Source organism: Clostridium sp. AF32-12BH, assembly GCF_003477935.1.
GTDB lineage: Bacteria > Bacillota > Clostridia > Lachnospirales > Lachnospiraceae > Brotaphodocola.
Map to the genome: position 1 here is coordinate 262395 of NZ_QUEH01000001.1, position 57671 is coordinate 320065.

53 protein-coding genes (1 of these 53 only partly in view) are annotated in these 57671 nt (G+C 46.7%); 14 read left to right on the forward strand and 39 right to left on the reverse strand.

Translation table 11 applies throughout. The annotated features are described in order from the left end of the window. Window positions 1–27: 27 nt before the first annotated feature. From DWZ40_RS01215 to DWZ40_RS01280, 15 genes are all read right to left on the reverse strand, one after another. Window positions 28–918, reverse strand: coding sequence for an ABC transporter permease (locus tag DWZ40_RS01215; RefSeq protein ID WP_118540320.1), 891 nt, complete (start codon window positions 916–918; stop codon window positions 28–30). Further along, complete coding sequence (locus DWZ40_RS01220; protein ID WP_347560017.1) at window positions 896–1861, reverse strand: ABC transporter ATP-binding protein; 966 nt, start codon at window positions 1859–1861, stop codon at window positions 896–898. Before DWZ40_RS01220 ends, DWZ40_RS01215 begins: the two co-directional genes overlap by 23 nt. Further along, on the reverse strand, window positions 1858–4317 hold the full coding sequence (locus tag DWZ40_RS01225; RefSeq protein WP_118540322.1) for a hypothetical protein: 2460 nt from the start codon (window positions 4315–4317) through the stop codon (window positions 1858–1860). The genes DWZ40_RS01220 and DWZ40_RS01225 overlap by 4 nt, the downstream gene beginning before the upstream one ends. Window positions 4318–4320: 3 nt before the next feature. Then, window positions 4321–5469 (reverse strand): HAMP domain-containing sensor histidine kinase, encoded by a 1149-nt coding sequence (locus tag DWZ40_RS01230; protein ID WP_347560018.1) that lies wholly within the window; start codon window positions 5467–5469, stop codon window positions 4321–4323. Beyond that, window positions 5459–6163, reverse strand: coding sequence for a response regulator transcription factor (locus tag DWZ40_RS01235; RefSeq protein ID WP_118540323.1), 705 nt, complete (start codon window positions 6161–6163; stop codon window positions 5459–5461). The genes DWZ40_RS01230 and DWZ40_RS01235 overlap by 11 nt, the downstream gene beginning before the upstream one ends. 262 nt (window positions 6164–6425) lie before the next feature. Further along, entirely contained in the window at window positions 6426–8567 is a 2142-nt protein-coding gene (locus tag DWZ40_RS01240; protein ID WP_118540324.1) for an RNA degradosome polyphosphate kinase, read from the reverse strand. 3 nt (window positions 8568–8570) lie between these two features. Next, the gene (locus DWZ40_RS01245) at window positions 8571–10130 is read right to left on the reverse strand and encodes an exopolyphosphatase (RefSeq protein ID WP_243035146.1); all 1560 of its coding nucleotides are present in this window, start codon (window positions 10128–10130) and stop codon (window positions 8571–8573) included. A 126-nt stretch (window positions 10131–10256) separates the two neighbouring features. Next, complete coding sequence (locus DWZ40_RS19325) at window positions 10257–11381, reverse strand: prephenate dehydratase domain-containing protein (RefSeq protein WP_347560019.1); 1125 nt, start codon at window positions 11379–11381, stop codon at window positions 10257–10259. Window positions 11382–11384: 3 nt separating this feature from the next. Continuing rightward, entirely contained in the window at window positions 11385–12143 is a 759-nt protein-coding gene (locus DWZ40_RS19330; RefSeq protein WP_182431580.1) for a lysophospholipid acyltransferase family protein, read from the reverse strand. Window positions 12144–12331: 188 nt separating this feature from the next. Next, window positions 12332–12799, reverse strand: a complete 468-nt coding sequence (locus DWZ40_RS01255; protein ID WP_118540326.1) for a hypothetical protein — start codon at window positions 12797–12799, stop codon at window positions 12332–12334. A gap of 62 nt (window positions 12800–12861) precedes the next feature. Continuing rightward, window positions 12862–13743 (reverse strand): MBL fold metallo-hydrolase, encoded by an 882-nt coding sequence (locus DWZ40_RS01260; RefSeq protein WP_118540327.1) that lies wholly within the window; start codon window positions 13741–13743, stop codon window positions 12862–12864. A gap of 117 nt (window positions 13744–13860) precedes the next feature. After that, the gene (locus DWZ40_RS01265; protein ID WP_118540328.1) at window positions 13861–14697 is read right to left on the reverse strand and encodes an MBL fold metallo-hydrolase; all 837 of its coding nucleotides are present in this window, start codon (window positions 14695–14697) and stop codon (window positions 13861–13863) included. Between the two features lie 21 nt (window positions 14698–14718). Next, window positions 14719–16209 (reverse strand): tripartite tricarboxylate transporter permease, encoded by a 1491-nt coding sequence (locus DWZ40_RS01270; protein ID WP_118540329.1) that lies wholly within the window; start codon window positions 16207–16209, stop codon window positions 14719–14721. Between the two features lie 13 nt (window positions 16210–16222). Then, window positions 16223–16711 (reverse strand): tripartite tricarboxylate transporter TctB family protein, encoded by a 489-nt coding sequence (locus DWZ40_RS01275; protein WP_118540330.1) that lies wholly within the window; start codon window positions 16709–16711, stop codon window positions 16223–16225. A 63-nt stretch (window positions 16712–16774) separates the two neighbouring features. After that, on the reverse strand, window positions 16775–17767 hold the full coding sequence (locus tag DWZ40_RS01280; protein WP_118540331.1) for a tripartite tricarboxylate transporter substrate binding protein: 993 nt from the start codon (window positions 17765–17767) through the stop codon (window positions 16775–16777). A gap of 166 nt (window positions 17768–17933) precedes the next feature. Here DWZ40_RS01280 and DWZ40_RS01285 point away from each other — a divergent pair, with 166 nt between their 5' ends. Beyond that, complete coding sequence (locus DWZ40_RS01285) at window positions 17934–18926, forward strand: LysR family transcriptional regulator (protein ID WP_118540332.1); 993 nt, start codon at window positions 17934–17936, stop codon at window positions 18924–18926. On the opposite strand, the gene DWZ40_RS01290 is transcribed toward DWZ40_RS01285, so the two are convergent. Continuing rightward, window positions 18865–19044: a DUF4250 domain-containing protein gene (locus DWZ40_RS01290; protein ID WP_118540333.1), complete on the reverse strand. Its 180-nt coding sequence runs from the start codon at window positions 19042–19044 to the stop codon at window positions 18865–18867. The genes DWZ40_RS01285 and DWZ40_RS01290 overlap by 62 nt on opposite strands. Window positions 19045–19219: 175 nt before the next feature. On the opposite strand from DWZ40_RS01290, the gene DWZ40_RS01295 reads away from it, so the two are divergent. Beyond that, window positions 19220–20236 (forward strand): asparaginase, encoded by a 1017-nt coding sequence (locus DWZ40_RS01295; RefSeq protein ID WP_118540394.1) that lies wholly within the window; start codon window positions 19220–19222, stop codon window positions 20234–20236. Between the two features lie 6 nt (window positions 20237–20242). On the opposite strand, the gene DWZ40_RS01300 is transcribed toward DWZ40_RS01295, so the two are convergent. Then, window positions 20243–21676, reverse strand: coding sequence for a spore germination protein (locus DWZ40_RS01300; protein WP_118540334.1), 1434 nt, complete (start codon window positions 21674–21676; stop codon window positions 20243–20245). 714 nt (window positions 21677–22390) lie between these two features. Between DWZ40_RS01300 and DWZ40_RS01305 the strand changes: the two genes are divergently transcribed. Together DWZ40_RS01305 and asnA are read left to right on the forward strand one after the other, a co-directional pair. Beyond that, on the forward strand, window positions 22391–23446 hold the full coding sequence (locus tag DWZ40_RS01305) for an ATP-binding protein (protein ID WP_118540335.1): 1056 nt from the start codon (window positions 22391–22393) through the stop codon (window positions 23444–23446). 144 nt (window positions 23447–23590) lie between these two features. Beyond that, window positions 23591–24598: an aspartate--ammonia ligase gene (gene asnA, locus DWZ40_RS01310; RefSeq protein ID WP_118540336.1), complete on the forward strand. Its 1008-nt coding sequence runs from the start codon at window positions 23591–23593 to the stop codon at window positions 24596–24598. 120 nt (window positions 24599–24718) lie between these two features. On the opposite strand, the gene DWZ40_RS01315 is transcribed toward asnA, so the two are convergent. After that, on the reverse strand, window positions 24719–25888 hold the full coding sequence (locus tag DWZ40_RS01315) for an amidohydrolase family protein (protein ID WP_118540337.1): 1170 nt from the start codon (window positions 25886–25888) through the stop codon (window positions 24719–24721). A 118-nt stretch (window positions 25889–26006) separates the two neighbouring features. Then, window positions 26007–27320: an SLC13 family permease gene (locus DWZ40_RS01320; RefSeq protein ID WP_118540338.1), complete on the reverse strand. Its 1314-nt coding sequence runs from the start codon at window positions 27318–27320 to the stop codon at window positions 26007–26009. A gap of 231 nt (window positions 27321–27551) precedes the next feature. On the opposite strand from DWZ40_RS01320, the gene DWZ40_RS01325 reads away from it, so the two are divergent. Then, a complete protein-coding gene (locus DWZ40_RS01325) occupies window positions 27552–28496 on the forward strand; it encodes a LysR family transcriptional regulator (RefSeq protein WP_118540339.1) in 945 nt (314 codons plus the stop codon). Between the two features lie 9 nt (window positions 28497–28505). Here the strand turns inward: DWZ40_RS01325 and rpiB are convergent, their stop codons facing one another. The 3 genes from rpiB to DWZ40_RS01340 all read right to left on the reverse strand — a co-directional run bounded on the left by rpiB (window position 28506) and on the right by DWZ40_RS01340 (window position 31205). Next, window positions 28506–28949 (reverse strand): ribose 5-phosphate isomerase B, encoded by a 444-nt coding sequence (gene rpiB / locus DWZ40_RS01330; RefSeq protein ID WP_118540340.1) that lies wholly within the window; start codon window positions 28947–28949, stop codon window positions 28506–28508. A 24-nt stretch (window positions 28950–28973) separates the two neighbouring features. Next, a complete protein-coding gene (gene aroC / locus DWZ40_RS01335; RefSeq protein WP_118540341.1) occupies window positions 28974–30053 on the reverse strand; it encodes a chorismate synthase in 1080 nt (359 codons plus the stop codon). Window positions 30054–30143: 90 nt separating this feature from the next. Next, complete coding sequence (locus tag DWZ40_RS01340; RefSeq protein ID WP_118540342.1) at window positions 30144–31205, reverse strand: beta-propeller fold lactonase family protein; 1062 nt, start codon at window positions 31203–31205, stop codon at window positions 30144–30146. Between the two features lie 253 nt (window positions 31206–31458). On the opposite strand from DWZ40_RS01340, the gene DWZ40_RS01345 reads away from it, so the two are divergent. From DWZ40_RS01345 to DWZ40_RS01370, 6 genes are all read left to right on the forward strand, one after another. Then, window positions 31459–31992, forward strand: a complete 534-nt coding sequence (locus DWZ40_RS01345; protein WP_118540343.1) for a cupin domain-containing protein — start codon at window positions 31459–31461, stop codon at window positions 31990–31992. 134 nt (window positions 31993–32126) lie between these two features. Then, window positions 32127–33203, forward strand: coding sequence for an ABC transporter ATP-binding protein (locus DWZ40_RS01350; RefSeq protein WP_118540344.1), 1077 nt, complete (start codon window positions 32127–32129; stop codon window positions 33201–33203). Continuing rightward, window positions 33196–34008: an ABC transporter permease gene (locus DWZ40_RS01355; RefSeq protein WP_118540345.1), complete on the forward strand. Its 813-nt coding sequence runs from the start codon at window positions 33196–33198 to the stop codon at window positions 34006–34008. Before DWZ40_RS01350 ends, DWZ40_RS01355 begins: the two co-directional genes overlap by 8 nt. Continuing rightward, window positions 34008–34802, forward strand: coding sequence for an ABC transporter permease (locus DWZ40_RS01360; RefSeq protein WP_118540346.1), 795 nt, complete (start codon window positions 34008–34010; stop codon window positions 34800–34802). The genes DWZ40_RS01355 and DWZ40_RS01360 overlap by 1 nt, the downstream gene beginning before the upstream one ends. Window positions 34803–34928: 126 nt before the next feature. Continuing rightward, window positions 34929–36056, forward strand: coding sequence for an ABC transporter substrate-binding protein (locus DWZ40_RS01365; RefSeq protein WP_118540347.1), 1128 nt, complete (start codon window positions 34929–34931; stop codon window positions 36054–36056). A 27-nt stretch (window positions 36057–36083) separates the two neighbouring features. After that, the gene (locus tag DWZ40_RS01370; protein ID WP_118540348.1) at window positions 36084–37190 is read left to right on the forward strand and encodes an ABC transporter substrate-binding protein; all 1107 of its coding nucleotides are present in this window, start codon (window positions 36084–36086) and stop codon (window positions 37188–37190) included. Between the two features lie 72 nt (window positions 37191–37262). Here the strand turns inward: DWZ40_RS01370 and DWZ40_RS01375 are convergent, their stop codons facing one another. From DWZ40_RS01375 to DWZ40_RS01405, 7 genes are all read right to left on the reverse strand, one after another. Then, the gene (locus DWZ40_RS01375) at window positions 37263–38162 is read right to left on the reverse strand and encodes a sugar phosphate isomerase/epimerase (protein ID WP_118540349.1); all 900 of its coding nucleotides are present in this window, start codon (window positions 38160–38162) and stop codon (window positions 37263–37265) included. A gap of 60 nt (window positions 38163–38222) precedes the next feature. After that, a complete protein-coding gene (locus DWZ40_RS01380; RefSeq protein ID WP_118540350.1) occupies window positions 38223–39338 on the reverse strand; it encodes a Gfo/Idh/MocA family oxidoreductase in 1116 nt (371 codons plus the stop codon). Window positions 39339–39357: 19 nt separating this feature from the next. Next, the gene (gene rbsD / locus DWZ40_RS01385) at window positions 39358–39852 is read right to left on the reverse strand and encodes a D-ribose pyranase (protein WP_118540351.1); all 495 of its coding nucleotides are present in this window, start codon (window positions 39850–39852) and stop codon (window positions 39358–39360) included. A gap of 23 nt (window positions 39853–39875) precedes the next feature. After that, on the reverse strand, window positions 39876–40796 hold the full coding sequence (locus DWZ40_RS01390) for a ribokinase (protein ID WP_118540352.1): 921 nt from the start codon (window positions 40794–40796) through the stop codon (window positions 39876–39878). 35 nt (window positions 40797–40831) lie between these two features. Beyond that, a complete protein-coding gene (gene deoC / locus DWZ40_RS01395; protein WP_118540353.1) occupies window positions 40832–41533 on the reverse strand; it encodes a deoxyribose-phosphate aldolase in 702 nt (233 codons plus the stop codon). A gap of 168 nt (window positions 41534–41701) precedes the next feature. Continuing rightward, window positions 41702–43909, reverse strand: a complete 2208-nt coding sequence (locus DWZ40_RS01400) for an extracellular solute-binding protein (protein WP_118540354.1) — start codon at window positions 43907–43909, stop codon at window positions 41702–41704. A gap of 187 nt (window positions 43910–44096) precedes the next feature. After that, complete coding sequence (locus DWZ40_RS01405) at window positions 44097–45041, reverse strand: AEC family transporter (protein WP_118540355.1); 945 nt, start codon at window positions 45039–45041, stop codon at window positions 44097–44099. A 168-nt stretch (window positions 45042–45209) separates the two neighbouring features. On the opposite strand from DWZ40_RS01405, the gene DWZ40_RS01410 reads away from it, so the two are divergent. Then, window positions 45210–46181: a LysR family transcriptional regulator gene (locus DWZ40_RS01410; RefSeq protein WP_182431581.1), complete on the forward strand. Its 972-nt coding sequence runs from the start codon at window positions 45210–45212 to the stop codon at window positions 46179–46181. An 82-nt stretch (window positions 46182–46263) separates the two neighbouring features. On the opposite strand, the gene DWZ40_RS01415 is transcribed toward DWZ40_RS01410, so the two are convergent. From DWZ40_RS01415 to DWZ40_RS01445, 7 genes are read right to left on the reverse strand one after another with little or no spacing between them, the layout of a single operon-like run. After that, window positions 46264–47439, reverse strand: coding sequence for a mandelate racemase/muconate lactonizing enzyme family protein (locus tag DWZ40_RS01415; RefSeq protein ID WP_118540357.1), 1176 nt, complete (start codon window positions 47437–47439; stop codon window positions 46264–46266). After that, window positions 47429–48205, reverse strand: coding sequence for a fumarylacetoacetate hydrolase family protein (locus DWZ40_RS01420; RefSeq protein ID WP_118540358.1), 777 nt, complete (start codon window positions 48203–48205; stop codon window positions 47429–47431). The genes DWZ40_RS01415 and DWZ40_RS01420 overlap by 11 nt, the downstream gene beginning before the upstream one ends. 13 nt (window positions 48206–48218) lie before the next feature. Beyond that, the gene (locus DWZ40_RS01425; RefSeq protein ID WP_243035147.1) at window positions 48219–49508 is read right to left on the reverse strand and encodes a TRAP transporter large permease; all 1290 of its coding nucleotides are present in this window, start codon (window positions 49506–49508) and stop codon (window positions 48219–48221) included. Then, window positions 49505–50032, reverse strand: a complete 528-nt coding sequence (locus DWZ40_RS01430; protein WP_118540359.1) for a TRAP transporter small permease — start codon at window positions 50030–50032, stop codon at window positions 49505–49507. Before DWZ40_RS01430 ends, DWZ40_RS01425 begins: the two co-directional genes overlap by 4 nt. 14 nt (window positions 50033–50046) lie before the next feature. Continuing rightward, a complete protein-coding gene (locus tag DWZ40_RS01435) occupies window positions 50047–51120 on the reverse strand; it encodes a DctP family TRAP transporter solute-binding subunit (RefSeq protein ID WP_118540360.1) in 1074 nt (357 codons plus the stop codon). Window positions 51121–51135: 15 nt separating this feature from the next. After that, window positions 51136–52092 carry a hydroxyacid dehydrogenase gene (locus tag DWZ40_RS01440; protein ID WP_118540361.1) on the reverse strand — a complete coding sequence of 319 codons (957 nt, stop codon included), beginning with the start codon at window positions 52090–52092 and terminating at the stop codon, window positions 51136–51138. A 23-nt stretch (window positions 52093–52115) separates the two neighbouring features. Beyond that, a complete protein-coding gene (locus tag DWZ40_RS01445) occupies window positions 52116–52859 on the reverse strand; it encodes a PIG-L deacetylase family protein (protein WP_182431583.1) in 744 nt (247 codons plus the stop codon). 154 nt (window positions 52860–53013) lie between these two features. Between DWZ40_RS01445 and DWZ40_RS01450 the strand changes: the two genes are divergently transcribed. Further along, window positions 53014–53904 (forward strand): LysR family transcriptional regulator, encoded by an 891-nt coding sequence (locus tag DWZ40_RS01450; RefSeq protein ID WP_182431584.1) that lies wholly within the window; start codon window positions 53014–53016, stop codon window positions 53902–53904. A 139-nt stretch (window positions 53905–54043) separates the two neighbouring features. Here DWZ40_RS01450 and ttdB read toward each other — a convergent pair whose 3' ends face one another. The 3 genes from ttdB to DWZ40_RS01465 form a co-directional block, all read right to left on the reverse strand. Then, window positions 54044–54670 carry a L(+)-tartrate dehydratase subunit beta gene (gene ttdB, locus DWZ40_RS01455; RefSeq protein WP_118540364.1) on the reverse strand — a complete coding sequence of 209 codons (627 nt, stop codon included), beginning with the start codon at window positions 54668–54670 and terminating at the stop codon, window positions 54044–54046. Continuing rightward, window positions 54670–55572, reverse strand: coding sequence for a L(+)-tartrate dehydratase subunit alpha (ttdA, locus tag DWZ40_RS01460; protein ID WP_118540365.1), 903 nt, complete (start codon window positions 55570–55572; stop codon window positions 54670–54672). Before ttdA ends, ttdB begins: the two co-directional genes overlap by 1 nt. A 146-nt stretch (window positions 55573–55718) precedes the next feature. After that, window positions 55719–56717 (reverse strand): SLC13 family permease, encoded by a 999-nt coding sequence (locus tag DWZ40_RS01465; RefSeq protein WP_118540366.1) that lies wholly within the window; start codon window positions 56715–56717, stop codon window positions 55719–55721. Between the two features lie 300 nt (window positions 56718–57017). Between DWZ40_RS01465 and DWZ40_RS01470 the strand changes: the two genes are divergently transcribed. Continuing rightward, window positions 57018–57671, forward strand: the 5' portion of a protein-coding gene (locus DWZ40_RS01470) for a LysR family transcriptional regulator (RefSeq protein ID WP_118540367.1). Its footprint extends 228 nt past the window's final position; the window shows 654 of its 882 coding nt (coding positions 1–654); its start codon is at window positions 57018–57020; its stop codon lies beyond the right edge, outside the window.

The following is a 57671-nucleotide window of genomic DNA, read 5'->3' on the forward strand; positions in this document are numbered from 1 at the left end:
CGCATGGCGGGGCGGGGGCTTTCGGACTTAAGATCTGCTCCTCTCCACGGCCCGCACGGCGCAGTATACAAGCAGCACCGCAAGACACATCTGGATCCCCATGCTGATTCCCATCCAGTGCGTTATGAGCGTTCCCTTTGCCTGATTGCCGAACCAGGTTCCTACCTGGACCCAGTTCTGGTTCCCGGCGGTCAGACGGCCGATGACCTGTGCAAAGGTTGCAATGGGATTCACAAGCAGGATATACAAAAGAGGACCCGAACCACCCGATACGCTGCCGGAAGCAGCGGCTGTCAGATAAGCTCCCATATGCATCTGTTTCATATATACTGCCAGGAAATTGAAGCCGTAAGTCCCGGCTGTCAGCACAGCCGTCACAGCGTAGGCTGCCACAGTCGCTGCAGTCGTACGACCAAACAGCGCAGAACAGCACAGACCAATGCTTCCCATAAAAACAGCTGCTGCAAAGAAGCAGCATAAGAGCAGGATCAGATCCGAAAAAAGTACCCCGCCATACACAAAGACCATGGCAAGGACCGGAAGGCTGGACACCACCATCAGAAACATGGTTCCAAGCGCTGCCTCCAGCTTTCCAAGCACAATATCCGCCGGTGTCATGCAGGTCGTCAGAATCAGATCCAGTGTCTGGCGCTCCCGCTCCCCGCTGATGCTTCCCGCGGTCACCGCTGGCATGATCAGGATCAGCATCAGAAATTCCAGTGCCGCCACAAACATGTAGAGGTCCAGAAATCCGGTATACTGCACCTCTGCAGTCAGGCGGACCTGGGTCAGCGCCGAATACATATTTAAGAGTGCCACCAATGCCAGAATTCCATTAAAGACCAAAAGCACCAGCGCCAGCTTAAAGCTCCGGGCACTCACCATGCATTCCCGCTTATAGACCGGATTCGTCTTCATAGGACAACACCACCTTTTCCTTATTATGATCCGTGATCTGCATGAAGATGGATTCCAGACTGCCCGGCTCGCGCGCAAAGCCGCACACCGGAATGCCGGCTTCGATCATCTGCTTTAATAATTCACTTTCCATCTGTTCGTCCCCGGTAAAGCCCACCATAATGTCTTTCTCGCAGATGGTTATGGTACGGACCAGCGGGTTGTCTTTCAGGAAAGCAATTGCCTTTTCCATCTGTCCCTGCACGCGGATCATGATCTGTTTGGAGGTATAGATCCGCTCCATAATTTCATCCATACTGCCGGACAGCACCATTTTTCCGGAATCGATGATCCCGATATCGGTGCACAGTTCAGAAAGTTCTGCCAGGTTGTGGGAACTTAAGAGAATGGTCTTTCCCTGTTCGTGAAGTTCCCAGACCATCTGGCGAAACTCCAGATGCGTCCGCGGATCCAGTCCGGCCGTCGGCTCATCCATGATCAAAAGCTCCGGATCGTGGATCAGGGCACGGGCAAGGCAGAGTCTCTGCTGCATGCCGCGGGAAAGACCATCCACGAATGCATTCAGCTTATCGCCCAGTCCTACCTGTTCCAGCAGATTGCGGGAGCGTTTTCTCGCCTCAAATCCTTCCAGATGATAGCAGGAGGCAAAAAACTCCATATATTCGGAGACCTTTAAATTGTCATACATTCCAAAATGATCCGGTACATAGCCGATTCTGGTCCGCAAAGTCACGGCATCTGCAAGCACATCCCTGCCATCTAACGTGACCGTTCCCTGATCCGGTTTTAAAAGCCCTGTCATGATCTTGATCGTGGTAGTCTTTCCGGCGCCGTTTGGTCCTACGAATCCAAACAGGACGCCGTCCCGGAGTTCCATGCTAAGTCCGTCTAAGGCATGATAATTTCCATATTTTTTATGTAATCCCTGAATCTTCAGCATCATCGTTCCCTCCCTGCCACCATCGGCATCGGAAGCTGGATCGCATCGTAGCCTCCGCCATTGTAGGCATAACGTACCGTTAACGTATTGCCCGGAGAAAGGTACGGCTTTAACTGCTCCACATTCAGCGTCTTTCCTTCTAACTCCATCTTGTCGAAATTGCCGGTTCCATAGTTATAGAAATAAATGCTTCCGGTAAAGATCCGGCTCAGACTTCCATTTCCAGTATCCGAAAATTCTTCCGAAACAGTCTCAAATGTCAGGCTTTCCACTTCGATATCGGTTCCAAACTGGTATTCCAGGGTCAGCGGCTCTGCTCCGCTCATGGAATTCGTCTCCGCATCATAGCTTCCCCCCGTCACCTTCGGCGTTTTCATCAGCACAGAGCGGTAGATGGAACGGTCCCTGGACGCGTTGACCGGTACCGTCTGCGTCAGCATGGTAATCCCGTACGTCTCCTCCGACGGATTTTTCAGGAACTGGCTTTCCTCTTTCTGGGTGCTGAAAGCGATCACGCGCGCGTCGGCGGTATAACCGTTTAAATAGTTATCCAGGTAAAAGCGGGTCAGGTTCGAGCGCTCCACGGCCAGCATATAACTCTTGTTCCGGATATCAGCCGCCGCATAGGTATCCTCTTCGGAAATGCGTTCTGCTGCCAGATAAGAATCACCCAGCGGATAACGAAGCAGCTTGTAATCCTCCAGTTTTTTCGTTTCGCCCGGCTCCATGCGTCCGATCTGCACCATATTGCCATACAAAATCAGCGTTGCGTTCTCAATCGGATAAGGAAAGCGGTTGGTCAGTCTGCCCTGGATCTGCCCCTCAAAGTAATCAACTTCCCCCGTGATTCCTACCTGATCCGTATTTTCTGTGCGGCGTTCCATACGGAAATAGCGCGGCGTAAAGGCGGAAATATTCTGCCCCTTCACTGTCAGGGCATCTTCCCCGGTACGGATCGCGATCTGGTACGGTTCGTCGACATCCAGTGACTCTGCGCCCACGGTGTACTGGCTGCTCCTGGTGATCGGAAGCAGACGGTACCCCGGATCGAGTTCTACCGTGTAAGGACGGTTGTAAGGATTCCGGATATTGATGTAAGTCGTATCGGTGACATAATCATCGGTTACATCCTGAATCGTTGCATAGGTATAGAAGGTGGAGCGGAAACGGGTCGGCATTCCCAGCACATATACCAGACCGGAAAATGCCACTGCCACGATCACCACGCCCTTCCGGTACAGATTCTGAAGGCCGCGGCTGCGCAAAAACAGGTATAAACCCGGTCCGAGAATGATCAGGTACAGACCGGTTATCCCCACATACAGCCAGAGGTTCGGGAGCTTATCCACATCTCCGGTGTTGATCAGTCCCTGAACCGACCAGAAACGGCCGGAATTTCCGCTGTATACAACCTCCGCCAGCTGATTGATCCGCTCTTCGCCCAAAAGGTTCGTAAACAGATAGTCCACATAGGAGGTCTGTTTTTCGCAAAATTCTGCAATATCGCCCAGGTCAAAGGCCGCCACGGCAACCATACCCTGCTCTTTTGCTGCCGCAGTCAGAAGCGGGAAGCCATTGCTGGAGAGAATGACGTTGCCGCCGTGAAGCGGTACATCCACACAGGATATCGCCAGCATCCCGGCGCCCGGCTCATTCACCGCGGTAAAATCTTCTGCCAGATTGATATGTGTGATATTCGGTGTGCCATAGGAATCGTCCAGAAGCTCCGGTGCAAAGCGCCCCAGGGTATCATCTACCCGGTCCCCGGTTCCCAAAATCAGCACGCCGCCATTCTGAACCCAGTTCATGATCGCCGATGTCTGACCGGCAGAAAGATCCCTGAGTTTATAATCGTTCACAACCAGTACATCGAACTGGCTGAGTCCGACTTCATCTTCCGGGAACTCTGCGCCGTCAAGCTCAAAAGTCCTGGTCCGCAGCGTACTGTAATTGACGCCGACTCCGTTTAAGTAATGCAGTTCCCATGGATTATCGGATAAGATACCGACAAACAATTCCGGGACATCCCGGCTGACATTCAGCTTCACCTTACGGTTTAAGAGTACGGTCTCAGATGCATCGACCAGGGAGAGTACCAGCTCATCGGCTGCCGTCCCAAGTGGGATATAATAGCATTCCTCAGCACGCGCTCCTGCTTCCACGCTGACATGGTAATCGTAACGGTAGACCGTTTCATCCGACTCCCTGGTCTTGATCTCCAGGGTCCCATCCACCGGGATTTCCTGGTTATTTCCTATGCTAACGTACACCGGAAGGTAACGCCCTCCTTTGGCACTGTCCTCATAGCCATAGTTGATATCCATACTTACCGGATCTTCCTGTGCCCAGGCCGGAGCGCAAAAAGCCAGACCGCTAAGAAAGCCGGCCGTCAAAACTGCAACGGCGGCTTTTTTTAATGGTCTGACTGTCCGGAGTTTTAAAATTCGATCGTTTGTCATGTTTTACCGTTCTCCGAAATGTTCTTTCTCTACATCAAAATTTACCTGCAGCGTTACCGTAAACACGGTGCCGTTTAAATCGCTTTTTACCGTGATGGTTCCGCCGTGCATATCTACGATATTCTTTACAATGGCAAGGCCCAGACCAGTTCCCCCGGTATGGGTCGAGCGGGACTGTTCTACCCGGTAGAACTTGTCAAAGATCAGCGGAAGCTCCTCTGCCGGGATCACATAGCCATAGTTCGCAACGGAAACCTGTACGGTATCCGCCTCTGCCGTCACCTTCACCGTCACCCGTTTTCCTTCAGCGCCGTACTTGATGGCATTGTTAATGAGGTTGTCAAACAGGCGCGCCAAAAGATTTCCATCTGCCGTGATGATCTTCACCGGTACATTGCTCTGAAGCTCATAGGAAAGCCCTTTGTTGGCAAAATTCGGGTACGATTCCTCCAGAAGCTGCCCTAAAAGCTTGACGATATCCACCTTCGACACATGCATGGCCAGCTTTCCGTAATTCATCTTGGTAAAACCAAACAGGTCCTCGATCAGCTTTTCCAGGCGCTTTGCCTTGCTGTAAGCAATATCTATGTATTTTTTCTGCATATCCGGCGGCAAAACCACCTGTCCGGATAAAAGCTCCAGATATCCAATGATGGACGTAAGCGGTGTGCGCAGGTCATGGGCAACATTGGTGATCAGCTCGTTTTTTGTGCGCTCCGACTCCCGCTCCTTGTCCATCAGCCGGCGGATATCTTCCACCATCTTGTTCAGATTCGATGCCATGGAAGAAAATTCATCGTCCCCGACCACTTCCACCTGCGTATTTAAGTCTCCTTCGGAAATTCGTTCTACTGCATCGGAAATCCGCCCGATATATGCCGCTGACTTTTCCTGTAAAAGCAGAAACGTGATTGAAAAAGCCAGAATGCCGATCAGCACATAAACCAGGATAACTACCACGTCCGACTGTCTGACCATATTTAACAGGGCACTGGACTGTTCTGAACGCTGTGCATACTCCGCCAGCATCGTCAGGTTTGTAACCAGAAACAGATCGATCAGGCAGGCCACCAGGGTACTGTAGATGATATTGGTGATGACCCGCGTATGGTAACGGTGGCTCAGATCGGTTTTTCTGCCGTTATTTTTCAATTTTGTATCCTACCCCCCACACTGTGGTGATGATCTTGTCCTGACGCTCGTCTTCTTTCATTTTGCCGCGGAGACGGCGGATATGTACCATAACCGTGTTGTTTGCCTCGTAAACCTTCTCATTCCAGACCTTCTCGAAGATCTCGTCAGTACTGAAGACCTTGCCCGGATTGGATGCCAGAAGATACAGAATATCAAACTCAATCGGGGTCAGTTTTACTTCCTCATCGTAAACGGTTACCTTGTGATTGTCCTTGTTGATCGTGAGACCGCGGATGCTGATCTCGTTCTTTGCAGCCTCATGCACATTGCTGTTTGGGTTTAACTGGGTATAACGGCGCAGCTGGGATTTTACCCGGGCCGTCAGTTCCAGCGGGTTAAACGGTTTTACCACGTAGTCATCGGCGCCGGTTCCAAGTCCCAGGATTTTGTCGAGATCCGTGGATTTCGCACTCAGCATGATGATCGGGATATTGTTGGTCTCCCGGATCTTTTTGCACATTTCCAGGCCATTCATGCCCGGCATCATGATATCCAGAAGGCAGAGGTGAATGTCCTCCTTATCCAGAATGTCAAGTCCTTCCTGGGCATTGGATGCCTTAAATACCTTATATCCGTCGCTGACCAGGTAGATTTCCACCAGATCGGCGATTTCCTGTTCATCGTCCACTACCAGAATGTTGGTTTCTGTCATAACTGATTCCTCCTCGTGTATCTATCGTTATTCGGGAACCCCTGCAGTTATGCCGGTCCCTGCTGCTGCTCAGGCAAATGCCAGCAGCAACATACTTTCCTAAGCTTAAGTGTACCATAAATCAGGTCTTACTGCCTTACTTTTTTATTACATTTCCGGAAAGAAGAGGAAAAACAACACAAAAAGGAATGCACCTTCCTGTGGTCGCATTCCTTTCTATGCTTTCTAGCTTTCTATGACTCTCGTTTTTATCTGCAATTTCTTAGTGGCTTTCTGCCGGCACAAATACCCGGGTATTGTGCACATCGTCCTGTTTTACAGCTGCCTTTGCCATGGCGATTGCCTCCTCGCAGAACTGCTCCTGCGCGGTTACAAGAACTTTGCCCCGCTTGTCGATCTTTTCGTAAGTGCCGTCCGGCTGCAGGATGTGAGCCTTGACATTATCCTCCAGCTGCACCTTCAGGATGTGGATCACCTGCTCTTTTAATACCGGATCCTCCACCGGGAACATGATCTCGACACGCTTGTCTAAGTTACGCGGCATCCAGTCGGCGCTTCCCATGTAAACCTCCGGGCTTCCGCCGTTCTCAAAATAGAAGATCCGGGCGTGCTCCAGGAAATTGCCTACGATGGAATGTACCGTAATATTTTCGCTTAAGCCCGGCACGCCTGCTTTCAGACAGCAGATACCACGGACAACCAGCTCGATCTTCACACCGGCACAGGATGCCTCATACAGGCAGGCAATGATCTCGCGGTCGCAGAGGGAATTCATCTTCGCCATGATGTGCGCTGGTTTGCCTTCCCGTGCGCGGGCAGTTTCCCTGCGGATCATGCGGACGCAGCGGTTGCGCAGCCACAGCGGTGCCAGGATCAGGCGGTTCCAGGTCGGCGGCTCAGAATAGCCGGACAGCATGTTAAAGACTGCCGTTGCATCTTCCCCGATCAGCGGATGGCAGGTCATAAGACCACAGTCCGTGTAAAGCTTTGCAGTGGAATCGTTGTAGTTTCCGGTTCCCAGATGGACATAACGGCGGATGCCATCTTCCTCACGGCGTACCACCAGCGTGATCTTGCAGTGTGTTTTTAAGCCAACCAGACCATAGATCACATGGCAGCCGGCCTTCTCTAATTTCTTTGCCCAGTTGATGTTGTTTTCCTCATCGAACCGCGCCTTTAACTCTACCAGAACCGATACCTGCTTGCCATTTTCTGCTGCCTCTGCCAAAGCTGCCACGATCGGAGAATGACCGCTGACACGGTAAAGTGTCTGCTTGATTGCCAGCACATCCGGGTCCTTTGCAGCCTTCTGTACCAGTTCTACAACCGGATCAAAGGTCTGGTATGGATGATGCAGGAGAATATCGCCCTTGCGGATATTCGTAAAGATATCGTCGTCATTCATGAAGGCCGGTACCGGCTGCGGAGTATAGGACGGTGCCTTTAAGCTGTCAAATCCACTCATGCCGTACATTTTCATAAGGAATGTCAGATCCAGCGGACCGCTGATCTCGTAAATGTCCTCATTGCTGACTGCGAGCTCCCGCTTTAAGATCTTAAGCAGGCGCCTGTCCACCTTTTCTTCCACTTCCAGGCGGATGACTTCGCCCCACTGGCGTTTCTTTAACTGCTTCTGGATCTCTTCCAGCAGGTCCTCAGCCTCTTCTTCATCCAACGTAAAGTCCGCATTTCGCATGATCCGGAACGGATGGGCACTGACAATGTTGTAATTTAAGAACAGATCTTTCATGTTGCGCTCGATGATCTCTTCCAGGAGAATGACGCGGCGTTCTCCATCTGCGCCTTCCGGAAGTTCCACAATACGCGGCAGCACAGACGGTACCTGCACCATGGCAAATTCCAGTTCCTCTTCCTCACTGTCCTTCTTCTGGACCAGAGCCGCAATGTTTAAGGATTTGTTGCGGATGAGCGGGAACGGACGCGAAGAATCGACTGCCATCGGGGTCAGCACCGGGTATACATCTTCCCGGAAAAACTGATCCACAAAGGCCCCGTCCTTTTCAGACAACTCCTCATGCTCGCAGATGACCTGCAGTCCCTGCTGCTTTAACGCAGCCAGAAGAGAGCGGTTGTAGGTGGAATACTGAAGATTCACCAGTTCATGCGTTCTTGCCCCGATCAGTTCCAGCTGCTGCTCTGCCTTCAGCCCGGCAATGTCGGTTTTCTTATATTTTGCATGGACCATATCCTTTAAGGATGCCACACGCACCATGAAAAATTCATCCAGGTTGGAAGCGGTAATACTTAAGAACTTCAACCGCTCAAACAGTGGAATGGACTTGTCCCTCGCCTCGCCCAGAATCCGGAAATCGAATTCCAGCCAGCTCAGCTCACGGTTTACATAATTTTCAGGTTTCAGATATTTTTCATCAATCTCTGCCATGGCCTACACTCTCCTTTTTTGTCTTAAAACCGGACGGATTCCAAAAATCTCTTCAAAGAAATCTCCCTTATCCGCAATCGATATGGATTCCAGTGTTACATCTGCTGCACATTCTGTCTGAATCAGAAGCTGACCATCTTTTACGTTCAGACGGCAGTCCTTCAGTTTTCCCGCATGCCCACGGTCCATGGAATTGGCAAGCCGCAAAATGGCGGTCAGCTTTGCAATTACAATAGAAAGATCTTCCGTGGAAACCAGGCGGCTGTCACGGGATAGCTTCTCGGATACCTCCACCTCGTTATAGCGGAATTTCTGCTGGTGGTACTTTACTACATTCGCCACAATTTCCCGCTCCACATGCGACAGACCAATGATCTCAGTCGCCATAATGATATTGTAACCACAGTCTGTAGAGCCGCGCATGGTAACAAACTTGCCGCAGGAATGTAAATTTGCCGCGATCTGCAAAAGCAGGCGTTCCCGCTGTCCCAGACCATGGTATTTCTTTAAGCTGTCAAATACCTTCAGCGCAGCCTCTTCCACATTCTGGATATGCGGCATATGGCACTTATAACGCTTTGCCATATTGCGGGATGTCACGATAATATCATTTTCAAAGCTATGGTTAAAGCGGATCAGTTTTTTGTCCTCCGCATATTCGGCAGCCATGCCATCCGTCATGCGGATGCCCGGTACCCACATAAGCTCCGCCCCCGTGATCTCCAGCATCCGCTTGTAGATGGCTGCTGCCGGGAACAGAAGGCTTGCGTATTCCTCGTTTACATCAAAAAAATCTTCCGCCTGAGCCAGGGTCATGCCCTTTAACCGCTCATAAAACTGGTTGAAGTCCTGAATCGTAATCTGCTCGGAGCGCTTTCCGCCATCCATCTTATAGTAAAGAGGAAGGATCGGTTCCCCAATTGCGATCAGATTTTTCACCTCACGGTCTTTTAAATACATTTTCCGGTAAGTAACCAGTTCATTGTCGATCAGTTCTGCGATCAGGTTCTGTGCCCCCTGCTGAGTGAGCTTCTCATGCGCGATCAGCTCCCGCAGGCGCAGCACACCGAGCGGCAGGTTCTGGGTGGAAACCAGCGCGTCTTTATCAAACAGGGATGCCTGCATGCTTCCAAAACCAACATCCACGATGGCAGTTCCGCGCTGGATGTTTTTCTGGAATTCCGCATCCTTTGCAGCGATCGCCTTGTAGCTGATAAAACGCTGCTCCGAGTTGCTGATGATCTTTACGTCCACACCGGTCCGGACCCGGAGCTGTTCCAGCACGATCTGACTGTTTCTTGCCTCCCGCATGGCGCTGGTCGCATAAGCCCGGTATTCCTTCACCTGATACTCCTTCATGATCTGCACAAAATCCTTTAAAACCTGGCACATTTCCTCTACCAGGCGATAGCTGATCTTTCCAGTGTTGTAGGTGTCCTTGCCGAGTGCGATCATATGCTTTACCTGATCGACCGAACGGATCACCCCTTTTTCTGTAATTTCATAGATGCCCAGTTCCAGTTCAAAAGAACCGACATCGATTGCTGCAAATGTCCGTACCATAAGCTCTCCTTCCCTGCCCGAAAACGCACACACCATCCATTTCTGCTTCCAGGCAAACCTTCCAAATGCGCAGAACGGCCCGGCAAATCCGCACTGCCTCGTGCGGTTTTACCGAACCGTTATGCATTAGTAATTGCCAAGGATCTTAAAATTCAATGCCTCCGCGCCGATTCCGCGCAGTGCATTTGCCACACCTGCATCCTGCAGGCTTCCCTCAATGTCTACAAAGAAACGATACTCCCAGTTTTTCCCCGGGACTGGCCGGGACTCGATCATCATCATGTTGACATGGTTGAAGATAAAATGTCCCAGCATGTTGAACAGGGAACCGCTGGTGTGCGGAAGTTCAAAGCAGATGCTGACCTTTCCTGCATTCTTACAATAAACTTTCCGGTTTGTCAGAATGATAAACCGGGTCGTATTGCCATGATTGTTCTGAATGGCCATCTTTAACGGCTCTAATCCGTAAAGTTTTCCTGCGATCTCGCTGGCTATCGCCGCCTGGGTCTTGTCCCCCTCCGCAATGACGCGCTTTGCAGCTACCGCCGTGTTTTCCACGCTGATCTGCTTTAACCCATTATCATTCAAAAACTCCGAACACTGCATCAGTGCCTGTGGATGGGAATACACCGTCTTAATATCGGAAAGCTTCGCTCCAGGCACGCCAAGCAGCACATGATTGACCGGGACAAACGTCTCTGCCACAATGTAATTGTCATAGCGGGTCAGCAGATCATACATATTGACCACCGCTCCAGCCGATGAATTTTCAATCGGCATAACCGCATAATCCGCATTGCCCAGCTGGACTTCCCGCACCGCATCCTCAAACTGCGGTACATGGTACATATTGGCATGTTCCCCAAAATACTTGATCGCCGCAGCGTGGCTGTAGGCACCTTCCACGCCCTGGTAGACCACACGAACGCCTTCCATGGGAAGCTTATCCAGGCAGTCAAAGCCCAGCTTGGTCCCCACACCGTGCTGCGCCAGAATGGAATACTGGTATTTCCGGCTGATGGTCATCATCTGGGAAAACAGTTCATGCACCGCGATCTGGTTAAATTCGCTGTTTGCCATGGCACTCACCGCAGCCAGCTTCTGTTTTTCCCGCTCTGCATCGTATACCGCCATGCCGGAAGCGATCTTGGTTTCTGCCACTTTCCCACAGATTTCCATGCGTTTTTCAAACAACTCTACAATTTCTTTATCAACTTCATCTAATTGCATTCTGTACTTCGTTAAATCCACGATTTATCCCCTCCGCATCTGCCGGCGTTCTTCCTGCTCTCTTACCAGCATTTCTTTGATTTTTGCCTCGGTGTATGCACCGGCACGTTTCCGGTCCTCCGCTGGGAGTTCTTTGATGTAAAATGGCTCTCCAAATTCCATCGTCACATGAGACGGGCGGATAAACGGGAAATGCTGTTCCAGAATCTCAGCAGTACCGGTAATGGCTACCGGAACGACCGGACAGCCGGACTTCTCCGCAATCTTCAAGCTTCCTTCTTTAAAATCCAGAAGTTCCGTCGGATCCTCTGCCTTGCAGCGGGTTCCCTCCGGAAAGATCCACATGGAGGAACCGTCTTTTACCTTTTCAATTCCTTCCAGGATCGTCTTTAAACCTGCTTTGATGTCCTTACGATCCAGGAACAGACAGTTCACGTTGCGCATCCAGTCACGCAAAAGCGGAATCTTTTCCATTTCTTTTTTTGCCACAAAGCCAGTCTGCCCCGGCACAACAATATAGCCGCTCACAATATCAAAGTAGCTTCTGTGGTTTCCCACATAAAGCACCGGCTTATCCGGAATGTTTTCAAATCCTTTTACCGTTAACGTAGAACCGGTCAACCGGAAAATCATATGAAAAATCTGCTTCACTACCTTTAACGCATATTCTTTCTGGCGGTTTTCGTTGTTCTTCCAAACATATTTTTCTCCGATCAGAAGCGGCAGTGCGCTCACCAGGAGAAATACCACAACTACCAGGAGAATCAGTATTACTCGTATCATCCCACACCTCATTTGTCTCGCAGCTTATTTTTTCCACTGCTCCATTTTTTAGATTTATACCGTAGATTCCAGTATATAAAAAAAGAGAGGCAAAAACAAGTCATTCGCCTCTCTTTTTTTCATTGCTTTGTAAAGTATGACGCAATTTCCGCAAGCGTGTCCACACAGCCATCCGGCGGGCAGGTGCCTCAGCTTTCCCTTTGTTTCCGCCCGGGCAGACATCTGCTCCGGATCATGGAGATCCGTTCAAATAAAAGTCCTGCCAGAAACCACAGCGGCGCAAAATCCAGACGGATCAGACCATTCACACTCGTCTGATACCCCGTGTAGTCCCAGGGGCAGATTCCTTTCGACTGTAAAAAAGCACCGGACAGATACTCTGCCGTGAAAATAAGTACCATATACAACAGACCATGCCGGATGATCCAGTCCGCCGGACTAAGCGGTCCGTCACCGATCCAGCGGTCAACCAGTCTGCCGATCGGTGCCAGAACAGCCCCGCAGCCATAAATCGGAAACATCAGAAGCGAGGTCTGCCCCATCAGCCGCCAGTCATGGGCAAGAATGGACTCGGTGGAAGTAAAGATCACTTCCAGGCACCAGCCGGTAACCCCACACAGGAAAAAATGAAATAGAAATCGTTTTAATGTGTTCATACGATTAATATAACGTTTTTTCCTGCATTTTATTCCGTTCAGATTTCCTGTTTTTTTATTTCTTATTCTGCGGCCGGGTTTTCTTTCATGAATTTCAGCAGTGCATCACGCTTCTCATCCAGATAACGTCCCCACTCTTCCGGATCGATCCATACGGTGCGATCCGCTCCGTTTTTGATCGCTTCCAGTTTTTCCGGCATGTGATTGTTAATGCAGTGGTTTCCTAAGAAGAAATCCACATGCTCGTTCCGCACTTTTTTGAGGGATTCCAGATAAACCTCGCGCATATGGCACTTCGGATCCCCGATCTCAGTCAGATAATCGGTTGCCAGGGTATTGAAGCCGAAACCACCATAATATCCTGCACGCACGGTACGGTCTCCTTCCGTCACATCAAAGAAGATTGCGATGCATCCTTCGGTGTGTCCCGGTACCAGGTAAAACTTCATGGTGACATTGCCAAAGGTCATCTCATCGCCATCGCGGATCACACCATCCGGTTCACACGGAGCATCCACAAGGTCCGGGCTGTCCTGGATAAAGGATTTTTCCGGATGTTCGCGGTACATAATCGCATCCGGTTCGCCCATATAAATCTTTGTGCCGAACATATCGCGCATAAATTTTGCGCCGCCAACATGATCGACATGGCCGTGGGAAAGCAGGATCCACTTCACATCAGCCGGATCAAAACCAGCTTTCCAGATGGAATGGATCAGCATGGCGGTATTGCCGCAGTTTCCGGCATCGATCAAAAGAAGTCCGTCCCCGGTATCGATCAGATGCACACATACCCAGCTGTCTCCTACATAATAAACATTTCCGAACATACGAAACGGCTCCATATAACGCTCCGTCTGCTTCGTCCAGTATTTGGACATCGGGTTCTTTTCAAATTCTGCTCTTTTTGCAAGATAGTTTTCATAATCTTTTACAATGCTCATGATAATCTCCTCTCTCTATTGTAAGCTGCATCGGCAATGATTTACCGAAACCTTCTGCTTATCATCTTATAATCCAAAAACGCGGCACAAAAGAATCCTCCCTGTGCCGCGTCTTCCTTATTTCATCAGTTCGCGCACCTGACGTACACGTTCCGTGATAAAATCTGCCCATACCGTATCATCCAGATATGGCTGATTTTCATGGGTATACTGTCCTGCTCTGTCTACGATCTCAATCTGGTTCGGATGACTCGGCAGTGCAATATCTACATGAATCTTCTTTAACTTCTCTGCATCCTCAAAGAAGCGGTCACGAAGAGCCGGAGTTAAGTACTTGCTGGTCGCATAGTACTTATCGTTCATGGTATTCGCTCCGACACCACCGTGCATGGCAACCACATACTCATCACCGGTTACCGGGTTCTTCTCTTTCCAGAAAAAGCTGGTACAGCCAATGGTATGTCCCGGAGTCAGCATGGTCTGGACGCTGATGTTTCCGAGGGTTACCGGTTTCTCATCGGAATAGAACTCATCCGGTTCAAAGTTCTGTACATGGGAGCCGGAATCCGGAATCATGGTTTCCTCCGGACAGCTCTTCATGAATACATAGTCCTCTTTGGACATATAAACCTTTGCTCCGGTCAGCGCCTTCATTTCAGCTGCTGCTCCGCAGTGATCGAAATGCGCATGGCTGATCAGGATTTTCTTAATATCAGTCGGCTTGTATCCCAGTGCATAGATAGAATCTACAAGCAGATACGTGCTCTCCGGAATTGCGCTGTCGATCAGGATCAGTCCATCGCCTGTATCGATCAGATAGCAGCCAACCCAAGTCTGACCTGCTACATACCAGGTGTTCGGAGATACCTGAAACGGCTTGATTGCCAGTGTCCACGGCTCATGTACAAGAGTTTCTACCGGATGTGGGATTGCCGGGCTACAATGAAATGACATAATTTTTCTCCTAACTAACTATTATTTTGCCTTTTTTGTTTTTGCAAGAATGGTACGGATGATCGGTGAAAATACGCATCCGATACCGATCAGCATCATGATGCAGGAAATCGGTCTGGTGAAGAAGGTTGCTGCACTTCCGGTGTACTGGAATGCCTTTAACATATTGCTCTCCAGAGTCGGTCCCAGAATGAATGCCAGGATCAGCGGAGCAGTCGGCATACCGGCATAAGCCATGAAGATACCAACAACTGCGAATGCAAGCATCATGCCGCATTTGTACAGGCTTCCGGAATCAACATAGGCACTGACCATAGAGATGATCAGCAGTGCCGGATACATGTAATGATACGGAATCTTTAAGATCTGCGGGAACAGACGGATACCGAAAATCTGCATAACCAGTACCAGACATGCAACAACTGCAACCGTTGCAAACATCAGATATACGATATGACCACTGTTTTTGAATACCATCGGGCCCATCTCAAGGCCATGGATGGTCAGGGCACCAATTAACAGTGCAGTGGTGGAGTCTCCCGGGATACCAAGTGCTGCCATTGGGATCATTGCTCCGCCGATGGAAGCGTTGTTTGCAACCTCCGGAGCCCAGATACCAGCCGGATTACCTTTACCGAAAGAATCCGGATCCTTGGAAGCATTCTTTGCGGAAGAATAAGCAACCAGGTTGGAAAGGCCAGAGCCCATGCCAGGAAGGAAACCGATTCCAAGACCAATCAGGAAAGAACGGATGATATTCACGATCTGCTCTTTAAACTCTGCCAGGGTAATACCAAGACCACGCACACTCTTTGTGTCTACCTCCGGCAGTGCGCCGAAGCCTTTTGCGTAAGCAACTACGATGGTGCTGACACTGAATACACCGATTAATACGATGGTCATGCCAAGGCCACTCATCAGGTACATATTATCAAATACGAAACGCGGTGCTGCATCAATTGGAGAATATCCTACAGATGCAAACAGAAGACCGATACATGCAGAAGCAAGACCTTTAAACATATTGCCCTTGGAAATAGCAAGTACCATGGTAATTGCTACGAAACAAAGTGCGAAATACTCCCACGGTCCCATTAAGAATGCCACATCTGCTACAAACTCGCTGCAGAACGATGCGATGATGGCGCTGAAGAAAGTACCGGTGAAAGATGCAAACATACCAATTGCAAGTGCTTTACCCGATTTACCCTGCTGGCTCATTGGGTAACCATCCCAACAGGTAGATACTGCAGATGCAGAACCAGGAATGCCAAGAAGAACGGAACCGATAAATGCACCGGAACATCCTCCGATCCAGAGTGCAAGCAGGAAAATAACTGCTGTGCCGGAATTCATGCTGTATGTAAGCGGCATAAACAACATAACTGCCAGTGTGCCGGACAGACCCGGAATTGCACCGAAGATAATTCCGATTGCAGTTCCCACAATCATCAAAAGGATGTTAAAGGGCTGTGCCAGCTGTGAAATGATATAGGGAAAATTAGCTATCATAAATTCTTACCTCCTAAAACAGCGCGCCGCTCGGCAGGCTGAGTCCGAATACGTAGATGTAAACTACATAGATAATTGCAGTGAGTAGTACGGAATAAATCACTCTTCCTTTTACCGTGCTCTTGCTGCCTTTCGCAAACAATGTAGTCAGACCATAGGTAACAAACGGGGTAGTAATCAGATAACCGATCAGGCTGGCAGCAAATACATAAACTGCTAAAACAACCATGGCAACCAATGCCTTAATCCAACCCTGCTTTGATAAAAACGGTTTTTCATCTTCCAGCTTTTCCTTGCAGCCCTCTAAAAATACTCCGGCGCCGCAAACAACAAAACCAAATGCTGCGATCATCGGCAGCGCTTTCGGTCCCGGGTAAGACAGGGTAAATGGAACAGAAAGCTGATTCGTCATCACAAATACGATGATTCCGAGGATTACCAGCACTGCGCCGGCAACCTGATCTCTCTTTAACTTCATAGAAACCTCATTTCCTTTCTTCATATCTTGAAACGAATGGGGCTGCCCTGCGGCAGCCCCATTTTGCCTGCATCTACTGCTGCAATATTATTTCTGTTTCAGACCAAGCATCTCAACAACGCTGTTTAAAGAATCTCTCTGAGCGGTCAGTTTCTTCATGCCCTCTTCCTGGCTGAAGAAAGTCATATCAAATCCTGCAGGTTTTAATACATCCTGTACATCCTTATTTACTACAGCGCTCTCGAAGTAATCATGTAAAGCGGTAACAGTCTCTGCTTTCATATCCTTCGGTCCAAGTACCAGGAACAGAGTAGAGAATGTGCAGTCATAACCCTGATCTACCAGGCTGGTAACACCCGGAAGAATGGTGCTCTCGCCACCGGTCTCATCAACAGAGAAGCAAGCCAGTGCTTTTGCCTTACCGGACTCAACATACTGTTTTGCCTGGTTCTGGTTTACAAATGCTGCGGTAATGCTGCCGCCAACCAGTGCAGTCAGTTTCTCGGTATCGGAACCTGCTTCTACATATTTTACCTCGATTCCTGCTGCCTGTGCGAACAGACCAGACATGATGTGGGAGCTGCCGCCGGTCTCAACACCTAAAAGAACGCTTCCCGGAGCTGCCTTTGCTGCCTCTACCAGATCATCGGTGGTGTTGTAAGGAGAATCACCCGGTACTACTAATGCATATCCGGTCTTCTCGGTGCCCTCACCTACTGCGATTACGGTGAAATCATCTACTGCATTGTGGTCATATACACCCGTTGCAGATTTAATTAACATGGTTGTATGGAAGAATAACAGGGAGCTTGCATCCGGTTTTGCAGTACGGATCTTCTCCATTGCCACTACGCCGCTTCCGTCTGTATTGTTCTGAACGGTTAAGTTGCTTCCGGAATCTTTTGCTACCTGGGTAGCGATTGCTCTTGCAACTACGTCGGTACCGCCGCCTGCTTTTGCCGGAACCTGTAACTCAATGTTCTTCGGAAGACCACTTCCTGAAGAGCTGCCGCCGCAACCAGTCAGAGCTGTCATTGCCATAACCCCTGCCAGCATCACGCTTAATAACTGTTTTTTCATAACCCATTTCTCCTTCTCGCTTATTTTAAAAACTTACATATTTTTATCGATATGCTTGTTTTTTTTGGATATTTTGATTATACTTCTTTTGTAGTCTTAATTCAACTTATCATATTTTATATTTTTTCTTAGTTCAATTAAGAGATATATCAAAGGGGGATTTATTATGGATTTAAAACAGATTGAAAATATGATCGCCATCGAGCAGGAACAAAGTATTTCCAGAGCTGCGGAAAAGCTTTTTCTGACCCAGTCAGCACTGAACCAGCAGTTATTAAAATTGGAAAAAGAACTCGGCACGCCACTTTTCGAGCGGCGCAAGCACAGCATGATCCCGACCTTCGCCGGGCGCATTTACCTTACAACCGCCCACAAGATGGTCGATATGAAAAAAGAAACCTATAAAATCATTTCCGATATTTCCGGAGAAAACCTTGGAGAGATTGCTGTTGCATATACGCCCGAAACCGGTGCTGCCATGTTTTCTAAGCTCTATCCTGTTTTTCACCGGCAATATCCAAATATCACATTCCGAATCCGCGAAGAACGCGTGAAAAAAATGGAACAGCTGGTTCTGAAAAACGAAGTGAACTTTGCTTTTCTGACCTATGTAGAAGGAATGAAACATCCGGACCTGGATTATCTCGACATGGATACCGAGCACATGGTTCTCGGGCTGCCTATCAACCATCCGCTGGCACACCTTGCCGGAAAAAACAGCCATGAAACGCTTCCGCTGATTGACTTAACATTACTCAAAAATGATAGTTTCATCCTTTTAAGCAAAGAAACCCGCATGCGCGACATGATCGACCATGCCTTCGCCCATGCAGGTTTTCACCCGAATGTTTTATTTGAGTCTGTAAGCACCCACACCGTGATCAATATGGTAAAAGAACAGATCGCTCCCGCCTTTTTCCCGCAATCCTATGTAGACGGTTCTGCACCGATTGCTTACTTTACCGTGGCCCCAAATCAGCGTTGGTCCCGCAGTGTTGCCTTCTTAAAAGGATGCTATTTCACACGCCCGGAAAAATATTTTATTGCTCTTGGCACCGATTATATGCGCGGCAAACTGCCGGAACACTTAAGAGGACTCACACAAACTGATTCTTCTGTGGATCGTAATGATAATCAATCGCATCCAGTTTACTGCTGATTTCCTCTTGGCTCAAATCGTAAACCGCGCACAGTTCGTCCAGGCTGTCATAATTGTCCCGCAATTGGGTGTTTAAAAAGCTCATCAGCATAACCGGATCTTTTGGAATTGATGCCATAATTTTTTATTTCCTTTCTTTTTGCAAAATGCTATAATATTGTTATTGTTCAAATCCGTTGCAGCTTCTCCATGCATGGGCTGCAGCACAATATTATAATAGAACGAATTGACAAAGATCACAAGTTTTTTGCAACAGGAGGCCAGACCCAAATATGAAAACCCCAAAGAAGAACCTGAAACGTATCCTTATGATCGCCACCGGCGGCACCATCGCCTCCAAGCGCAGTGAGGATGGCTTAAAGCCACTGATTACATCAGAAGAACTCCTCGGCTATGTCCCGGACGTAAAAGAATTTTGTGAAGTGACCGCCATGCAGGTCATCAACATCGACAGCACCAATATCCAGCCAAAACACTGGCTGTTAATTTCTTCTACCATTGAAAAGTACTACGATCAGTTCGATGGCTTTGTGGTCTGCCACGGCACCGACACCATGGCTTACACCGCATCTGCGCTCTCCTACCTGATCCAGAATTCACCGAAACCGATCGTCATTACCGGCGCGCAAAAACCGATCGATCTGGAGATCACCGATGCAAAGACCAACTTAAGCGACAGTTTTCTCTTTGCCAGCTGCGATAAAGCACACGGTGTCAACATTGTCTTTGACGGTAAAGTCATTGCCGGTACCCGCGGCAAAAAGGAACGCACCAAAAGCTACAATGCCTTTTCCAGCATTAACTTTCCTTATATTGCTACGATCCAGGACAACCACATTATCTTCTATCTCGACGATAAAGACCGTCTGACCGAGGAAGTCACCTTCTATCACAAGCTGGACAGCAAGGTGACTCTGTTAAAACTGATCCCGTCCATGAACGGCAGCATCCTGGACTATCTGTTCAAGCACTACGATGCTGTTATCATTGAATCCTTTGGTGTGGGCGGTATTCCTTCCTATGAAGATGACAGTTTCCACCGGGCGATCGAGCGCTGGGTCAATGCCGGCAAGTTTGTCATCATGACAACGCAGGTCACCAACGAGGGAAGCAACATGTCCGTCTACGAAATCGGCAAAACCATCAAAAAAGAGTTTGGTCTCCTGGAAGCTTACGACATGACCCTGGAAGCTACCGTCACCAAACTCATGTGGATCCTTGGACAGACCCACGACCCGGATATGGTAAGGGAAATGCTTTACAGCACCATCAACCGGGATATTCTGTATACAACGAAGTGGAAAGCATAAGAACCATCAGCGGTTCTCATCCGCGTTCTGGCTTTCCGGTATTACCGGAAGCCGTCCGCGGAAGAACCGCTTTTTTAATTCCTTCCAGCTGAACGGAATGATTGGGTAGATATAACTCTTTCCGGCAATCGTCTTGTTAAACACAATCGCACAGACGGAGATCACAAAGCCGATCACATAACCCCACACGTCAAACACCGCGGTAAACAACAGCATGATGATCCGCATAAATTTCAGTGCATATCCCAGTTCAAAGCTCGACTGGCTGTAATTTGCAATCGTCACAAATGCCATATACAGCATAGTCTCCGAGTTGAACCAGCCGGATTTCACCGAATATTCTCCCAGTACGATGCCCGCAATGACGCTGAGCGGCGTTGTCAGCATATTTGGCGTGTTGATCGCCGCCAGACGCAGACCGTCAATCGCAAATTCCAGGATCAAAAGCTGAAAGATCAGCGGCACATAAGTCACATCCGAAAGCTTGGTAAAGGCCAGCCACTGCGGCAGTGCGTCCGCATGCATCATGGCAAGAAGCCAGGTCGGCGTCAGTAAAAGACATAATACTGCTGTTGCCATACGGGACAGCCGCAGATACGTCCCCGTCACAGGTGGAAAATAGTAATCATCTGCTTCCTCAATAATGTCAAACACGGAGGATGGCAGCACCATAGCCGCCGGAGAGTTGTCCACCAAAATGACGATATTTCCTTCCAGAATACACGCCGCCGCAGTGTCCGGGCGCTCTGAAAACTTGAATTTCGGAAACGGGTTAAACCATTTATGAGGGAAAATCCCCTCCGCCAGACTCTCCTGGTTCATCGTCAGCGCATCCACCCGCAGGTTTTGGATGCGGTTCCGGATCTTATTTAAAAGCTCTTCATCGATGCGTCCATCCATATAGCAGACCGCTATGTCCGTGTGGGAACTGTTTCCGGCTGTCAGGATCTCCATGATCAGCTTCGGGTCCCGGATCCGGCGGCGGATCAGCGCCGTATTAAAGATCAGCGTCTCCACAAAACCGTCCCGGGAGCCGCGCAGAACCTTGTCTTTTTCCGGTTCCTCCACACCGCGCGCCGGGTAAGTACGGCAGTCCAGCATCAGGCATTTGTCGTACCCGTCAACCAGAACCGCCGTGATTCCGCTCAGCAGCTGTACGATCATGTCCTTTTCGTTGTCGACCAGGCTTACTTCTCCATAAGGCATATATTTTTTGGAAAAACCGTGCGCGTCTTTTGGCATATCCTCCGGCTTAATGCTCCACCACGCCTGTAATACCTTTAAAAGGACCTCATCCTTGGTCAGCCCATCCACAAAAAGCAGACACGCCTGCTTTTCTCCGATCGTGATCGCCCGGTAAACTACATCGAAATTCTTTTCCAGGCTCAGCGTCTGTTTTAAATGTTCCAGATTTTCTGACAGATTTTTTGAAAACTGCATGCTGCAGTTCCTCCTTTCTTTCAAGAAACACGTTCCGTTCTTTCTGTTTCTCATATGGCATATCTGAAATACGCATAGAATCATTCCATTTTCCGTATAGTATGTCAGAATTCCCCTGTCTTATACCCGGCGCTGCATCATGAAACTTGCACAAAGAATTTCCTGTTTCAAGCCCTAAAAAAAAGTTTTTCTGTCACATTTTTTGTTTTTCTTTAAGATGCACACGAACGTCTTTGCATAGCGGACACGTGTATACAATTTGAGCAGTTTTCCCTCTCCAAAGTGCACAATCTTCTTAAAATTGCACAATTTTCCTTGACGCTACCACAAAACAATGATATAGTGTGTTTTGTAAGAAAGACATGAGCGCCATCACTCCGGCGCCTTTTATTTTCTTAACTGGTATGGGGATACCAAGCGAAGACTGTATTGTGTAACGGTTTTTGATCGTGACCAGGAGCTGCTTTCTGTGGGGGAAAAGCGGCTCCTATTTTTTTGTGTTCATAGGAGTTTCTTGACATAAAATAATACAAATGTTAATATCATATCATAAAGTTATCCAGAGTTATGAATAGTTATCCATCAGTATATAAGTTATCCAAAGTTATGAACAGTTATCCATTTATGCCAAACTGCAAGCAGATAGCTGCAGTACGTTCACACATACATGCAGACTCACTGCTGAGCATGCATGTCCAGATTTAGGAGGCTCATATGAAACGAGACAATCCCTTCACCCTCACATTCGGAAAACAGCCAATCAAATACATTAACCGTTATGAAAGCACCGATAATATCCTTTCCACCTTTGAGGCAGATAACCCGATCAGCCAGACTTATCTGATCAGCGGTATCCGCGGAAGCGGGAAAACGGTGCTTATGACTTCTGTTTCCAATCAGCTGCGGAACTCTGACGAATGGGTCATAGTCGACCTGAACGCCACCCAGCCTCTGCTGCAGGAGTTTGCCATGCGTCTGCTCGATGCCAGCAAGCAGATTCCAAACATTTTTGAAAAAGGATTCGAGATTTCTGTCGCAGGCTTCGGAATCGGATACAATGGAATTACAGAAGAGCGGGACAGCGTGAGCAAAATCGAAACGCTTCTGGACAGACTCAATAAAAAAGGAAAAAAGGTACTGATCACCATCGATGAGGCTGTCGCAAACGAAAATATGCGGATTTTCGCCAGTCAGTTCCAGATCTTTATCCGAAAAAACTATCCGGTATTCCTGATCATGACAGGACTCTATGAAAACATTTACGAAATCCAGAATGACCCGGTTCTGACTTTTTTGCTTCGTGCTCCCAAGATCATTCTTGGTCCGTTAGGCATCAATCAGATCAAAAACGAATATCAGAATATCTTCCAGATTGATGACGAAAAAGCCCGGCAACTGGCTAATATCACCATGGGCTATGCTTTCGCTTTTCAGGCGCTTGGCATGCTATACTGGGAGTATCACGATGAAAAACCACTTGACTGGATTCTAAAGGAACTGGATGGTCTTCTGGAAGACTTTGTTTACCGGAAAATCTGGAGCAGTTTATCTCCACTGGAAAAACAGATTGTCTCGGCCATGCCAGAACAGGGTACAAAAATAAAAGTAAAAGAGCTTTGCGATAAGCTGGAAATGAAAGGCACTACCTTTTCCAAATACCGGGAACGCCTGATCAACAAAGGGGTGTGCATTGCACCAGAATATGGCTATGTTGCACTGGCGCTGCCAAGATTTAAAAATATTACAGAGTCTTACATCGAAACAATATGATTCTCGAAATTGAATAAACTGCTATAAAATAAGAAAATACTTGTGATTTTATTCCAAAAATGCTACCATTAAGTATCATGCGGAGTTTTGCTCAGGCAAAACTCCTTTTTTTAAAACCTAACGCAATACAGGGAGGAAAGAAACATGGCATTGATCATTCCATCTAACTATGATCCCCATCTCACCGTGCGTGAGACTCAGGAAGCGATCAAATATATTCGCGACACATTCCAGAAAGAATTTGGCAAAGAGATGCACTTAGAGCGCATTTCCGCACCGCTGTTCGTCACCCAGTCCAGCGGTTTGAACGATAACTTAAACGGCGTAGAGCGTCCGGTCCAGTTCGACATCGCTGCAATCCCGGGAGAGACCGTTGAGGTCGTACATTCCCTAGCAAAGTGGAAACGTATGGCTTTAAAAGAGTATGGATTTGAGCCTGGCGAGGGTCTTTACACCAACATGAACGCGATCCGCCGCGATGAGGAGCTCGACAACCTTCACTCCTGCTATGTAGACCAGTGGGACTGGGAGAAAGTCATCACCAAAGAGGAGCGCACCATTGAAACCCTCGAGGCAACCGTTCAGACCATCTTCAAGATCATCAAGCACATGGAGCATGAGGTATGGTACAAGTATCCGCAGGCAGTAAAGCATCTGCCGGAGCACATCACCTTCATCACCACCCAGGAACTGGCAGACCGCTATCCGGACAAGACGCCGAAGGAGCGTGAGAACCTCATCACCAAGGAATACGGCTGCGTCTTCCTGATGAAGATCGGTGACAAACTTGCAAGCGGCGAACCGCACGACGGTCGTGCACCGGACTACGATGACTGGCAGTTAAACGGTGATATTCTCTTCTGGTATGACCAGTTAAACTGCGCACTGGAGGTTTCCAGCATGGGTATCCGTGTTGATGAAAAATCCTTAGAGGAGCAGTTAAAGAAGGCCGGCTGCGAGGAAAGAAAGAACCTTCCATACCACAAGATGCTCTTAAACGGCGAGCTTCCGTACACCATCGGCGGTGGTATCGGACAGTCCCGTCTGTGCATGCTGCTCTTAGACCGCGCCCATGTCGGCGAGGTTCAGGCAAGCCTGTGGCCGGAAGATATGAGAAAGATCTGCAAAGAACATAAAATTATTTTACTGTAATACGAATCAGCGGAAGCGCCACCGGCGCTTCCGCGGCATACACGCAAAAAGAAAGACCGGACAGTGCGCAGGCACGATCCGGTCTTTCTTTTTGTTTTTTTCAATTGAATCAGAAACATATTAGAGGTAAAAATCCGACTGGCAATACTGGATCTCACCTGCAATCATGGTTAACTGCGGTACCAGAATCTGGCTGCATACGATCTCATCATCGCAGAAATCTTTCTGGATATACTGGCGTTCCTTTAAGTCAAAGACTGCGATATCTGCGACCGCTCCTGCCTTTAAGGTTCCAATCTGTCCTTCCATGCCCATCAGCTTTGCCGGGGTTTCGGTCACGGCACGGATGATGTCATTTAAGCTTACGCCCAGTGCCAGATATTTGGAAATGACAAGCGGAAGGTTCTTTGCATACGGCGGCATGTTGAACTTATCCACCGTAAGATCCGTGGAGATCACATCCGGCAAAAAACCTGCTGTCAGTGCCCGCTTCGCTGCCTTTAAACCAAAATTTCCTTTGCCGTTAGCTGCATCAAAGATCACACCGCGCTCTCTTGCTTTTAATACCAGCGGATCAATCTTGCCATCCTCCGATGCGATCGGGTTTCCTGCTCCCTGGAAGCAATGGCAGAAAATATCGCCCGGGCGCAGACAGTCAGCCAACTCCCCAGCCGTAACCGGAGAGTTGGTGGTATGAACACAGACACGAAGGGAAGTGCCCAGACGTTCATTCAACTCATCGGTCAGCTTTACGACAGCACGTAGGTAATCTGCACCGGTCTCATCCGGCACAACACCTTTGGAAAGACGGATCTTTAAGCCCAGGATGTTATCCCGGTTTGCCTCGATCACCCGCTCCATCTTTTCTACGTTGTAGAGTGCCGGGTTAAAATCCTCGCAAAGCTTTGGATCGAGCTGTCCACCGCCATACACAGTCAGAAATCCTTTTACGCGGACCTGGGACTGCGCGATCACGGACTTGTAAAATGCCTCATAGGTAGAGGTTCCCGCGCTTCCCGCATCCACTGCAGAGGTAGTTCCCTGCGCAATCATCATATCCGGATGAATGCAAATGGAACTTCCCTCATGGAACAGGTGGGTATGAAAATCGATCAGTCCCGGAGTTACCAGCTTGCCGGATGCATCGATGATGCAATCTGGATTGCACTCTGCCGTTTCTCCTTTTACGTCTGCGATGCGCATATTTTTAATGTAAATATCCTTGATCTCGTCGATGCCCGCTGACGGATCCACAACACGTCCGCCCCGGATGATATAATCTACTTTCATTCCAGTCTCCTTTTATTATAGGGCTGTCGCAAAACGAAGTCCAAAACTTTCCATATATCAAGTTATGTACATTTTGCGACAGCCCCTGTCTACTCATGTTATTTTTTTCAGTTTGTGCTTACACAATACCTAAAGTACCGATGATGCATGCCAGAATTGCACAGCAGAACGGCATGATTGCACAGGTAATGAATACATATTTGTAGGTATCCTTCTGGGAGGTCTTAGCAATCTGGTTGCAGACAACCATACCGGATGCGTGTGGCATTGCATCAAAACCAGAAGATGCGATACATACAACACGGTGGAGCATAGCCATATTCAGTCCGGATGCTGCCAGGTATTCTCCCATGGAACTTAAGAAGATGTTCAGTCCGCCTGCGGAAGAACCGGTGATCGCTGCGATCACGTTGATAGAGATCAGTGCTGTGATCAGCGGGTTTGCATCCATGTTTACCAGAGCTGTGGTAATGCTCTCATAAGCCGGGGAAGCAGATACTACAGAACCAAAGCCCATGATGGAAGAAGTAGCGATCAGGGAGCTTAAGCCGCCGCCTGCACCGTTGGAAACAGCCTCTTTCACATTCAGACGGTCTCTGTACAGAACGCAACCTACGATAATTGCGCAGGTCATAGCAATTGCAACTGCATAGGAAGACGGGATGCTGGTCAGAGACTGGATACCAAACATCAGAACCAGAAGAACTACGATCGGAGCGAAACATGCGCCGATGGAAGGTGTCTTTCCTTCATCTACTGCATTTAAATCCATGATATCCTCACCCGGGCTTGCTACGAAGTGCTCACCGGCTGCTTTTGCTTTTTTGATCTGCCAGTTTAAGAACAGGTAAGCAGACACAAACATGATCACGGAACAGATCAGACCGATAGAAGCACCTGCATAAGCAGTGGTTCCGAAATACTGGGTCGGAATCAGGTTCTGGGTAGACGGGGAACCCGGAAGCATTGCCATACATACAGTAACCGGGCATACCATGATGGTAGCAACGATCAGCTTCTTCGGGATATCTGCCTTCTGGAACAGTGCTACTGCGATCGGATACAGGGAGAATGCGATGATGAAGGTTCCGATTCCGCCATAGGAAAGAACCAGGCCGGTCAGCATAACAACAAGCACTACTGACTTCTCGCCAAGAAGCTTGAGCATCTTGTTTGCAATACCAACGGATGCACCACTGTCACCCATGACTTTTCCGAAAATAGCACCCAGCATAAACAGCAGGAACCAGTTTCCGGCAAATCCGGACATTCCGGTCATAAATTTCTCAGACAATGTAGTTACAGGATCCATTGCATTGAATGCAATAACGATCAGGGCACCAGCCAGTGATACGATAGCCATGTGCCAGTTTTTCCAGATCAGTGCAATGACACATACGATTGCAACGATCAACCCTAAAACACCAAACATTTTGTAACTCCTCCTTTGTTTTGTATGCCCTTATGTTAGCATGAAACAGATAAAAGTTGAACTTATAGTAATCCATGATTACTAGAAGTTCAACTTCTTTCTAGGTTTACAAAACTGCCTGATTTTTGTATAATAGTCACAAAAATAACAAAAGAGATCCACCTCCGACAGCTTCTGCTGCCGGAAGACAACATCCGGCTAAAACAACACACATAAAAGGGGAAACTTACAATGGATACAAGACAGCTAAAATACATTCTGACCATTGCAGAATGCGGCAGCATTTCCAAGGCTGCAGATAAGCTTTTTATCTCCCAGTCCGGCTTAAACCAGCAGCTGATCCGTATAGAAAAAGAAATGGGCATCCCGCTTTTTGAGCGGGACACCCACCATCTTGCCACGACCGAAGCCGGGGCGATCTTCCTGCGCTACGCCCAGGAAACCTTAAACCGTGAAAAACAGATGCATGCCATGATCAGCGATGTCATGGACGGAAATGTAGGCGAAATCCGGGTCAACCTGGCCATGGAGCAGGGAATCGAGCTCTTCTGCGAGATCTTCCCGGAATTCCACGCAAAATATCCCCAGATAGAACTAAAGCTTGAGGACCATATCGTCGCAGACCAGTACAAGCTGCTTGCAGAAAGCAAGCTTGATATCGGCATGGTCATGGTTAAAAACCATGACATAGAGAATTTGGAATATGTCCATTTAGCCAACGAGCGTTTTCTTCTCGGCGTTCCAACCGGCCATCCACTGACCCGTTTTTACCAGCCAACTTCCGATGGCGACTACCCGGAGATTGACTTAACACTCTGCAGGCAGGAGCCTTTTTCGCTGATGTTTGCCGGTTCCACCTTCCGTCAGGTGATCGATCCCTGCTTTGAGCGTGCCGGATTTGTTCCGAATATCATGTTTGAAGCCCGCACCAACCATGTCATTGCACTGATGGTATCCAGAGGAATCTGCCTGACCATTCTGCCAGAATCCCAGGCAAAACTCTACCCGAACCTCTGCTGGTTTCGCCTAGAGGATAACCCCTCCTGGGAAAGCTGTATGATCTACCACAAAGAGCAACCGCCCAGGAAAGCAGGGAGATATTTCATCGAGCTGGCCGTGCAGCACGCCAGGACACTCACTGCGAAAAGCAGGCCGAACTGGATGCTGGCCAAATAACAATATTGTTTATTTATTTTCGATATCGAGGATCATGTCAACTCTTCTCTGGTGGCGTCCACCCTCATATTCGTTGTCCAACCACTCATCTACGATCATCTTCGCCATCTCGACACCAACTACGCGGGCACCGAAGGTCAGGACGTTGGTATTGTTGTGTCTGCGGGACATTCTCGCGCTGTACGGCTCGCTGCAGGTGCAGACCAGAACGCCTTTTACCTTGCCTGCTGCCAGACCGATACCGATACCGGTTCCGCAGATTGCGATGCCGTAATCCGCCTCACCGGATGCTACCGCGCGACCAACCTTCTCGCCGTATACCGGGTAATCGCAGCTTTCGCTGGAGTTGGTTCCGAAGTCGATGACCTCGTAACCCTTCTGCTCTACGTATGCCTTGATGGCTTCTTTCATTTCTACTGCGGAGTGATCATTTCCCATTGCGATCTTTTTCATAATATTATCAACCTCACTAAAAAATTAATCTAATTTTGCATTCTTTCCCATTAATAACAGATCAAGGATTGTCAGCGCCGTCATAGCCTCTACTACCACAACCGCTCTCGGCACCACCACCGGATCATGGCGTCCCTTGATGGCGATCTCTACGTTTTCACCGTGGTTATTCGCCGTTTTCTGTGGCTGCGCGATTGACGGAGTCGGTTTGAAAGCCGCACGCAGCACGATCTGGCTTCCATCGCTCATGCCGCCTAAAATACCGCCTGCATGGTTGGTCTTTTTCACAACCTTACCATAAGCATCGACATAAAACTCATCGTTATTCTGGGATCCAAGCGCTTTTGCTGCTGCAAAGCCATCCCCGATCTCGAATCCTTTTACGGCGCCGATGGACATGATTGCCCTCGCCAGGCTTGCATCCAGCTTATCGAATACCGGCTCGCCAACACCAACCGGCATGCCATCTACCAGACATTCTACCACGCCGCCCACGGAATCCTGTGCAGCGATCATGCGCTCTAAAAATTCTGCAGTTTCCTCTGCTGCCACCTTATCCGGCATGTTCAGGCTGTTGTTATCGCGCTCAGAAAGATCAAAGCGCTTCGGATCGATCTCAAACTCACCGATGCTCTTCACATATGCCGTCACCGTGATACCATAGTGGGCCAGCAGCTTGCAGGCAACTGCCCCGGCTGCTACCCGGGCAATGGTCTCACGCGCGGAAGAGCGTCCGCCGCCCCGGTAATCACGGAAGCCATACTTTTGCTCAAAGCAGTAGTCCGCATGTCCCGGGCGGTACACATCCATGATCGCACTATAATCTTTGGAACGCTGGTCGGTATTGCGCACCATCATGGCGATCGGGGTTCCGGTCGTCTTTCCTTCAAACACACCGGAAAAGATCTCGACCTGGTCTCCTTCGTTTCTTGCGGTGGCAAATTTGCTCTGCCCCGGTTTTCTTCTATTTAAATAGGTCTGTACATCTTCCTCACAAAGCGGAAGTCCCGCCGGGCAGCCGTCGATGGTAACACCGACGCCTTTGCCGTGGGACTCTCCCCATGTCATGATACGGAAGATGGTTCCATAGGTTGATCCTGCCATAGTTTCCTCCGCTGTTTTCCCATTTTTCTTTCACACAAAGGTTTAAACGCCTGACGGCCTTGCACAGTGCTGCCAGATTTTTCGTCTTAATCAGTCGTCCACTTTCACAATGATGCAGCTGTTCGGCTCGTTGCACTTGATCGCATTGGAGCTCATGATCAGCAGTTTTTTCTCGTAATCGATCTTGAAAAATGTGATGGTATTGCTCTCATGGTTGATTGCCGCAATGTGCTTATCATCCGGGAAGACTGCGATATCCTTTGGATATTCTCCGCTGATCGGCAGACAGCACATCAGGGTCAGAAGACCGGTCTTCTCGTCTCTGCTGTACATGGCCACACTCTCGTCGCCTGCATTGCTGCAGAACATATGCTTCTCATCCGGAGAGAAGCGTAACGAGCAGGCTGCTGCCAAAGAGCTGTGCTTTTCTCCCATGGTAGAAATCGTCTGGATCTTCTCCACATTCGGGACACGGTCTCCGGTCTCGTAGGTAAATACGTCAATGACATTCTTCTGCTCATACATTAAATAGAAGAATTTGCCATCAGAGCTGAAGCGCAGGTTTCTCGGTGCAGATTCCATCTCACACGGGATGGTGTCTACCTGAACCAGATGCTCGTCCTTCTCGCTGAAGCGGTAGATCTTTACCTGGTCCAGACCGGAATCTACGATCATGACAAATTTGTTATCCGGAGTACGTCTGCAGCAGGTTACATGCGGGCGAAAATTACGCTCTGCTACGCTGCCCAGTCCCTTATGGAACACACCGTCCACGATCTCACCGACCCCGCCATCCTTGCGCAGGCGCAGTACCGTTGCCTTGCCATCATGGAAACCAGACACGAATACATACCGGTCTTCCTTATCCATAGACAGGTGGCAGGCTCTCATGCCTTTGGTCTTCGCGCTGTTTAAGCGGGAAAGACTTCCGTTTTCCAGAATACGGAATGCCACAACACCCTCATCCGCAACAGAATACAGGGTTTTATTATCATTGGATGCTGTTACATAGGAGGAATTGTCCACTTCCACCTCGCAGCGCTCTGTAAATGTTCCTTTTTCCACGTCTACATCGTAAACCGTGATTCCCTTGGCTTTGCCGTTGTACGAATAGGAACCGACATATGCCATATACTTTCCTTCAAAAGCCATTGCTCTTCCTCCTGTCACGCCTTCAAGTTTCTGCGTTTTTTAACCCGGTCTGCGCATAAAATGCGCAAACGTTCCAATCGTAAACAGCATACCACACATTCTCAAAAAAATCTATTCTGAATCTATTGACATACAGATATTTTCCAGTATAATGAATCTTGCTTTGTGTTTACTAAAGCTAAACTTTAAAGTGCATTTTACATTCATTTAATATTTCTAAACTTTTCGGATAGTATTATCATGGAGGACTGTTATGGATATCGGATCAAAATTAAAGGAGATACGGACGCTAAAGGGTCTGACCCAGGAAGAACTGGCAGACCGGGCAGAGCTTTCCAAGGGTTTCATCTCCCAGCTGGAACGAAATTTAACCTCTCCTTCCATTGCGACACTCACCGACATCTTACAGTGCCTCGGCACGACGCTTGGTGAGTTTTTTAATGAGACTCCGGAGGAGCAGGTCGTATTCGGAAAAGCAGATTATTTTGAAAAATACGATGCGGAATTAAAAAATGAGATCCGCTGGATCATCCCGAACGCACAGAAAAACATGATGGAACCGATCCTCATTACCTTAGAGGCCGGCGGCTCCACCTACCCGGACAACCCACATGAGGGCGAGGAATTCGGATATGTACTGCAGGGAAGCATCAACATCCACATCGGAAGCAAGACCTACCGGGCGAAGAAGGGCGAGTCCTTTTACTTTACCCCGGACAAAAAGCATTACCTTACGAGCCGTCACGGCGCATCGCTGATCTGGGTCAGCACGCCGCCAAGCTTCTAAAGCTGACCGGAGCGAACATCGCAAAGGCCGGTAGCCCGCTTTTGAGAGGGCAGCTGCATATGCAGTCAGCCCAGAGATTGAATATCACATGTAAATGAAAACAAATGTAACCATACTTTAGGAGGAATAATGCGATGGCTCAGCCCCTGATTGACTTAGTCAACATTTCAAAAAGCTTTGACAACACCATGGTCTTAGACGACCTCAATCTTTCCGTTAAGGAAAATTCTTTCGTAACATTACTGGGTCCCAGCGGCTGCGGCAAAACCACAACCCTGCGCATCATCGGCGGATTTGAGACGGCCGACACCGGAAAGGTCATTTTCGACGGAACCGATATCAGCAAACTTCCGCCGAATAAGCGCCAGTTAAATACCGTATTCCAGAAATACGCCCTGTTCACCCACATGAACATCGCGGAAAATATCGCATTCGGCTTAAAGATCAAAGGCAAATCCAAAGCCTACATCGATGACAAGATCAAGTACGCGTTAAAGCTGGTAAACTTAGACGGCTATGAGAAGCGTACCGTAGACTCCTTAAGCGGCGGCCAGCAGCAGCGTATCGCCATTGCCCGCGCCATCGTAAACGAGCCGCGTCTTCTGCTTTTAGACGAGCCGTTAGGTGCCCTGGACTTAAAGCTGCGCCAGGACATGCAGTATGAGCTGATCCGCTTAAAGAATGAGCTCGGCATCACCTTCATCTACGTTACCCACGACCAGGAAGAAGCGCTGACCATGTCCGACACCATCGTTGTCATGAACCAGGGCTACATCCAGCAGATGGGAACCCCGGAGCAGATCTACAACGAGCCGGAGAACGCATTCGTGGCAGACTTCATCGGCGAAAGCAACATTGTCCCGGGCATTATGATTCGCGACGAGCTGGTTGAGATCTTCGGTGCCAAATTTGCCTGCGTGGATAAAGGCTTCGGCAACAACACTCCGGTCGATGTTGTCATCCGCCCGGAGGATATCGACCTGGTAGACCCGTCCGAGGGCACGCTGGTCGGCACCTGCACCCACTTGATCTTCAAGGGTGTTCATTATGAAATGGAAGTCACCACCCCGGACGGCTTCGAGTGGCTGGTACACAGCACCGATATGTGCCCGGTCGGCAAACAGGTCGGCATCAAGGTGGACCCGTTTGACATCCAGATCATGAACAAACCTGCATCAGAGGATGAGGAGGCCGTAGGAGTCAATGAATAAGAAATGGTTAGCCGGACCGTATCTGGTCTGGATGGTTGGTTTCATCGTCATTCCGCTGATCCTTATCGTGTATTACGGATTGACCGATAAATCTGGAGCATTCACCCTTGCCAATGTGCTTTCCATCTCCACCCCGGAGCATGTGAAGGCCCTGTGGCTCTCCCTGGGACTTTCCCTGGTGAGCACGGTGATCTGCCTCGTACTTGCTTACCCGCTTGCCATGATCCTGCGTAACCGTGGCATCGGCCAGGGAAGCTTTATCGTCTTCATCTTCATTCTTCCGATGTGGATGAACTTTCTGCTGCGCACCCTGGCATGGCAGACTCTTCTGGAAAAGAGCGGTGTGATCAACGGCATCTTAAGTGCCCTGCACCTGCCAAACCAGAACCTGATCAATACTCCGGGCGCGATCGTGCTTGGTATGGTTTATAACTTCCTGCCGTTTATGGTCCTTCCGATCTACAACGTGCTTTGCAAGATCGATGATAACACTATCAACGCGGCAAGAGACCTTGGCGCAAGCTTTACCCAGACACTTCTGTGGGTATGGCTTCCGCTTAGCGTGCCGGGCATCATCAGCGGCATTACCATGGTGTTCGTACCGTCCCTGACCACTTTCGTAATTTCCAACTTACTGGGCGGCAGCAAGATCCTCCTGATCGGTAATGTCATCGAGCAGGAATTCACCAAGGGCAGCAACTGGAACTTAGGCTCCGGTCTTTCCCTGGTCCTTATGGTCTTCATTCTGATCAGCATGGCGCTGATTGCAAAATACGATAAAAACGGCGAAGGGAGCACATTCTAATGAGTAAGATCCGACAGAATTTCCGGCGTATCGTGCAGGACTTCTACCTGGTGATCATCATGGTGTTTTTGTACGCGCCGATTGCCACCATGGTGGTATTATCCTTTAACAGTTCCAAATCCCGTACCCAGTGGGGCGGGTTCACCCTGCAGTGGTACACCCAGATGTTTGCAAGCCGCAACATCATGGCGGCCCTGCAGAATACTTTGCTGATCGCATTCTTGTCCGCGCTGATCGCCACCATCATCGGCACCGCGGCGTCCATCGCGATCAACAGCATGAAACAGATTCCCCAGACCATCGTCATGGGGATCACCAACATTCCGATGCTGAATGCCGATATCGTAACCGGTATCTCCCTGATGCTGGCTTTCCTTGCTTTCGGTATTTCCCTTGGCTTTAAGACCGTGCTGATCGCGCACATCACCTTTAATATCCCGTACGTGATCCTAAGCGTCATGCCAAAGCTCAAGCAGACCAACCGCTACACCTATGAAGCGGCCCTGGACCTCGGCGCAAGCCCGATCCGCGCTTTCTTCAAAGTCGTGTTCCCGGATATCTTACCGGGTGTGCTGTCCGGCTTTTTGCTGGCCTTCACCATGTCTCTGGATGATTTTATCATCACCCACTTTACCAGAGGCGCAGGCATCAACACCCTGTCCACCCTGATCTACAGCGAAGTTCGCCGCGGCATCAAGCCGTCTATGTACGCGCTCTCCACCGTGATCTTTGCGGTGGTACTGGCACTGCTGCTCATCAGCAATTTTGCACCGAAGAAAAAGCAGGAAGCCTGACACGTTTTGATTTACCAAACAAAACAGGCAGGATATCTGACCTTTTTTGATTCACCAAACACCATTTGCTGCTCTGCGAAATGTCAAACAGACAGCACACAACCACACCACTAAGAGGAGATGACTATGAAAAAAAGAGTATTTGCAATTTCCATAGCAGGTCTGACTGCCGCTTCCACTCTTCTTTCCGGCTGCGGTGCATCCGGATCTGCAGGAGGTTCCACTTCTGCTGCCAATTCCGGCAGTTCTGACGCAGGCGAGCTTTATGTTTACAACTGGGGCGAGTACATTGACGAGGATGTCATTTCCCAGTTCGAGGATGAGACCGGCATCAAGGTTATTTACGATATGTTCGAGACCAACGAGGAGATGTACCCGGTCATCGAGGCCGGCGGCGTCAACTACGATGTTGTCTGCCCGTCCGATTACATGATCCAGAAGATGCGTGAGAACGACCTGCTTGCTGAGATCAACTTCGACAATGTGCCGAATATCGACCAGATTGACCCAGCTTACATGGAAATGTCCAAGTCCTTTGACCCGGAGAACAAATACTCCGTTCCTTACTGCTGGGGAACCGTAGGCATCCTTTACAATACCAAGCTGTTAGACGAGCTCGGCGTACCGGCTCCGACCAAATGGGCAGATCTGTGGGATGAGCGCTTAAGCGGCGAGATCCTCATGCAGGACAGTGTCCGCGACGCCTTCATGGTTGCCTTAAAGAAAGATGGCTACTCCATGAACAGTGCAAATGAGGACGAGCTCCAGCAGGCGAAGCAGGATCTGGTAGACCAGAAACCGCTCGTTCAGGCTTACGTCATCGACCAGGTAAGAGACAAGATGATCGGCGGTGAGGCTGCAGTCGGTGTCATCTACTCCGGCGAGATGCTCTACATCCAGGACGAGGTTGCAAACCTGGGACTGGATTACGAACTGGAATATGTCATTCCGGAAGAGGGAACCAACCTGTGGCTGGATTCCTGGGTCATTCCGAAAAACGCGAAGAACAAAGAAAACGCAGAGAAATGGATCGATTTCTTATGCCGTCCGGAGATTGCAAAAGCAAACTTTGAGTACATCACCTACCCGACCCCGAACAAGGGCGCGTTCGAGCTGTTAGACGAAGACCTGCAGAACAACAAGGCAGTCTTCCCGGATATCGATTCCCTGAACAATTCTGAGGTTTACAAGTATCTCGGCAATGAGACCGACAATATCTACAACGAACTGTGGAAAGAAGTAAAATCCAACTAAAAACAAAAGATTGAGGAGATTGAGAAAATGAAAAAAAGATGGATCGCATCTGCTGCGGCTTTATCCGCAGCGGCACTTACTGTAACCGGCTGCGGAGCTTCCGCTTCCGGCACTGCTCCGGCTAAGGGCTCTGCCTCCAGCGATGCCGGTGAGCTCTACGTTTACAACTGGGGCGAATACATTGATGAGAGCGTCATTGATGAATTTGAGGAAGAAACCGGCATTAAGGTTGTCTACGATTTATTCGAGACCAACGAGGAGATGTATCCGGTCATCGAAGCCGGCGGCATTGCCTACGATGCGGTATGTCCGTCTGATTTCATGATCCAGAAAATGCGCGAGCATGACCTCTTAGCCGAGATCAACTTCGACAACGTGCCGAACATCGACCAGATCGATCCGCTTTATATGGAGCTTTCCAAATCCTTCGACCCGGAAAATAAATACGCAGTCCCGTATACCTGGGGCACCATCGGCATCCTCCACAACAAAGAGCGCCTGCAGGAACTTGGCGTAGAGCCGCCGACCAAATGGTCCGATCTGTGGGATGAGCGTTTAAGCGGCGAGATCCTCATGCAGGACAGCATCCGCAGCGCTTTCATGACCGGCTTAAAGAAAAACGGCTACTCCTTAAACAGCACCAACCCGGATGAGATCAACAAGGCAAAGCAGGACCTGATCGACCAGAAGCCGCTGGTACAGGCTTACGTTGTAGACCAGGTAAGAGATAAGATGATCGGCGGCGAGGCTGCAGTCGGCATCATCTACTCCGGTGAGATGCTTTACATCCAGGACGAGGACGGCACCGACAATCTCCAGTACGTGATCCCGGAAGAAGGCACCGACCTCTTCATCGACTGCTGGGTCATCCCGAAAAATGCAAAGAACAAGGAAAACGCAGAGAAGTGGATCAACTTCCTGTGCAGACCGGACATCGCAAAGAAGAACTTTGAGTACATCACCTACTCCACCCCGAACAAGGGCGCATTCGAGCTGTTAGACGAAGATATGCAGAACAACAAGGCAGTCTTCCCGGACATCGACTCCATCAAGAATGCAGAGGTTCTGAAGTACCTTGGCGACGATGTGGACGAGATCTATAATGAGGCATGGAAGGAAGTAAAATCGAAGTAATCCTGCCTTATAATATAAACAAAGACGACCGGCATACGCAACGCGTATGCCGGTCTTTGTTTATTCAGGTACTTATACTCCCATCTTTTTTAACGTATCATCAACAAACTTTTTTGCCCTCGGGATGTCACTCTCATCAATATGCTCGATAATAATCGGAATATTTGGATGATTCTTTGCCAGCCGCTGAACATACAGCGGATAGTTTAAAACTCCAAGACCCGCTCCCGGCAGCTCTACAGCACCAGCGCCACGGAAACTGTTGTGTTCTGCTGAACCACCACCAAACTTTTCTTCCAGGTTTACCGCCCGCTTACAGTCCTTTGCATGTGCAATTTTGATTTTATCATCCAGAACATGGAAAATCTTTTCAATTGTCGGATCTACATCATCAATATTTGAACCATCAAAATAATTGGTCGGATCACATAAAAGTCCTAATCCCGGATGATTCACTTCCTGCAGCAGACGTGCTACCTGATCTACGGAGCCCACAATGTTATTTACATAGTTTTCAACAAGGAATACTGCATCATGATCATATGCAAACTTCGCCAGGTCAATTGCTACTTTTTTAAATTCCTGATAAGCTTCTTCTGTATAGTTCTTAGGATCTGCCGACCAGTCACTTTCTTCATTGTATGTGCCGGTCTCACTAACTACGTAAGGTGTACCAAAATCTCTGGCGTGTGCCAGAATTTCTTTTACATAATCAATATTCTCCTGGCGTTTTTCCGGATCCGGGTGCACAAGGTTTGTATAAGCAGAAATCGCTACGATCGGAAGATTGGCATCACGGAATGCGTCTCGAACCTGATTGGCTTTTTCTTTTGTGATATTGCCTCTGGAAAGGTCAATATCTTTGAATTCCAGGTCTAACTGCACGCAACTCATTCCATCCTTTTTCGCACGTTCAATCGTTTCTGCCAACGTATATGGATAATATCCTGTAAAAATACCAACTGAGATCATAAAAAACTCCTTTCCCTGTCCGTTTCAACAGCATCATACATTCCATCTGCTATATTACAATTACGCATTCAGAATCTGGTCCAGATAAATGGTTTTCTCCTGTGCAATGGACTGATAACATGCCTCTACGCATGCAAGTGTCTTCACGTTATCACGTGCACTGATTTCCGGATCTGTTCCCTTTTCTACTGCACACAGCAGATTTGCCATCGTTCCAACAAAAGCATCCGGGAACCACTGTGTCGTCCACTTTGGTTCAATCCACTGGTTCGGATAAGATTTACATGCAAGCTTCAAGGTACTGCCGCAGAATTCCGGAGCCCGCTTATGCCAGCCAAATTCTCCCTCTGCAAACCCTTCTGTGCCCTCTACCCGCCAGTTAATGTAATTGTGTTTCTCACACGGCTCTTCCGGCCATGCCCAGACATCATCCAGACTGGTTGCCATTAGCCCGTCCTTATACTGATAAGTATACTGTACAATTCCATCCGTGTGTTCAAATTTGGTTCTCGGATCGGTTCGGCATAATGCTGTTATTTTTTCAGGATCACCAAAGAGATAACGGAAAATATCCAGATGATGAACGGCCATCGCATAAATCTCCAGTTTATGATATTTCTGTAAAAACGTCTGCCAATCCGGAATGGCACGCATATCGATAGAAGCAATAACCGGTTTTCCAATCAATCCCTTATCCAAAATTCGTTTCAATGCGCGCATAGACTGATCATAACGCATATTGGAATTCACAGCGATCGGAATTCCAGCTTCGTCTCCCAGCGAAACAATCCGTCTTGCTTCTTCCAGGGACATCGCAATCGGTTTCTGGCACAAAATACCTTTTACATGATCTGCTGCATGTCTGCAGATATATTCAACGATATCCGGCTGTACATGCGGCGGAACTGCAATATCAATAATTTCTATGGATTTATCATCCACCAGTTCTTTCCACGTCGGATATACTGTCTGAATCTTATGTAATGCAGCTACTTCCTTACTCTGTTCCTGATCCAGCGAAGTAATGGCAACCGGATTAAAGCCGGCTTTTCGATAAGCTTCCAAATGACAATTTCTCACAATAAAACCGGCTCCAATAACACCAATCCGGTAATCAAGACGCTTTGGCATTTCCGGCAGTGTCGCCAGTTCCAGTTCCAGTTTGATTTCCTCCATGTTCTGTCCCCCTTTTCCTTTATAAAGCCGGAACCTCATTTTCTGATATACGTTTTCTACGCTCTACATATGCAGGAAGAATGGTAACATCTTCTTCCGTAAACCAGGCAAACGGATCTGTACTGCAGGTCAGGGCGAAATTCGCCCAGGCATTTAATGATCCGGAACGAATCACAACTTTTGCCTTTGGTGCAATTTTTTCCACAAGCTGCTCATGCGGAATTCCTTTAAAAACCGCACCGGATCCCGTATAGATTTCCTGGATATCCTGATACAATGCAGGATGATGTGTCTTTACCTCCGGTGCAAATGCTACTTCCTCCACAAAAATTTCCTTACGGAGCATCCTTAAAATATCAAGCACATCGACTGCTCCTGCATAATATCCCAGGTCAATGCGATTTGCATCTTTGGGTATCGGAAAACCTGCATCTGTTACAAGAATAATATCTGTATGTCCACATGTAGCAAGTGCTTTCGCTAATTCCGGGTGTAGAATACGTCCTGGTCTCATTATAGCATCTCCTCTCCAAATTGTCAGACAGAATGTATCTTTATAAATTCATCCACTTCTTTTGCAGTGTGATAGGACGGTACTGTTTCCCATTTTGTACAGCAAAGACCAGCCACGGCATTTGCATACGCTACCGCATCCTTCATGGAAGCTCCGTCTGCCAGTGCAACGGTTAAACCGGCATTAAAGCTGTCTCCAGCACCATTCGAATCCACAACATCAATTTTATAAGAGTCAACGTGGGCGCTTTCTTCCAATGTATGAATATCCACTCCATCTCCGCCCAAAGTCATGATCACCTTCTTACATCCAGTCTGCAGCAGTTTCGTTGCAACCTGCCTGTGGGTCAATGGTGCATCCGGCAATTCTCCAATTGTAATTCTCGCCTCTGTTTCATTCGGGGTAATGATGTCAACAAAACTCAAATCACGTCCCATCAGATTTACTGCCGGTGCCGGGTTTAAAATAGTCGTCTTCCCCAGCTCTTTCGCCCGCTTCAGTGCATACAATGCAATGTCGATCGGAATTTCCAACTGGGTCAGAACAACATCTGCATTCTGAATCTGATCGATATGGGCTTCAATGATCTCTTCAGAAATCAGTTCGTTTGCTCCCATTGCAACTACAATCACATTATTCGCTTTTACATCTTTCACAATAAAACCGACCCCTGTCGGTTTTTCGTCTGTGATCAGAATGCCCTCTGTATGTACCCCCTCCTGTTTCATAAGGTTTACAAACTCATGTCCAAACGGATCATTCCCTACCACACCAATATAACCAACCTCTGCACCAAGGCGTGCAGCCTGAACTGCCATATCGGAACCTTTGCCGCCATAAGTTTCCCGGTAATCATAGCCAATTAAAGTCTCACCTAGCAGCGGGATTCTGTCTGATGTCATGACTAAGGCCTTTGCATAACTTCCAATGATACATATCTTCACTTCCGTTCCACCTCCGTCATCCGAAATGTAAAGTTTTAATATGCATTAATATCTCCTACAAGCCCGTCTACAATAGCCGGACCGGAACTGGTACCCACAAGTTCCGCACCTGCTTCAAACATTATTTTCATCTTTTCCAGGGTATTTACCTTACCGGATACTTTGACACGGCATGGAAGTGTAATGTTTTCTTTCAGGATTTTCACGTCCTCAGCAGTAGCCGGGCATCCGCCGACGCCCCAGCCGCTCGACTGTTTTACCCAGTCAATTCCTGCTTCACACGCAAGCTGTGCTGCTTTTTTCTTTAATTCCGGGGTCGTAATATAACCAAATTCCAACATTGCTTTTACAATGACACCACTCGCATGCGCTACTTCAACAATCTGGCGCATTTCCTCAAAATATGCTTTTTCTTCCCCACCTAACAGCAGACCCGGGTTCGGCGGAAAATCAAACTGGTCGACACCGGTTTTGATCATTTCTTTCAATGCTGCAATCTTCATAGGTAATGTATCATTCGCAATTGGAAAATTCAGCGTCGATGCAACCTGAATTCCGGTTCCTTTTAAAACATCTTTTGCCAGTTCGATATAGCACGGTGCAACCATTGCTGCCTGAAAATCATATTTCATGCATGTTTCCAGATGTTTCAGCATTCCATCTCTGGTAAGGTTTGGATTTACATTCGTGTACTGAATTGCTTTCGCTACCTGCCGCTTATCATTAAAATCAATCATACCGTTTCTCCCTTCTTTTTACGTTTCATGAATCGTTTCATGATTTTATGATATACTATCACAATCAAAATTACAATAGAATGTTTTCATAAAAAAAAGAAGAAATATTCAGCATTATCGCTAAATACTTCTTCTGTATCTTCTCATCTTGTCGTCCCAACGAAACAATTACCATGATCCATTCGCAGGAGTCATGATTTTACTTTTTATATGTTTCTCCATATTGATCAATGCTTCTTCTTCCGATATTTCGCCATATAAAATCCGATTAATCTCATGCGGAATGATGCGCGTATAAAGTTCGTTTTGCTGATAATCCTTCAACATTGGGGAAAAACGCCGTTTTCTGCTTTTTTCATAACTTTCCGGAATCTGCTTTTTCCACGGATAAATTTCTTCCATATCCGACCTCTGATAAAAGCTTTTTCTAACGGTTGATCCTCCGAGTAAAGATAACGGAATGCTGTTATATTCACTGCATACCCATTTCAAATATTGAAAAGCTTCTTCCTTTTGGTGTCCATGCTGATTCAGACCCAAACTCCAACCGCCAAGCACCGATACTCCTCCTGGAATCATAATACTGCCAATATTTCCTGCCACTTTGGATTTCGTATAATCATTGATCCGCATCGCGTGGGAATCATAAAATACAGCCATTGCTGTATCCCCTTTGCAATATTCTTCCACTGCGGCATCCCAGGAATTTATGTTTCTGTCCGGATTTGAATATTGAAAGCTTTTTATATAATTTCTCAAAGCAGTCACTGCATTGGGACTATGAATCGTCAGGTTTCCATCTAAATCGAAAATATCTGCACCATACGACCAAAGACGGTTCAAAAATCCAATCGTATTATAAATATTCTCTCCCCTGACAGAAATGTTTCCATAATGTACCGGAGACTTTGAATTAAAACTTCTTGTAAAAAACTCAGAAACAAGATTATATTGTGCCCAACTTTCCGGCAGACATAACTCCTGACCATAATTTCTGAAAAACTGACGTTTCAGCGCAGCATCTTCAAACAGGTCTTTTTGATAAAGTAATATCTGAGTACCTGACATAAACGGCAATGCATACAGTTCATTTTCATACATTCCATATTCTCGTACCATTCCATCAATAAATCCGTCCAGATACTCCCGGTTATTTCGGAATTGATCGGTTAAGCAGGCAATTCCACCGCTCTTAGCAGCTTCTTCCACCCAGGATATATCAATCATAAAACCGTCATATTCACTTTCCTTTTCTCTCGCACTTCTCAATATCAGCGTTTCCAATTCTTTATATTCCAGCAGATCTATAAAAATCCGGATCCCTGTGTTTTTCGTATATAGGTCCGAATACATCTGTAAACCTCTTGCTGCCGGGGAATCATATAAAGCAAACTTCAAATGGACATTTTCTTTCTTCTCTAATTCAGGCAGTGCCTCTTTATATTCGAAAGTTCCCGCAATATTTTGTGTCAGATATTCATGTGTATACGACTGTTCCAATGCATCCATCAAACGGTCCACAGCCCCTTGCGCAACTACATTTTGAGAGACATTCGCACAACCGATGCTGCAAGTGTTTTGCTCTGCCCACTGGCTCTCCTTACAGCAGAAAATAACAACATCTTTTCGGTCTAATAATTCAAGTGCGCGTTCAATTCCAGCTTCAATTTCGCTATTGCTTGCGATAATTCCCCTTACTTCCGGATTTTGATGTAAAAGTTCATATGCAGCCTGAAACGCCCGTTCCCTGCTGTCTACAATTTTTGTATAGTTTGTAAGCTGATAGGAATGTACATATTCTGTTGCATATAAAAAAAATTTCATAGAATCAAATATAAATCCTATATTCTGTATTCCAAGCTGCAGCATTTTTTTATAAGCCTGCTCAACAGCAGGGCGGTAATCAATCTGGATCAGATCTCCTGTATACCCAGATAATGGATATTTCGTAATAATCACATATGGAATTTCTTTTTTTTCTTCCGGAATGGTAAGCTGCTCTTTGGCGGGTGAATACCAGATTATTCCATCTACACATTGTTCCACACACTGCATCAGACTTTTCTTTTCTAAAAGCCAGTTATTATTACTGATTTTAAGTATCAGTCCATATCCTTTTTCTCTAAGAAAGTTCTCCAGGCTGGAAAGAAAGTGTGCATGATCTGACTGACATACTTCTGGCATAATAACGCCAATCAACTTACTTTTTGTATTTTTCAGGCTTCGTGCATTGGCATCTGGCCGATAAGATAATTGATTGATTGCATTTTCTACCCGCTCAATTAATTCATCGTTTGATGTTTTTCCATTTAAAACATTCGAAACCGTTCCAACTGAAACTCCGGCTAACTTTGCCACTTCTTTTATCGTTGCCATAAAAACTCACTCCTTGAATCTTTTCCGCTCTATTTCATGAGTTGTTCTGTGATATCCGCATAGGTTATTCGATGCACATTTCCCATATAATCTGAAAAATATATATGGCTGCATTGACATTATTTATAATGTAGCATGCAGCCATGTTTTAATCAATTGAATTTTCGTTATTTATGATTTCCACGCCTTAGATCAGTGCCAGCGTCTTCAGCACATACAGCCAGAACGTCAGGGAAAATGCACTTCCCAGCGTAGTAATTGCCACAATGCTGGAACTTAAAACACCACTGTGTCCCATATTCCGTGCCATCACATAACTGCTGACCGTCGTGCTGGAACCCAGCATAACCAGGATTGCGATAAGTTCTGCTTCACGGAAGGCCAGAAGCACAGCCACTGGAAGAAACAGCGTGCACAGACCAAACAGCTTCATAAAGCTTGCCACAAATGCTGGTCCCATACCGGTTTTTGCCTCGCCCCAGTTAAAGGCAGCGCCCATCGTCATCAGACCAAGAGGCGTCGTCAGACTGCCAAGATTGGAAACTGTCTTTGACAGAATGGTCGGCATCGGAAGCCGGAGAAGTGACCATAACGCACCAGCCAGAATCCCCAGGATAATCGGATTGGTCACAATTCCTTTCAGTGTCTTTTTGAGCAGTTCCGGACTCATACCGTTCTGCCCCGGCTTTGTAAAGGAAAGAACCAGAACCGCCATGATATTATAAAGCGGCACACTGCCGATGATCATGAGCGGTGCCATACCAGAATTGCCATAGATATTGGTGATAAACGCAATTCCTAAAATTGCCGCACTGCTGCGATAAGCGCCCTGGATGAATTCGCCCCGCTGGGACTTATCTTTCAGCGCCATGGACATCAATGCTACAAGGGAAATGCTAAGCAGTGTCGCCATAAAACAAAATGCCACAAACTTTCCATCCCATGCCTTAGAAAAATCCTGTTTTGCCAGATCTCCGAACAGCAGCACCGGCAAGGTTGCCTTAAACACAAACTGGTTCAGCCCATTGATCATGTTTTCTTTTAAAAGTCCCACTTTTCTGAAAAATACGCCCAGGACCATAAGCAAAAAGATTGGTATGGTCGCATTCAGACTAAATATCAGATTATCCATGTACCTCATTTCCTCCCATTTCCAAATGTAACGTTCTCTTTGTGTAAACTTTCATTTACCGCTACCTATTATAATCTTGACCAATACAATTGACAAGCAGTATAATTTGTGTAGGTCACAAATTTAGATTTGTGATAGTATGCGATATTGAAAATGAGAGGGAATCCTATGACGATTGCACAACAGGTTTTTCTTTATGCCGCCGAAGAAAAAAGCATCACAAAGGCCGCAAAAAAAGCATTTATCACACAGCAATGTGCCAGCAGTCACATCAAAAATCTGGAAAAGCAGTACGGCACGCTTCTTTTCACACGAAAACCGGTCTTTGCTTTAACCCCCGCCGGAGAATACCTTCTTGCATCACTCTACCGCCTGAATATTCTTGAACGGGAAATAGATGATGGAATGAAAGAAATCGGGAGCGGAATGTCTGGAATTCTTCGTTTGGGGATTAATCCGACGCGCGCCCGGATCCTGATTCCCAGTATTCTCCGGCAATGTAAAGCCCTAATACCAGGTCTTCAATTGTCTGTCTGCTTTGGTGACCGTGATTTTCTCATGAAACAGCTGAGCCAGGGTGCGATTGACATGCTCATTGCAGCCGGACCAGTTTCACCGGCCGGAAAACAGTTTTGCTCAACACCTCTGGCAGTCGATCAGATTCATTTCATCACCACCAGAAACCAAATTGCCAGATACAATCCCATACTTTTTCAAAAAAATGCTGCGCACGAACCGCTCAGTCTGGCCGATATTCAAAATTTCCCGCTTTGCCGGAGTGCACTCGGAAGTACCGTTACAGAACTGATTCACCGTCTTGCCCTGCAGCAAAACCTGACCTTAAATGACTATTGCTATATCAGCGATTATGACGTTCAGTTATCGCTTTGCTCGGACGGTCTGACAAGCATGTTCTGTCCAACCCTGATTCTTGACCGCATCCTGACGCATAATCAGACGGCTCCTTCCGAACAGCAACTGCTCTTTTTCCATTTATCAGACATACACGAGGAAATACGGATGGATCTTTTCCAGAATCATACCCCATACGAGCCGCCTTACGTAAAAATGTTTATTCAGATTTTGAAACAGACTACCAGCACGCTCTACGAAAATATCCAGAACGTATTTCCGGCGTGACAATAAAAGTGTACACCAAAAGCGCCGTTGGAAATAAATTCCCACGGCGCCTTTCCTAATTATAAAGTATTTATTTCATCAATCAACGGTCAATTCGGTATTTTTCAATTACTTCCTCTTTTACCTCTACTCCCAATCCTGGTTCGTCACTTAACGTAATCATACCATTTGAATCTGGAAGCAACGGATTTTTCATAAGTTCTGTACGGAATGCATTTTCTGTCATATCATATTCCATCGTGGCACCATTCGGAATCGCACAACTCAAATGTGCGCCTGCCGCTACAATGATACCAGAATTCCATACATGAGTCGCACATTCCATAAAGTGAGCTGCTGCCATAGTCGCAATTTTATAGCCTTCCGTAATACCTCCACACCAACTTAAATCTGGCTGTACAATATCTACGGCTCCCATGCGCATCATGCGCAAATAATTTGTTGTCAAGCACTCTGTCTCATAACCAGCAATCTTTGTAGATAACTCTGCTGCCAGCTTTGCGCTGCCTTCATAATCATCAGTCCGAATCGGTTCCTCCAGGAAATGAACGCCAATCTTATCAAAAGCACGACCTGCTTCCAACGCTGTATGATAATCCCAGTTAGTGTTTGCATCCAACATAAGCGGACAATCTTTTCCAAGCGCATGCTTAACTGCTGCGACTCGTTCAATATCCTCTTCCAATGTTACCATTTTGCAATTAATATCATGATTAAATACACGAAGAGAAAACGGCGAACAAGTTCTTGCCACTTTAATTTTCACACCATGCAATCCCTGATTCGCATAACTTTCCGCCTCTTTTACCAACTCATCAATGCCTTCCCCTTCCTTATAGAAACCGCCGCTTCCATAAACAGGAATCTGGTTACGAAAGCCACCTAGCATCTTATAAAGCGGCATCCCTGCAATTTTCCCTTTTAAATCCCAAAGCGCAATGTCTACTCCAGATAACGCTGAAATAAAAATACCACCTCGTGCATGCTGAAAATGCGTATAATAACACTTATGCCATATTCGTTCAGTATTTGCCGGGTCCTCTCCAATCAACATTGGAGCAATTTCCCTCTCAATCACTTCCTGAGTGGTCTGTACAGGACCGCCATAAGGTGCTGCTTCCCCCAGACCAACCATCCCATTATCTGCATAAATGCGCACCAAAAGTAACTGCCTGGCATCACATCTTCCCGTTCCGCTGTAAATCGGATGTTCCATATGGTAAACCATAGGGATACACTCTACTCGTTCAATCTTCATGTGCAATCCTCTCAATCATCTGATTTCTCAGTATTCCTATTCCCTTTATTTCCACTTCGACAGTGTCCAATATATTCAAACATCCTGTTCCAACCGGCGTTCCTGTAGCAATCACATCACCCGGATTCAATGTCATATAGTTCGATATATATGCAATCAGTTGCGAAATAGAAAAATACATGTCCGATGTATTTCTGTGCTGGCGTACTTCTCCATTTACCCTAGTTTCCAACTCTACGTTCATTCCATCAATCTCATCTGTAATGCACGGTCCAATCGGAAAAAAGGTATTCACACCTTTTCCACGATCCCAGATTCCATCTTCTTCCAGCATTGTCCGATCTGTTACATCATTCACACAGGTATAACCGAATACATTGGACATGGCATTCTCCTCAGAGATTTGAGAACATGTCTTTCCAATAATAACTCCAAGTTCCCCTTCAAAATGAATTTCATGACTCTTATCAGGGCAAATAATCGCATCTCGGTCTCCGATAATCGAACTCGCTGGTTTTAGAAAAATACGCGGACGTTTCGGATACTCTCGCTTTTTGGCATCAAGAAAAGATTTGTAGTTGGCACCAATGCCAATAATTTTACCCGGATTTACTGGTGCCAAAAGATGTACGCTTTGCAATTCATACTCTTCAAATGTTTCCCGATACCCATGAAAAATATCTCCATCCAACCGACGTACCTGATCACCTCTCAAAACCCCATAACTGGCTGGACCGTTTCCAATTTGAAATCGTATATATCTCATTCAATCGCTCCTATCACACCATAATTCCTGGCAAAGCAGTAGCAACCTGTGGAATAAAAATACACAACAGGATAACCGCAACCAACGCTACACAGAATAAAAGCGAATGCTTTCCTACAGCCATAACATTTCTTCCGCTGAAACCACAAACCACGAACAAATCAGTTCCAAAAGGTGGTGTTGCCTGACCAATAGCCATACTAAATACAAAGATCACGCCAAACTGAACTGGATCAATTCCAAATGCAACTGCAACTGGAGCCAGAAGTGGACCAAGAATCAGAATAGAGGCACCTACATCCATAAACATACCAAGGAACAGAAGAAGCACTACTACTCCCAGCATAAATGTGTAACGGTTTGCTACGTTTGCAATCAGGAAACTACTTAATGTTGCCGGAATCTGATAAATAGTAAGAAGATAACTCAATGCACCTGCTGCCATACACAGAATCATAACATTTCCAGTAGTTCTGCAACTCTCTTTGATAATCCTGATAAACAAATCCCAGGTCATCTCTTTGTAAATAAAAACTGCACAAACCAAACCGTAGCCAGCTGCTACAACACCAGACTCTGTTGGAGTAAAAATACCGGAATAAATTCCTCCTAAAATAATAACTGGCATCAACAATGCCCAGAAAGCATCCTTAAAAGTTGTCCAGACATCTTTCAGAACAAAGCCTTCATTTTTTGGATAGTTTCGCTTCTTAGCCAGAATATAACAAATAATACACATAAATAATGCACCAAGCACACCTGGAACAATTCCTGCCATAAGAAGTTTACCCGGAGATACATTGGTAATATTGCCATAAATAATAAAGAGAACACTTGGTGGAATAATAACACCTAAAACTCCTGCTGCAGCTGGTAAAGCTGCTGCATAATCTTCTGGATACCCCAAACGCTTCAGTTCCGGATACATAATTCCACCAATTGCAGCAGTCGTTGCCACTGCTGAGCCGGAAATCGCCGCAAAAAATGCACACGCCATAACACAGACCAACGATGCGCCACCACTAATATGCCCAACAAGACTGTTTGCAAAAGCAACCAGTCTGCGCGAAAGACCACCATACTGCATAATTGCTCCCGCAAGGACAAAGAAGAATATTGCAAGCATCGAATACTGAAGCCCCCCTGCAAACATGCGCTGTGCCAAAATCGGAAGAGCATTAAGAGTACCTCCTGCTGCAACGGAACAGACACTTGCAAGCACAAGAGACCATACAAGCGGAACACCAATAAGTGCAAAAATAATCACAGATGCAATTAATACGATTGCTGCCAATGACATCATTCTGCCTCACCTCCATCGTATGTTTTTCCTACAATTGTCTGAATGTCATGCACGATATTGATAAGTTTTACCCATGAAAGTAATACAAAGCTAATCGGCATGCAAAAATACAGATATCCAGTAATAATTTTTAAGGATGCAGTCTTCTGCGGATATGCCAAAGCATTCTGAATCATCAAAATACTTCCAACCAATAATGCTAAACAGGTCAATAAACTACATATTTCCCGAATCATGTTAAGCACCGCTGTTTTTTTCGGATCTTTAAAAGAAATAACCGCAATATTCAACTCATTCCGTTCCCGACATGCTGCATAAAGCGAAAAGAAAATAATCCAAACATATAAATACGTACTCAACTCTTCCGACCACAAAATGCTGGCATGAAAAATATAACGGAAAATGACCTGTGCCAGATTCACCGCCAGCATAACAATGCTGGCGATGCACAGAAGCACATCTATGAATTTCTGGATTTTCAAATTCAATATGTCAATTTGTTTCATAGTCTGCCTCTCTTTCATTTCTGAGAATGTGCTTACTTTGCTGCCTCATGAATTTTCTGCACTAATTCTGCAAACTGAGGATACTGATCATAAACCGGCTGAACTTTTTCCTGGAATGCTGTTACGTCTGGATGACTTACTTCACAGCCTTTATCGATCAATTCCTGTTCTGCTTTTTCTTTCTGTTCACGAACTAACTGCTTCTGATATTTTTCTGCTTCTTTCAGGCATTCTGTAAAAATCTGCTGATCTTCTGCACTCATGGAATCCCATGCCTTATTGGACATAATCATGCACATCGGGCTATATACATGATTTGTTACTGCAATATAATGACAAACCTCAAATGTAGAGTTTGCAACCAGGGAATGTAATGGATTCTCCTGTCCGTCAATAGTTCCATTCTGATTTGCTACATATGCATCAGAAAGTGACATCGGTACTGGATCGGCTCCCAATGCACTCCAAAGCGCCTGATGATATTCATTACTCATAACACGAATACGCAGCCCTTTTACATCATCTGGAGTATTTACAGCCAACTTGTTATTTGCCAAACACCGGAAACCAACTTCCCACCAACCAAGCATCTTCATATTTGCACTATCAGCCTCTGCCGCAAGCTGTTGACCAAGTTCTCCATCCAGAACCTTATCTACCTCTTCCTCATTTGCAAACAAATATGGCATATCAAATACACCGTAATCCGGTACATAATTAGCAACCAGAGAACAGTTCGGTGCTGCTAATTCCAAAGTTCCCATCTGTACCGATTCTACCTGCTGCGCACCATCTCCCAACTGAGAATCTGGATAAATTGTGATGTTCCACTTCCCCGGTGCTTTCTCATTCAAGAGTTCATTTAAATGTTCAAATGCCTTATAATTTGGATTGGAAACAGAGTCTACAGAACCAAGTTTCCAGTTATAAGTTGCCTCACCAGATGTCTTCTGCTCTGCTGCCTGTGTTGTTGACTCTGTCTTAGCAGAATCTGCAGCATTTGCTGCACTCTCTGCGGGTTTTGAGGAATTACCAGAACCGCATGCAGTCAATCCCATTGCCATTGCAACCATTGTTAATGCCATCATTTTTGTACTTTTCTTCATAATATTTCCTCCCGATTATTTTTCGTTTACTGGATGATTTACCGGCCAGGATGGTACTTGTCCTGTTAATACCTGATCAACTCCCATTGCCGCATATAACGACATGTTTACTTTACTTTCTTCTGAAATTCCTGCGTTATGTTGAGTCAATAATACCTGTTCTAATTCATAAAGTTCGCTGCCCTGCAATGGCTCTTCTTTATATACATCTAACGCTGCTCCTGACAGATGACCTTCTTTTAAAACTGTCACTAGATCCTCTTCTACATAGAGATCTCCTCTTGCGCAATTAATAAAGAAGCTTCCTGGTTTCATTCTATGGAACATTTCATAATCAAACATTCCACGCGTCTTGTCTGTCGATGGGATATGAAGTGATACAAAATCTGCCTGAGAGAGTACTTTATCCAAATTATCTGTTAATGTTACACCATTAAGTGTTGTCTCTTTCTTGCTTAAATCATATGCCATCACCTTCATACCTAAACCGAGCGTAAGTTTTTCTGCAACCAGTTCCCCAATGTGTCCATAGCCAATAAGCCCGACTGTACCTCCTTTCAATTCATGGCGTTTCATAGTCAATCGCAAGCTCCAATCCCGTCGTCTTGTATAGTTATTCAATAACTGTATCCTACAAGAAAGATTCAAAATTGTAGCAACTGTATACTCTGCTACTGCATTAACATTCGCCATCGGTCCATTTACTACCCAAATACCTTGTTTCTCGGCTGCCTCTACATCAATATTGTCAACACCAGTTCCATGACGGGCAATGACTTTTAGATGCGATGCCTTTTCAAACACATCCTTTGGATACTTTGCATTCCGCACAATTACGCCATCAACATCAACCAATTCCCTCCTTAAAGATTCCAAATCCGTTGGTACTCCTACCTTCAATAAATGTCCTCGTTCCTCCAGATATTTTTTTCCACTGTCTGCAATATCTTCTGGAATTAGTATCTTATACATTTCAAATCTCCTTATTTTAGCTACTATATTAACTTACTGATTGGTAGTTCATCTCCCAAATATGGAGTATAACGCTTCAAACCTTCTGCATAAGCAATTTTACGTCTTCCTCGAGACCAGTCATTTGCCTGAATTCCTCTTTGTATCGCACACCGCTTGTAATAATCTACCAACTGCGGCTGTGCTTTAAAACATTTCACTGCTTCAATCTTTTGTTCAATCACATCCCCAATATCCACGTATGTGTCAATCTCGAACTCATTAAACTCTGGATGCGGAATTGTTGTCTCGAACAGAAAAACATCTGGAATAAAGTGCGGATCTGTATCTGGAAGAGCCCCTCGCATCCCCGCTGCTGTAACTGCGCGAAAGACTGCCTCAGCGCAAACCTCATGATCAGGGTTGATTTTATCTCTCTTCCAGTGTGTGAGAATCACATCTGGTCGAATTTCCAGAATATCAGCAGTCAACTTGCGAATTCTCTTTTCATCCATAAAAAGAGGATAGTCACCATAATCAAAAAACCGTATTTCTTTGACCCCCATATAAGCTGCTGCCGTTTTTGCTTCTTCTCTACGACAATTTTTAACTTCTTCTACCGTACAACCAGGATGGTCTTTCCAATAATTTCCAGATTCTCCGTGTTCCCCATAAGTCAGTGCAAACACGGTAACCTCCCATCCCAGCTTTACATATTTCAGGATTACGCCTCCAGCTCGTGTACACCAGTCTGCTCCATGCGCACTGATTACCAGCATTTTGCTCATTTTTAGTGCCACCTCCATTTTTATTTTGATATTTTTTAACATCATTATTGTTTTTTTATTAACTACATTATATAATATTGTACATAAATTGCAAATTAATAATATTTTTATTTATTAGTTGTTTTGCAACTATATGTGTATATTGGAGGTTTCTATGGATTTTTCTCAGTTAGAAAACGCAATCAAAATCTCGGAATCTGAAAGTATTAATCAGGCTTCCATGAACCTGTATCTTACGCAATCGGCTTTAAATCAACAATTACTACGCCTAGAACGTGAATTTGGTGTTAAACTCTTTCAACGTTCCAAAGCTGGTGTTATTCCAACTGAAGCTGGTAACGTATTTCTGGATTACGCGCGTCGAATCTTAGACTTAAAACAAGAGCTTTCTTCGGTCATGAATGATTACGCTGAGTATAAAACAGGTGTCATTAAAATCGGACTTCCCACGATCCGTGGATATGAATTATTTACCAATGTATTTCCTATCTTCCATGAAAAATATCCACTAATAAAGCTAGAACCTTTGGAATTATCTGTGCGCCGCCAAAAAATACTTTTATCGCACGGCGATATTGATCTTGCGTTTATGACATTATCTGAAAGTGACGAGTCTGATGATGTTTATGTCCCTATCCAAAGCGAAGAAATATTCCTTGTCATGCCAAAACAGGATCCGCTTATCAAATCCTTGCCAAAATCCGATATTGATTTATCAGTTTTAAAAGATAAGAAATTTGTGTTAATCTATCGCGATTCAACATTACGACGATTTACTGACCGTCTATTTGCAGAAGCTGGCTTTCAACCTAATATACTTCTTGAAACATCTAATCATCAAACAATTGCCAACCTTGTTTCCAACGGCTATGCCTGCTCCATTGTTCCTAAAATGTATATATCTGATACTTCCAAGGTGGTATTTTACCATCTCCCTGGACATCCATCCTGGATGTTATGTGGAGCTTATAAAAAAGGATCGTATCTGTCTCAACCTAAAAAAGATCTTTTGCAAATGGTGACCGATTATTGGACCCAAAAATGATCGAAATATCTCATACACGAATTATCTATTAACACCGCTTTCATGCGAAAAAGGCGCTGCATGGAACAACTTCCCCGCAGCGCCTTTCTGGCAGTAATCGGACATTACATTTGTTGCATTCTTCTGTTTTACACGAACCTTATTTGATGAAGCTTACATGCTTGCAGATCTCTTCGATTGCTTTTTCTTTTCTTTCATTAAAGATGACTTTGTTCTCTTCAAAGAGGTTGCGTCCCTCGGTATCGATGGATACGATCAACGGACCAAACTCTTTGACACGGCAGTGCCATAAGGTCTCCGGCATACCCAGATCTCTCCACTCAGCTTCCATAATCTCCTCTACCTCGGTAGCAGCTACAACTGCATTGCCAGCCGGGAATACACAGTGGATTGCCTTGTAATTCTTGCAGGCATACTCGGTATTCGGACCCATACCGCCCTTGCCAATGATCACTTTTACACCAGTCTTCTCTACAAATTCTTTCTCGAATTTTTCCATACGCATGGAAGTAGTCGGTCCTACAGAAACCATCTCAAACTTATCATTCTCAAGCGGGCGGATGATCGGACCTGCATGGAAGATTGCAGCGTCACGTACATCAACCGGCAGCTCCCGGCCTCCCTCTACCAGGCGACGGTGTGCCACGTCACGGCAGGTAGTCATGCTTCCGTTTAAGTATACAATGTCACCAATGTGAATGTCTTTTAAATCCTCCTCAGAAACCGGAGTCGTCAGAATTTTCTTTCCATCTTTCATTTCCAGCATTATAAAGTCACCCCCGAATGTGTAGTAATGGTATAGTTCAGATCCTTATCAAAGATGATGTGTCCGCGGCGGTGGGACCAGCATCCTACGTTGACAGCCACACCAATGGTGGATGGATGTCTTGCAGTGTTCTCGATATGTACGCCCATAACGGAGTACTTACCACCCATCCCCTGCGGTCCAAGGCCGATCGCATTGATACCGTCTTCCAGAAGTTTCTCCATGGAAGCTGCGCGCTCGTTCTCGTTGTGGCTTCCCAGCGGACGCATCAGCGCTTTCTTGGAAAGCAGAGCTGCGGTCTCTACGGAAGTTGCAACACCAACACCAACTAAAAGCGGCGGGCATGCGTTTAAGCCATAGGAGGTCATAACATCCATAACGAAACGGGTAACACCCTCGTAACCTGCGCCTGGCATCAGAACCATTGCTTTACCCGGAAGGGTGCAGCCGCCGCCTGCCATGTATGCGTAGATCTCGCACTGGTCGCTGTTTGGAACGATATCCCAGAATACCGTCGGAGTTCCCTTACCTACGTTCTTACCGGTATTGTACTCATCGAAAGTCTCAACGCTGTTGTGACGGAGCGGTGCCTCGAAGGTTGCTTTCACAACGGCTTCCTTTAACAGCGCCTCCAGCTCACCGATTAACGGGAAGTTGGTGCCGCATTTTACCCAGAACTGTAACACACCGGTGTCCTGGCAGCTTGGACGGTTCAAGGTCTTTGCCAATACCTGGTTCTTCTTCATTGTTTCATAGATTACTTTGGACAGTGGGCTGTCCTCCTTCTCTGCCAGCTCATCTAACTTGGCAATGATGTCATCCGGCAGTACCTTACCGATATAGGACACGAAGTTCGCCATATACGTGGTAAGCTGCTCAACCTGTTTTTCTTTGCTGCTCATCGTTTTATTCTCCTTTCTTTGTAAAGCGTGAATTCATGTGAATATGTTGGGTTTATCATTTCTGGCAACTGCAATTTTGCGATTGCCTGGCACATATGCGTGACAATCGCAGTTTGTGCAGCAGTTGCGGTTTATGACAATTCCGTTTACGGGAAAAACGGAAATGCAATCGGTAAAATCACCATGCTGACAATCGTCGCAATGACGATCAGCGGCAGTCCGGATTTGACATAATCCATAAAGGTATATCCTCCGGCTCCCACCACCATGGTGTTTGCAGGCATGCCGATCGGGGTTGCATAAGCGCAGGAACCGCCGATAACGCAAGCCATCAGAACTGCTCTCGGATCCGCGCCCATTCCCTGGGCAATGGAGAGGCAGATCGGAACCATAAGGGCTGTGGTCACTGTATTGGACATGAAGTTTGTCATGATACAGCAGAGGATGAAGACCACAAAGGTAAGAACATAAGGGGATGGGCTTTCTCCCAAAGCACCCATGACCGTTTCCGCGATCATGGCACCGGCTCCTGTCTGGGATAAGGCAGATGCCAGGGACAAGGTTCCGCCAAACAGGAAAATGGTTTTTAAGTCGATGGATTTTAATGCATCTTTCTCGGAGATGACTCCGGTCAGGATCAGCGCCAGTGCACCCACACATCCGGAGATGCAAAGCTTGATACCGATCTTCTTTTCAAAGATCATGGCAAGCAGGGTCAGCACCAGGATCACCAGAGATAACGTCTGCTTCCACTTCGGTACATCGTCAAAGTTCTTGGTGTCATCGAAGGTTCCGCCGTCTCCGCTTACCTTCTTATTAGGAAGGAACCGGTAACCAACCGTTGCGTAAAAGAGGATTCCGCAGATCAGGATTGGCATTCCGACAATGGCATACTCAAAAAATCCGAAGCTTAAGTTCATCTCCTCCAGTGCACTCTGGGCGATCAGGTTGCCCGGCGCACCGATCAGGGATAAGTTGCCTCCCATCGCTGCTGCAAATACCAGCGGCATCAGCAGTCTGGAACGGGAATACCCGGATTTTGCTGCAATTCCGATCATGGATGTCACTCCAAGCGGTATCTTCTCAAATACGAACATGACTACCGCAAAGAGAAGAAATAGTAATGTGATTGTTGTTGGATTCATACTTACCTCCCATACTCTTCAATGCATTCTTCGTTCAAGAATTCCTGTTACAGATGCATGAAACATAAGAGCAATAAGGCGGCCGTGTTATTCCCTGTTATTCATGATTCGATTATATCTGGTGCACTTTCATTTGTACATTTACTAAAAGTGATGTATCCATAAAAAAAGATTATTTTACTCGTCTTTTTTCGTCACATTCTCCTAGTTTTATGCTATAATTTCAATCAATAAACACTGTTTTTTGGTGTATTTTTCCCAATAACCCCCCATTCTCAAAAAGGTGAAAAAAGGCATCCCATGAAAATTGTCCAGTTAGAATATTTTTGTGCTGTAAGTCAATGTCACAGCATTACCCAGGCTGCCCAGAAGCTTTATGTAACACAGCCCGCGATTTCCAATGCAATTAAGGAACTAGAAAAAGAATTCTCTGTCAGTCTCTTTGTCCGCTCCAAAAACCATATGACACTGACAACAGAAGGCGAACTTTTTTACCAGAAAGCCAGCGAGCTTCTGGATTCCGTAAAGCAGACAACGCAGCAGTTTTACGACCTTGGCAAACAGATTCCTCCGATCCGTATCGGGATTCCCCCTCTTTTGAGCACGATTTTTTTCCCTGATATCCTGATTGATTTTCAAAAAAAATACCCGGACGTTCCGGTAGAACTATTTGAATACGGCTCCATACGGGCTGCCTCCCTGGTACAGGATGAAAACCTGGATCTGGCTCTGGTGAATCTTCATTTTTATGATATTGACAAAATGAATTCCCTGCTTTTGCAGACAGAACATCTGGTATTTTGTGTCTCCAGGGATCATCCTCTTGCAAAAACAAAGGAATTGTCGATTGAAATGCTGGAAAATGAACCGATCATCATGTACAATACCGATTCGGTTCAAAATGCGAATCTGACTTCCCGCTTTGAAAATGCAGGCATCAAACCCAATATTATC

Bases quoted from the DNA above. Each gene is read 5' to 3' on its own strand.
- DWZ40_RS01380 (WP_118540350.1), bottom strand. From the start codon at position 39,338: ATGGAGGAAATCAAACTGGAACTGGAACTGGCGACACTGCCGGAAATG.
- DWZ40_RS01255 (WP_118540326.1), bottom strand. From the start codon at position 12,799: ATGAACACATTAAAACGATTTCTATTTCATTTTTTCCTGTGTGGGGTT.
- DWZ40_RS01305 (WP_118540335.1), top strand. From the start codon at position 22,391: ATGAAACGAGACAATCCCTTCACCCTCACATTCGGAAAACAGCCAATC.
- DWZ40_RS01235 (WP_118540323.1), bottom strand. From the start codon at position 6,163: ATGACAGAAACCAACATTCTGGTAGTGGACGATGAACAGGAAATCGCC.
- DWZ40_RS01300 (WP_118540334.1), bottom strand. From the start codon at position 21,676: ATGCAGTTTTCAAAAAATCTGTCAGAAAATCTGGAACATTTAAAACAG.
- aroC (WP_118540341.1), bottom strand. From the start codon at position 30,053: ATGGCAGGATCAACCTATGGAACCATCTTCCGTATCATGACATGGGGA.
- DWZ40_RS01345 (WP_118540343.1), top strand. From the start codon at position 31,459: ATGGATATCGGATCAAAATTAAAGGAGATACGGACGCTAAAGGGTCTG.
- DWZ40_RS01270 (WP_118540329.1), bottom strand. From the start codon at position 16,209: ATGATAGCTAATTTTCCCTATATCATTTCACAGCTGGCACAGCCCTTT.
- DWZ40_RS01290 (WP_118540333.1), bottom strand. From the start codon at position 19,044: ATGGCATCAATTCCAAAAGATCCGGTTATGCTGATGAGCTTTTTAAAC.
- ttdB (WP_118540364.1), bottom strand. From the start codon at position 54,670: ATGCTGGAAATGAAAGATGGAAAGAAAATTCTGACGACTCCGGTTTCT.
- ttdA (WP_118540365.1), bottom strand. From the start codon at position 55,572: ATGAGCAGCAAAGAAAAACAGGTTGAGCAGCTTACCACGTATATGGCG.
- rbsD (WP_118540351.1), bottom strand. From the start codon at position 39,852: ATGAGACCAGGACGTATTCTACACCCGGAATTAGCGAAAGCACTTGCT.
- DWZ40_RS01280 (WP_118540331.1), bottom strand. From the start codon at position 17,767: ATGAAAAAACAGTTATTAAGCGTGATGCTGGCAGGGGTTATGGCAATG.
- DWZ40_RS01410 (WP_182431581.1), top strand. From the start codon at position 45,210: ATGACGATTGCACAACAGGTTTTTCTTTATGCCGCCGAAGAAAAAAGC.
- DWZ40_RS01340 (WP_118540342.1), bottom strand. From the start codon at position 31,205: ATGGCTTTTGAAGGAAAGTATATGGCATATGTCGGTTCCTATTCGTAC.
- DWZ40_RS01405 (WP_118540355.1), bottom strand. From the start codon at position 45,041: ATGGATAATCTGATATTTAGTCTGAATGCGACCATACCAATCTTTTTG.
- DWZ40_RS01245 (WP_243035146.1), bottom strand. From the start codon at position 10,130: ATGGTACGGACATTTGCAGCAATCGATGTCGGTTCTTTTGAACTGGAA.
- DWZ40_RS01370 (WP_118540348.1), top strand. From the start codon at position 36,084: ATGAAAAAAAGATGGATCGCATCTGCTGCGGCTTTATCCGCAGCGGCA.
- DWZ40_RS01435 (WP_118540360.1), bottom strand. From the start codon at position 51,120: ATGAAGAAAAGTACAAAAATGATGGCATTAACAATGGTTGCAATGGCA.
- DWZ40_RS01215 (WP_118540320.1), bottom strand. From the start codon at position 918: ATGAAGACGAATCCGGTCTATAAGCGGGAATGCATGGTGAGTGCCCGG.
- DWZ40_RS01320 (WP_118540338.1), bottom strand. From the start codon at position 27,320: ATGTTTGGTGTTTTAGGGTTGATCGTTGCAATCGTATGTGTCATTGCA.
- DWZ40_RS01355 (WP_118540345.1), top strand. From the start codon at position 33,196: ATGAATAAGAAATGGTTAGCCGGACCGTATCTGGTCTGGATGGTTGGT.
- DWZ40_RS01360 (WP_118540346.1), top strand. From the start codon at position 34,008: ATGAGTAAGATCCGACAGAATTTCCGGCGTATCGTGCAGGACTTCTAC.
- DWZ40_RS01240 (WP_118540324.1), bottom strand. From the start codon at position 8,567: ATGGCAGAGATTGATGAAAAATATCTGAAACCTGAAAATTATGTAAAC.
- DWZ40_RS01425 (WP_243035147.1), bottom strand. From the start codon at position 49,508: ATGATGTCATTGGCAGCAATCGTATTAATTGCATCTGTGATTATTTTT.
- DWZ40_RS01260 (WP_118540327.1), bottom strand. From the start codon at position 13,743: ATGAGCATTGTAAAAGATTATGAAAACTATCTTGCAAAAAGAGCAGAA.
- DWZ40_RS01430 (WP_118540359.1), bottom strand. From the start codon at position 50,032: ATGAAAGAGAGGCAGACTATGAAACAAATTGACATATTGAATTTGAAA.
- DWZ40_RS01265 (WP_118540328.1), bottom strand. From the start codon at position 14,697: ATGTCATTTCATTGTAGCCCGGCAATCCCACATCCGGTAGAAACTCTT.
- DWZ40_RS01465 (WP_118540366.1), bottom strand. From the start codon at position 56,717: ATGAATCCAACAACAATCACATTACTATTTCTTCTCTTTGCGGTAGTC.
- DWZ40_RS01450 (WP_182431584.1), top strand. From the start codon at position 53,014: ATGGATTTTTCTCAGTTAGAAAACGCAATCAAAATCTCGGAATCTGAA.
- DWZ40_RS01400 (WP_118540354.1), bottom strand. From the start codon at position 43,909: ATGGCAACGATAAAAGAAGTGGCAAAGTTAGCCGGAGTTTCAGTTGGA.
- asnA (WP_118540336.1), top strand. From the start codon at position 23,591: ATGGCATTGATCATTCCATCTAACTATGATCCCCATCTCACCGTGCGT.
- DWZ40_RS01375 (WP_118540349.1), bottom strand. From the start codon at position 38,162: ATGATCTCAGTTGGTATTTTTACAGGATATTATCCATATACGTTGGCA.
- DWZ40_RS01315 (WP_118540337.1), bottom strand. From the start codon at position 25,888: ATGAAAGTAGATTATATCATCCGGGGCGGACGTGTTGTGGATCCGTCA.
- DWZ40_RS01365 (WP_118540347.1), top strand. From the start codon at position 34,929: ATGAAAAAAAGAGTATTTGCAATTTCCATAGCAGGTCTGACTGCCGCT.
- DWZ40_RS01420 (WP_118540358.1), bottom strand. From the start codon at position 48,205: ATGAGATATATACGATTTCAAATTGGAAACGGTCCAGCCAGTTATGGG.
- DWZ40_RS01225 (WP_118540322.1), bottom strand. From the start codon at position 4,317: ATGACAAACGATCGAATTTTAAAACTCCGGACAGTCAGACCATTAAAA.
- DWZ40_RS01325 (WP_118540339.1), top strand. From the start codon at position 27,552: ATGGATACAAGACAGCTAAAATACATTCTGACCATTGCAGAATGCGGC.
- deoC (WP_118540353.1), bottom strand. From the start codon at position 41,533: ATGATTGATTTTAATGATAAGCGGCAGGTAGCGAAAGCAATTCAGTAC.
- DWZ40_RS01440 (WP_118540361.1), bottom strand. From the start codon at position 52,092: ATGTATAAGATACTAATTCCAGAAGATATTGCAGACAGTGGAAAAAAA.
- DWZ40_RS01350 (WP_118540344.1), top strand. From the start codon at position 32,127: ATGGCTCAGCCCCTGATTGACTTAGTCAACATTTCAAAAAGCTTTGAC.
- DWZ40_RS19330 (WP_182431580.1), bottom strand. From the start codon at position 12,143: ATGATACGAGTAATACTGATTCTCCTGGTAGTTGTGGTATTTCTCCTG.
- DWZ40_RS01445 (WP_182431583.1), bottom strand. From the start codon at position 52,859: ATGAGCAAAATGCTGGTAATCAGTGCGCATGGAGCAGACTGGTGTACA.
- DWZ40_RS01220 (WP_347560017.1), bottom strand. From the start codon at position 1,861: ATGATGCTGAAGATTCAGGGATTACATAAAAAATATGGAAATTATCAT.
- DWZ40_RS01415 (WP_118540357.1), bottom strand. From the start codon at position 47,439: ATGAAGATTGAACGAGTAGAGTGTATCCCTATGGTTTACCATATGGAA.
- DWZ40_RS01275 (WP_118540330.1), bottom strand. From the start codon at position 16,711: ATGAAGAAAGGAAATGAGGTTTCTATGAAGTTAAAGAGAGATCAGGTT.
- DWZ40_RS01285 (WP_118540332.1), top strand. From the start codon at position 17,934: ATGGATTTAAAACAGATTGAAAATATGATCGCCATCGAGCAGGAACAA.
- rpiB (WP_118540340.1), bottom strand. From the start codon at position 28,949: ATGAAAAAGATCGCAATGGGAAATGATCACTCCGCAGTAGAAATGAAA.